The sequence below is a fragment of the Halomonas sp. KAO genome (assembly GCF_015595025.1).
In the GTDB taxonomy this organism is placed as follows: Bacteria; Pseudomonadota; Gammaproteobacteria; order Pseudomonadales; family Halomonadaceae; genus Halomonas.
In genome coordinates, this window is sequence record NZ_JADNRL010000025.1 from 114244 (window position 1) to 169824 (window position 55581).

At 65.8% G+C, this 55581-nt stretch carries 53 protein-coding genes and 2 tRNA genes (2 of these 55 cut by a window edge); 34 read left to right on the top strand and 21 right to left on the bottom strand.

Features of this window, described 5'->3' with window-relative positions; translation table 11 throughout:
* From IOC61_RS13240 to speB, 4 genes are all read right to left on the bottom strand, one after another.
* Positions 1-344, bottom strand: partial view of an aldehyde dehydrogenase family protein gene (locus tag IOC61_RS13240; RefSeq protein ID WP_195689232.1) — the start only. Its footprint begins 1105 nt before the window's first position; 344 of the gene's 1449 nt are visible here — the first part of the coding sequence; the start codon lies at positions 342-344; the stop codon falls past the left edge of the window.
* Positions 345-390: 46 nt separating this feature from the next.
* Complete coding sequence (locus tag IOC61_RS13245) at positions 391-2031, bottom strand: 5-guanidino-2-oxopentanoate decarboxylase (RefSeq protein ID WP_195689233.1); 1641 nt, start codon at positions 2029-2031, stop codon at positions 391-393.
* A gap of 49 nt (positions 2032-2080) precedes the next feature.
* Positions 2081-3466 carry a YjiH family protein gene (locus tag IOC61_RS13250; protein WP_195689234.1) on the bottom strand — a complete coding sequence of 462 codons (1386 nt, stop codon included), beginning with the start codon at positions 3464-3466 and terminating at the stop codon, positions 2081-2083.
* A gap of 92 nt (positions 3467-3558) precedes the next feature.
* Complete coding sequence (gene speB / locus IOC61_RS13255) at positions 3559-4509, bottom strand: agmatinase (RefSeq protein ID WP_161424035.1); 951 nt, start codon at positions 4507-4509, stop codon at positions 3559-3561.
* A gap of 230 nt (positions 4510-4739) precedes the next feature.
* Between speB and IOC61_RS13260 the strand changes: the two genes are divergently transcribed.
* Entirely contained in the window at positions 4740-6227 is a 1488-nt protein-coding gene (locus IOC61_RS13260) for a sigma-54 interaction domain-containing protein (protein ID WP_195689235.1), read from the top strand.
* Between the two features lie 71 nt (positions 6228-6298).
* Here IOC61_RS13260 and IOC61_RS13265 read toward each other — a convergent pair whose 3' ends face one another.
* The 3 genes from IOC61_RS13265 to IOC61_RS13275 form a co-directional block, all read right to left on the bottom strand.
* Positions 6299-7609 carry a serine hydrolase domain-containing protein gene (locus tag IOC61_RS13265; RefSeq protein WP_195689236.1) on the bottom strand — a complete coding sequence of 437 codons (1311 nt, stop codon included), beginning with the start codon at positions 7607-7609 and terminating at the stop codon, positions 6299-6301.
* Positions 7610-7724: 115 nt separating this feature from the next.
* Positions 7725-8492, bottom strand: coding sequence for a 7-alpha-hydroxysteroid dehydrogenase (gene hdhA / locus IOC61_RS13270; protein ID WP_195689237.1), 768 nt, complete (start codon positions 8490-8492; stop codon positions 7725-7727).
* 112 nt (positions 8493-8604) lie between these two features.
* Entirely contained in the window at positions 8605-9408 is an 804-nt protein-coding gene (locus tag IOC61_RS13275; RefSeq protein ID WP_195689238.1) for a TlpA family protein disulfide reductase, read from the bottom strand.
* A gap of 174 nt (positions 9409-9582) precedes the next feature.
* On the opposite strand from IOC61_RS13275, the gene IOC61_RS13280 reads away from it, so the two are divergent.
* Both IOC61_RS13280 and IOC61_RS13285 read left to right on the top strand, forming a co-directional pair.
* The gene (locus IOC61_RS13280; RefSeq protein ID WP_195689239.1) at positions 9583-9819 is read left to right on the top strand and encodes a hypothetical protein; all 237 of its coding nucleotides are present in this window, start codon (positions 9583-9585) and stop codon (positions 9817-9819) included.
* A gap of 133 nt (positions 9820-9952) precedes the next feature.
* Positions 9953-10405 (top strand): universal stress protein, encoded by a 453-nt coding sequence (locus IOC61_RS13285; protein WP_195689240.1) that lies wholly within the window; start codon positions 9953-9955, stop codon positions 10403-10405.
* 130 nt (positions 10406-10535) lie between these two features.
* Here the strand turns inward: IOC61_RS13285 and IOC61_RS13290 are convergent.
* Both IOC61_RS13290 and ispB read right to left on the bottom strand, forming a co-directional pair.
* Positions 10536-10612: transfer RNA gene (locus IOC61_RS13290), tRNA-Pro, on the bottom strand.
* Between the two features lie 96 nt (positions 10613-10708).
* A complete protein-coding gene (gene ispB, locus IOC61_RS13295) occupies positions 10709-11704 on the bottom strand; it encodes an octaprenyl diphosphate synthase (RefSeq protein ID WP_195689241.1) in 996 nt (331 codons plus the stop codon).
* Between the two features lie 258 nt (positions 11705-11962).
* On the opposite strand from ispB, the gene rplU reads away from it, so the two are divergent.
* The 16 genes from rplU to IOC61_RS13375 all read left to right on the top strand — a co-directional run bounded on the left by rplU (position 11963) and on the right by IOC61_RS13375 (position 27058).
* Complete coding sequence (gene rplU / locus IOC61_RS13300; RefSeq protein WP_132044179.1) at positions 11963-12274, top strand: 50S ribosomal protein L21; 312 nt, start codon at positions 11963-11965, stop codon at positions 12272-12274.
* A 32-nt stretch (positions 12275-12306) separates the two neighbouring features.
* Positions 12307-12564, top strand: coding sequence for a 50S ribosomal protein L27 (gene rpmA, locus IOC61_RS13305; RefSeq protein WP_132044181.1), 258 nt, complete (start codon positions 12307-12309; stop codon positions 12562-12564).
* Positions 12565-12649: 85 nt separating this feature from the next.
* Complete coding sequence (gene cgtA, locus IOC61_RS13310; RefSeq protein ID WP_195689242.1) at positions 12650-13837, top strand: Obg family GTPase CgtA; 1188 nt, start codon at positions 12650-12652, stop codon at positions 13835-13837.
* 21 nt (positions 13838-13858) lie between these two features.
* Positions 13859-14998 carry a glutamate 5-kinase gene (gene proB, locus IOC61_RS13315; protein WP_195689243.1) on the top strand — a complete coding sequence of 380 codons (1140 nt, stop codon included), beginning with the start codon at positions 13859-13861 and terminating at the stop codon, positions 14996-14998.
* Between the two features lie 372 nt (positions 14999-15370).
* Positions 15371-15637, top strand: a complete 267-nt coding sequence (gene rpsT / locus IOC61_RS13320; protein ID WP_132044187.1) for a 30S ribosomal protein S20 — start codon at positions 15371-15373, stop codon at positions 15635-15637.
* 183 nt (positions 15638-15820) lie between these two features.
* Positions 15821-17344 carry a murein biosynthesis integral membrane protein MurJ gene (gene murJ, locus IOC61_RS13325; RefSeq protein WP_195689322.1) on the top strand — a complete coding sequence of 508 codons (1524 nt, stop codon included), beginning with the start codon at positions 15821-15823 and terminating at the stop codon, positions 17342-17344.
* 98 nt (positions 17345-17442) lie between these two features.
* Positions 17443-18543: a bifunctional riboflavin kinase/FAD synthetase gene (gene ribF, locus IOC61_RS13330; protein ID WP_195689244.1), complete on the top strand. Its 1101-nt coding sequence runs from the start codon at positions 17443-17445 to the stop codon at positions 18541-18543.
* A 10-nt stretch (positions 18544-18553) separates the two neighbouring features.
* A complete protein-coding gene (ileS, locus tag IOC61_RS13335) occupies positions 18554-21397 on the top strand; it encodes an isoleucine--tRNA ligase (protein WP_195689245.1) in 2844 nt (947 codons plus the stop codon).
* 8 nt (positions 21398-21405) lie between these two features.
* Positions 21406-21960 carry a signal peptidase II gene (gene lspA, locus IOC61_RS13340; RefSeq protein ID WP_420706350.1) on the top strand — a complete coding sequence of 185 codons (555 nt, stop codon included), beginning with the start codon at positions 21406-21408 and terminating at the stop codon, positions 21958-21960.
* Positions 21961-22024: 64 nt separating this feature from the next.
* A complete protein-coding gene (fkpB, locus tag IOC61_RS13345) occupies positions 22025-22486 on the top strand; it encodes an FKBP-type peptidyl-prolyl cis-trans isomerase (RefSeq protein ID WP_195689246.1) in 462 nt (153 codons plus the stop codon).
* Between the two features lie 191 nt (positions 22487-22677).
* Positions 22678-23631 carry a 4-hydroxy-3-methylbut-2-enyl diphosphate reductase gene (gene ispH, locus IOC61_RS13350; protein ID WP_195689247.1) on the top strand — a complete coding sequence of 318 codons (954 nt, stop codon included), beginning with the start codon at positions 22678-22680 and terminating at the stop codon, positions 23629-23631.
* A 288-nt stretch (positions 23632-23919) separates the two neighbouring features.
* Positions 23920-24330 carry a type IV pilin protein gene (locus tag IOC61_RS13355; protein ID WP_324254720.1) on the top strand — a complete coding sequence of 137 codons (411 nt, stop codon included), beginning with the start codon at positions 23920-23922 and terminating at the stop codon, positions 24328-24330.
* A gap of 4 nt (positions 24331-24334) precedes the next feature.
* Positions 24335-24772 (top strand): GspH/FimT family pseudopilin, encoded by a 438-nt coding sequence (locus IOC61_RS13360; protein WP_195689248.1) that lies wholly within the window; start codon positions 24335-24337, stop codon positions 24770-24772.
* Positions 24769-25224: a type IV pilus modification protein PilV gene (gene pilV, locus IOC61_RS13365; RefSeq protein ID WP_229333132.1), complete on the top strand. Its 456-nt coding sequence runs from the start codon at positions 24769-24771 to the stop codon at positions 25222-25224. The genes IOC61_RS13360 and pilV overlap by 4 nt, the downstream gene beginning before the upstream one ends.
* The gene (locus IOC61_RS17685) at positions 25221-25943 is read left to right on the top strand and encodes a prepilin-type N-terminal cleavage/methylation domain-containing protein (protein WP_229333133.1); all 723 of its coding nucleotides are present in this window, start codon (positions 25221-25223) and stop codon (positions 25941-25943) included. The genes pilV and IOC61_RS17685 overlap by 4 nt, the downstream gene beginning before the upstream one ends.
* Positions 25940-27058 carry a pilus assembly PilX family protein gene (locus IOC61_RS13375; RefSeq protein WP_195689249.1) on the top strand — a complete coding sequence of 373 codons (1119 nt, stop codon included), beginning with the start codon at positions 25940-25942 and terminating at the stop codon, positions 27056-27058. The genes IOC61_RS17685 and IOC61_RS13375 overlap by 4 nt, the downstream gene beginning before the upstream one ends.
* A 115-nt stretch (positions 27059-27173) precedes the next feature.
* Here IOC61_RS13375 and IOC61_RS13380 read toward each other — a convergent pair whose 3' ends face one another.
* A complete protein-coding gene (locus tag IOC61_RS13380) occupies positions 27174-27710 on the bottom strand; it encodes a GspH/FimT family pseudopilin (RefSeq protein WP_195689326.1) in 537 nt (178 codons plus the stop codon).
* A 238-nt stretch (positions 27711-27948) separates the two neighbouring features.
* Here IOC61_RS13380 and yghU point away from each other — a divergent pair, with 238 nt between their 5' ends.
* Together yghU and IOC61_RS13390 are read left to right on the top strand one after the other, a co-directional pair.
* Positions 27949-28830 carry a glutathione-dependent disulfide-bond oxidoreductase gene (gene yghU / locus IOC61_RS13385; RefSeq protein WP_195689250.1) on the top strand — a complete coding sequence of 294 codons (882 nt, stop codon included), beginning with the start codon at positions 27949-27951 and terminating at the stop codon, positions 28828-28830.
* Positions 28823-29194, top strand: a complete 372-nt coding sequence (locus IOC61_RS13390) for a thioredoxin family protein (RefSeq protein WP_195689251.1) — start codon at positions 28823-28825, stop codon at positions 29192-29194. Before yghU ends, IOC61_RS13390 begins: the two co-directional genes overlap by 8 nt.
* A 183-nt stretch (positions 29195-29377) precedes the next feature.
* On the opposite strand, the gene IOC61_RS13395 is transcribed toward IOC61_RS13390, so the two are convergent.
* Positions 29378-30247: a LysR family transcriptional regulator ArgP gene (locus IOC61_RS13395; protein ID WP_195689252.1), complete on the bottom strand. Its 870-nt coding sequence runs from the start codon at positions 30245-30247 to the stop codon at positions 29378-29380.
* Positions 30248-30372: 125 nt separating this feature from the next.
* Here IOC61_RS13395 and IOC61_RS13400 point away from each other — a divergent pair, with 125 nt between their 5' ends.
* Complete coding sequence (locus tag IOC61_RS13400) at positions 30373-31005, top strand: LysE/ArgO family amino acid transporter (protein ID WP_195689253.1); 633 nt, start codon at positions 30373-30375, stop codon at positions 31003-31005.
* Here IOC61_RS13400 and IOC61_RS13405 read toward each other — a convergent pair.
* The 3 genes from IOC61_RS13405 to IOC61_RS13415 form a co-directional block, all read right to left on the bottom strand.
* A complete protein-coding gene (locus IOC61_RS13405) occupies positions 30998-31384 on the bottom strand; it encodes a septal ring lytic transglycosylase RlpA family protein (RefSeq protein WP_195689254.1) in 387 nt (128 codons plus the stop codon). The two genes, IOC61_RS13400 and IOC61_RS13405, sit on opposite strands and share 8 nt — an antisense overlap.
* A 234-nt stretch (positions 31385-31618) precedes the next feature.
* Positions 31619-32572, bottom strand: a complete 954-nt coding sequence (locus tag IOC61_RS13410; protein ID WP_195689255.1) for a S66 peptidase family protein — start codon at positions 32570-32572, stop codon at positions 31619-31621.
* A gap of 311 nt (positions 32573-32883) precedes the next feature.
* Positions 32884-33201 carry a hypothetical protein gene (locus IOC61_RS13415; RefSeq protein ID WP_132045174.1) on the bottom strand — a complete coding sequence of 106 codons (318 nt, stop codon included), beginning with the start codon at positions 33199-33201 and terminating at the stop codon, positions 32884-32886.
* Positions 33202-33396: 195 nt separating this feature from the next.
* Between IOC61_RS13415 and IOC61_RS13420 the strand changes: the two genes are divergently transcribed.
* The gene (locus IOC61_RS13420; protein ID WP_195689256.1) at positions 33397-33789 is read left to right on the top strand and encodes an HIT family protein; all 393 of its coding nucleotides are present in this window, start codon (positions 33397-33399) and stop codon (positions 33787-33789) included.
* 149 nt (positions 33790-33938) lie between these two features.
* Here IOC61_RS13420 and IOC61_RS13425 read toward each other — a convergent pair whose 3' ends face one another.
* Complete coding sequence (locus IOC61_RS13425) at positions 33939-35405, bottom strand: dihydrolipoyl dehydrogenase (protein WP_195689257.1); 1467 nt, start codon at positions 35403-35405, stop codon at positions 33939-33941.
* Positions 35406-35851: 446 nt separating this feature from the next.
* Here IOC61_RS13425 and dbpA point away from each other — a divergent pair, with 446 nt between their 5' ends.
* Both dbpA and IOC61_RS13435 read left to right on the top strand, forming a co-directional pair.
* Positions 35852-37285 (top strand): ATP-dependent RNA helicase DbpA, encoded by a 1434-nt coding sequence (gene dbpA, locus IOC61_RS13430; RefSeq protein WP_195689258.1) that lies wholly within the window; start codon positions 35852-35854, stop codon positions 37283-37285.
* 81 nt (positions 37286-37366) lie between these two features.
* The gene (locus IOC61_RS13435; protein WP_195689259.1) at positions 37367-38269 is read left to right on the top strand and encodes a PA4780 family RIO1-like protein kinase; all 903 of its coding nucleotides are present in this window, start codon (positions 37367-37369) and stop codon (positions 38267-38269) included.
* 74 nt (positions 38270-38343) lie between these two features.
* Here the strand turns inward: IOC61_RS13435 and IOC61_RS13440 are convergent, their stop codons facing one another.
* Complete coding sequence (locus IOC61_RS13440; RefSeq protein WP_132045182.1) at positions 38344-39069, bottom strand: YebC/PmpR family DNA-binding transcriptional regulator; 726 nt, start codon at positions 39067-39069, stop codon at positions 38344-38346.
* Between the two features lie 135 nt (positions 39070-39204).
* On the opposite strand from IOC61_RS13440, the gene IOC61_RS13445 reads away from it, so the two are divergent.
* From IOC61_RS13445 to IOC61_RS13455, 3 genes are all read left to right on the top strand, one after another.
* Positions 39205-40395 carry a M24 family metallopeptidase gene (locus IOC61_RS13445; RefSeq protein WP_195689260.1) on the top strand — a complete coding sequence of 397 codons (1191 nt, stop codon included), beginning with the start codon at positions 39205-39207 and terminating at the stop codon, positions 40393-40395.
* Between the two features lie 129 nt (positions 40396-40524).
* Entirely contained in the window at positions 40525-41109 is a 585-nt protein-coding gene (aroQ, locus tag IOC61_RS13450) for a gamma subclass chorismate mutase AroQ (RefSeq protein ID WP_229333134.1), read from the top strand.
* Between the two features lie 78 nt (positions 41110-41187).
* Complete coding sequence (locus tag IOC61_RS13455; protein WP_229333135.1) at positions 41188-41637, top strand: META domain-containing protein; 450 nt, start codon at positions 41188-41190, stop codon at positions 41635-41637.
* Positions 41638-41722: 85 nt separating this feature from the next.
* Here the strand turns inward: IOC61_RS13455 and IOC61_RS13460 are convergent, their stop codons facing one another.
* On the bottom strand, positions 41723-41872 hold the full coding sequence (locus IOC61_RS13460) for a hypothetical protein (RefSeq protein ID WP_195689262.1): 150 nt from the start codon (positions 41870-41872) through the stop codon (positions 41723-41725).
* A gap of 137 nt (positions 41873-42009) precedes the next feature.
* On the opposite strand from IOC61_RS13460, the gene IOC61_RS13465 reads away from it, so the two are divergent.
* A complete protein-coding gene (locus tag IOC61_RS13465; protein WP_229333136.1) occupies positions 42010-44682 on the top strand; it encodes an EAL domain-containing protein in 2673 nt (890 codons plus the stop codon).
* Between the two features lie 114 nt (positions 44683-44796).
* On the opposite strand, the gene IOC61_RS13470 is transcribed toward IOC61_RS13465, so the two are convergent.
* Together IOC61_RS13470 and IOC61_RS13475 are read right to left on the bottom strand one after the other, a co-directional pair.
* A tRNA-Thr gene (locus tag IOC61_RS13470) sits at positions 44797-44872 on the bottom strand.
* Between the two features lie 35 nt (positions 44873-44907).
* Complete coding sequence (locus IOC61_RS13475; protein ID WP_195689263.1) at positions 44908-45735, bottom strand: acyl-CoA thioesterase; 828 nt, start codon at positions 45733-45735, stop codon at positions 44908-44910.
* An 87-nt stretch (positions 45736-45822) separates the two neighbouring features.
* Between IOC61_RS13475 and tadA the strand changes: the two genes are divergently transcribed.
* Positions 45823-46281 (top strand): tRNA adenosine(34) deaminase TadA, encoded by a 459-nt coding sequence (gene tadA / locus IOC61_RS13480; RefSeq protein ID WP_195689264.1) that lies wholly within the window; start codon positions 45823-45825, stop codon positions 46279-46281.
* 3 nt (positions 46282-46284) lie between these two features.
* On the opposite strand, the gene mltF is transcribed toward tadA, so the two are convergent.
* Complete coding sequence (mltF, locus tag IOC61_RS13485; protein ID WP_195689329.1) at positions 46285-47712, bottom strand: membrane-bound lytic murein transglycosylase MltF; 1428 nt, start codon at positions 47710-47712, stop codon at positions 46285-46287.
* Positions 47713-47889: 177 nt separating this feature from the next.
* On the opposite strand from mltF, the gene purL reads away from it, so the two are divergent.
* Positions 47890-51849 carry a phosphoribosylformylglycinamidine synthase gene (purL, locus tag IOC61_RS13490; RefSeq protein ID WP_195689265.1) on the top strand — a complete coding sequence of 1320 codons (3960 nt, stop codon included), beginning with the start codon at positions 47890-47892 and terminating at the stop codon, positions 51847-51849.
* 197 nt (positions 51850-52046) lie between these two features.
* Here the strand turns inward: purL and IOC61_RS13495 are convergent, their stop codons facing one another.
* Positions 52047-53195, bottom strand: a complete 1149-nt coding sequence (locus IOC61_RS13495; protein WP_229333138.1) for a PQQ-dependent sugar dehydrogenase — start codon at positions 53193-53195, stop codon at positions 52047-52049.
* Between the two features lie 288 nt (positions 53196-53483).
* Here IOC61_RS13495 and IOC61_RS13500 point away from each other — a divergent pair, with 288 nt between their 5' ends.
* The 3 genes in view from IOC61_RS13500 to IOC61_RS13510 are tightly spaced (at most 38 nt apart) and all read left to right on the top strand, a layout consistent with a single transcriptional unit that may run on beyond the window.
* Positions 53484-53786 carry an urease subunit gamma gene (locus tag IOC61_RS13500; RefSeq protein WP_132045202.1) on the top strand — a complete coding sequence of 101 codons (303 nt, stop codon included), beginning with the start codon at positions 53484-53486 and terminating at the stop codon, positions 53784-53786.
* Between the two features lie 38 nt (positions 53787-53824).
* Positions 53825-54310, top strand: a complete 486-nt coding sequence (locus IOC61_RS17905; protein ID WP_311430628.1) for an urease subunit beta — start codon at positions 53825-53827, stop codon at positions 54308-54310.
* On the top strand, positions 54303-55581 hold the 5' portion of the coding sequence (locus IOC61_RS13510; RefSeq protein WP_195689266.1) for an urease subunit alpha. 431 nt of this gene lie beyond the right edge of the window; 1279 of the gene's 1710 nt are visible here — the first part of the coding sequence; its start codon is at positions 54303-54305; its stop codon lies beyond the right edge, outside the window. The genes IOC61_RS17905 and IOC61_RS13510 overlap by 8 nt, the downstream gene beginning before the upstream one ends.

Below are 55581 nucleotides of genomic sequence, written 5' to 3' on the forward strand. Positions count from 1 at the left end.
CCGGCGTAGTAGCGGTAGCAGGCGATGGCATCGTCCAGATCGATGGCGGCCTCGGCCAGCGCCTTGCCGTTGTTGGTCGACGAGCACCGCACAAGGCGTTCCCGGCGGGCCTCCAGGGCGTCGGCGAAGGCCGCGAGGTAGGCCCCGCGGCGGACGCCACCCAGCGCCTGCCAGCCGGGCAGGGCCGCACGTGCTGCCTGCACGGCGGCGTCCACATCGGCACTGTCGCCGGCGGTGAGCTCGGCGATCCGGGTCTGGCGATAGGGGTCCATCACCGACAGGCGACGCTGGCCCCGGCTCTCGACCCATTGGTTGTCGATGAACTGCTGAATCAGTTGTTGCATGCAAAGGCTCCCGGTTGACTCGGCACCATGCTGGAGGGTGAGGCGGTCAGGCAACGGCCTCGGACCAGGCCGCGGCGTCGATCTCGATCAGCATCGGGCCATCCTGGGGGCGGTGCGCGATGGCGCGTGCCAGGCCCGCGGGATTGCCGACCCGGCTCGCCGCGCAGCCGAAGCCGGCGGCCAGGGTCTGGAAGTCCGGCGCCTGAATATCGACCCCGAGGCGCGTGACCCCGGCATTGTCCATGAAGCGGCGGATCTCCTCATAGCCCTGGTTGTGCCACAGCAGCACGATGATCGGCAGGCCCTCCTCCACCGCACAGGCCAGCTCGGTGAGGGTGAACATCACGCCGCCGTCGCCGACCAGGGCGACCACCGGTAGTTCGGGCTGGCCGAGGCTCGCCCCCATGGCGGCGGGCAGGCCGTAGCCCAGCGTGCCGTAGCCGGTGGAGGCGTTGAAGAAACGCCGCGGGGCGTCCTGGCTCACCAGATGGTTGGCCGCGTAGGTGGTGGCGCAGGAATCACCCACCAGGATCGCTTCAGGTAGACACTCGCGCAGCGTGTCGAACAACGGAACATAAGCGCGGAAGGCCGGGTCCTCGGCCAGTGCCAGGGACTCGAGGGCGGCGCGGGTACGATTCCTCCCATCCCGTGCCAGGGGGCGGCCGGCCAGCGCCCGCTCGCAGCTCGTCGCCAGCGCCTCGATGCTCGAGGCGGCGTCGGCCACCAGCGCCAGATCGGCGTGCTGGTTGCGCGCCAGCTGCTCGGGGTCCAGGTCGATGCGGATCAGCCGGCCGCCGAGCTCGAAGCCATCGTCGAACACCACATCGTAGTCGGTCTCGCCAATCTCGGTGCCGATGGCCAGCACCACATCGGCCTCACGCGCCAGCTGGCGCACCGCCGGCAGCGAGGCGTTGGCGCCCAGATCCAGCGGATGGTCGCGGCCGAGCAGCCCCTTGGCGTTGATGGTGGTGACGGTGGGGGCATCGAGCAGCTCGACCAGACGGCGGGCCGCCTGGGGGGCGCCGACGCAGCCACCCCCCAGCAGCACCAGGGGGCGCTCGGCCTCACCGAGCCAGCTCCGGGCCTGCTCGAGGGCGTGCGGGTCCGGGGCGGCCTTGCTCAGCACGCTGCGGCGAAGGTGGCGTGGGGCGCTGACCGGGGCATCGAACAGATCGATGGGGATCTCGATATGCACGGGCCCCGGGCGGGCCCCGTCGAACACCGCGAAGGCACGGGCCAGGGCTTCTCCGAGACCCTCCGGGTCGAGCAGGGTGTGGCTGAAGCGAGAGACCCCGGCCATCAGCTCGCGCTGCCCCGGCAGCTCGTGTAGGCGCCCCTGGCCACGACCCAGGGTGTCACGGCGATTGACGCTGGAGATCACCAGCATCGGTATCGAGTCCGCCAGGGCCTGGCCCATGGCGGTGGCGATATTCGTCATCCCGGGGCCGGTGATGATGAAGCAGACACCGGGCTTGCCCGTGGCGCGAGCGTAGCCGTCCGCCATGAAGCCGGCGCCCTGCTCATGGCGTGGGGTCACGTGGCGAATGCCGCTGCCCTGGTGTTCATGCTCGCCGCCGCCCTCTAGGCCGCGGTAGAGCTCGATGGTATGGACGCCCGGAATCCCGAACACGGTGTCCACGTCGTAGGCGTCGCGCAGCAGGCGGATCAGCAGTTCGGCGCAGGTCATGGATATCTCTCTCCTCAGGGGCATGGTGGGCTCGGGGGCAGGGGTCCCTTTACCCCACCAGCCAGTGGGCCATGATCACGATGATGGGCAGCGTGATGGCGGTACGCAGCAGGAAGATCACCACCAGTTCCCACAGCTTGAGGGGAATGCGGGACTTCAGTAGCAGGGCGCCGATCTCGGACATGTAGATCAGCTGGGTCAGCGACAGGCAGGCGATAACGAAGCGGGTGAGCTCGCTCTCGATGTCGCTGGCCAGCACCGCCGGCAGGAACATGTCGGCGAAGCCCACCAGGGTGGCCGGTGCGGCGGCCTCGGCTTCGGGCAGGCCCATCCACTCTAGTACCGGCACCATCGGCATGGAGAGCCAGGTAAACAGCGGCGTGAACTCGGCCAGCACCAGCGCCACGGTACCGATGGCGATGACCAGCGGCAACAGGCCGAAGAAGATGTCGGCGACGTTGAACAGGGCCAGGCGGACCAGCTTCAGCGGACCCGGAGCCTTCTCGGCGCGAGCCACGGCGATGCCCAGGCTGTAGCGCAGCAGGCTCTGGTCGCCGGTGTTCTCCTCCTGGATCTGGCAGCCGACCGGCTCATAGTAGTCGTTGGACTTGCGTGACAGGGGTGGCAGGCGAGGCACGATCACGGCAGCCACCAGGCCGGCCACCACCACGGTCAGGTAGAAGGGGATGAACAGGTGGTTGATGCCGATGAAGCTGGTCACCAGCAGGGCGAAGGCGATGGAGACGATGGAGAAGTTGGTGGCAACGGCCGAGGCCTCGCGGGCGTTATAGAAGCCCTGCTCGTACTGCTGGGTGGTGATCAGCACGCCCACGGTACCCGAACCCATCCAGGAGGCGGTCGCGTCGATGGCGCTACGCCCGGGCAGGCCGAAGATCCTGCGGAAGGGGGTACGCACCATGGAGCCGATAAACTCCATGAAGCCGAAATCGACCAGGAAGGGCAGCAGGATGGCGGCGAAGAAGAAGAAGGTCAGCAGGACCGGCGCCAGATCGTTGAGCATCACCCCACCGGTGAAGGAGGCGGTGATCATCTGGGGGCCGACCTGGAAGTAGGTCATCAGCGCGAACGCAGCGCCGAGGGCGCGCATCACCACCCATAGCGGCGAGATGTCGAAGAGCTCCTTCATCGCGCCCTGGCGGGCCCAGCCGGGCCGTGTCAGCTTGACCACCAGGGTCAGCAGGATGGAGAGGCAGAGCACCACGGTAGCGATGGCGGGCAGGGCGTCGCCGAGAGTGGCCTTGAGCCAGTCGGCGGCCAGGCCCATGCCGATGTTGATGGTGTCACCCACCGAGAAGGGCACCAGGAACAGCAGGATGCCGATCAACGAGGGGACGAGGAACTTGATCAGACCGTGGGTGCTCAGCTTGCCCCCTTCGGTCGTGATCTTGTCGGCGGAATGCAGATGGGAGGACATGGGACGATTACTCATTGATGTTGTAATGGTGGGCGCCCGCTGCGGGGCGCCATCAGGCGGTTGTCGGGGCCGCGCCCTGGCTCCGGGGTGAATCAGTCGCGACGTTTGACGCCGGGCAGGACACACAGCATCTCGTAAAGCAGCGTGGCGCCCATCAGGGCGGTATTGCCGCTCGGGTCGTAAGGCGGCGCCACCTCGACCAGGTCGCCGCCGACGATGTTGAGTCCCTGGGCGCCACGCACGATCTCCAGGCCCTGGGCGGAGGTCAGGCCGCCCATCTCCACGGTGCCGGTACCGGGTGCCACGGAAGGGTCGAGACCATCGATGTCGAAGGAGATATACACCGGGCCGTCGCCCATCTGCTCGCGCACCTCGGCCATCAGCGGCTCCAGCGACTTGTGCCAGCACTGTTCGGCCTGGACGACGCGGAAGCCCTGCTGACGACACCAGTCGAAGTCCTCGGCGGCATAGCCGGTGCCGCGCAGACCGATCTGCACCACGCGGTTGGCATCCAGCAGGCCCTCTTCCTGGGCGCGACGGAAGGGGCAGCCGTGGGCGACCTCCTCACCGAACATGTGCTCGTTGACGTCGGCGTGGGCATCGATATGGATCAGGCCGACCGGGCCATGCTTCCTGGCGATGGCGCGCAGGATCGGCCAGGTCAGGGTGTGGTCGCCGCCCAGGGTCAGCGGAACACAGTCATGAGCCAGGACGTCGTCGTAGAACCGGCTGATGATGTCCAGGTTCTTCGGCAGATTGAAGGTGTTGATCGGCACGTCGCCGATATCCGCCACCTGCAGGCTGTCGAAGGGGGCCGCACGAGTGGCCATGTTGTAGGGCCGCAGCATGCGAGACTCATCGCGAATCTGTCGCGGCCCCAGGCGGGTTCCGGGCCGGTTGGAGGTGCCGATATCCATCGGGATGCCGATAAAGGCGGCATCGAGGCCGGCAGCACTCTCCTGGGTGGGCAGGCGCATCATGGTGGCGGGGCCGCCGAAACGCGGCATGTCGTTGCCGCCGAGGGGCTGATTGAAGTCGCTCATGCAGGGCTCCTGTGAAGCTGATTGATATGCCTGGCCGAGGTAAGGCCGGTGCGATACCCCTGAAGGAGCAGGATGTGTGCCAATGTCGATTTCGTTAGACCAAAGATTAAAAAATGAGGCGGGATGATATGGCCCGAGTACGTGAGGGAGGTGAGGGTGATTCAACTCTGGATCGGTGGGTCGGAGTGGCGTGATACAATAATGAATCGCGATCCAGGAATGAATCACCGATGTCCGAACTTGACGCCCTGATCCTCAAGACCATCATCGACACCGCCCACGATCACTTCTTTATCGTCGCGCCCGATGGCCGTATCCGGGATGTCAGTCCCGGGGCGGCGGCGGTCTATGGCATGTCCCGTGAGGCCCTCTGTGCCACCAGCGTCCAGCGACTGGAGGCCGACGGCGTGCTGACGCCCTCGGTGAGCCTGGAGGTTATCCGAACGGGCAGGCCGGTGCAGCTGGAGCAGCGTACCGGCACCGGGCGGCGGGTCATTGCCCAGGCGCACCCCGTGTTCCAGGACGAGCGTCTGGTGGCGGTGGTGAGCCGCTCAATGGACATGACCGATCTGCAGCTGCTGCAACAGGAGTATGCGCTGCTGCAGCGCCGCTTCAGTGAGCACCTTCGGCGGGGGCATGCGCTGGAGACCGACGCCGAGGCGCTGGAGGCGGAACTGGATGAGCTCGAGGTGAAAAGCCAGCTGATGCGTGAGGTGGCCCTGCTGCTGCGCCGGGTCGCCCCTACCGATGCCACCGTGCTGATGCTGGGGGAGTCCGGGGTGGGCAAGACCGCCTTCGCCCGCCAGCTCCACCGCTGGAGCTCGCGCTGCGACGGACCCTTCATCGACGTCAACTGTGCCGCCATTCCCGAGAGCCTGTTCGAGTCCGAGATGTTCGGCTATCGCCCCGGCGCCTTCTCCGGCGCCGCCCCCGGTGGGCGGGTGGGGCTGATCGAGCAGGCCGAGGGCGGCACCCTGTTCCTCGATGAGATCGGCGAGCTGCCCCTGTCGGTGCAGACCAAGCTGCTCAAGACCATCCAGGATGGCACCGTCACACGCCTCGGCGACAGCGCGCCGCGGCGCGTGGATTATCGCCTGGTGGTGGCCACCAATCAGGATCTCTCGGCGCGGGTGGAGGAGGGGCTGTTTCGGCTCGATCTCTACTATCGACTGAACGTGATCCCGGTCACCCTGCCGCCCCTGCGCGAGCGTCGTGAGGATATTCCGGGGCTTGTCGAGCGTCAGCTCGAGCGCCTCAATCGCCGCTACGGGCGCGACAAGATGCTGGCGCACAGCGTGTGGCAGTCGCTGATGGGCTGGGAGTGGCCCGGCAATGTGCGCGAGCTGGAGAATGTCCTGGAACGCGCCTGGCTATCGGCGGAGGGCGATGTCATTCGCCATCAGGAGCTGGGTGAGCTCCCGCGCGCGATGGCGGAACCGAGCGATGCGGAACTGGCCGAATCGAGCCCCCGGCCGGTGGCGGCCGAGCCTGCCCCGGCGTTGGGGGAAAACGAGTCGCTGGCGTCGGCCCTGGCGCGCACCGAGCGCGACATCCTGGCGGGGCTGTGCGGCGAGCTGGACTCGACCTATGCCATCGCCAGACGCCTGGGTATCAGTCAGCCGAGCGTGGTGCGCAAGCTCCAGAAGCATGGCCTGAGGATCGGCCGGGTCGAGGAGCGGTCGGCGATCGACAAGGCCGGTGTCGTTTCCCCGCGGTAAGGCGTCCCAGGTGGTGCTAGGTCAAGAGCGCTCGTCGCGGCTCAGGGCCGATACGAGCGCCCGGCGCTCGATCAGCGGGCCGGGACCTGTGCCATCAGGTAGTCGGCCAGCGCCCGGTAGGCCGGCAGCGAGGTCGGATCGTTGGCGGCGTTGGCCGCCACCGGGTGGGAGGCCAGGCGCACGATGACCATATCGGCAGCGGGGTCGATCCAGAGCGTCTGGCCATGCACGCCGCGGGCGGCGAAGGCGCCGTGGTCGTCGTGGCTGATCCACCACATCCCGCGATAGCTCCAGCCATCGAGGCCCGCGTAGCCGGCCTTGGCGAAGGCCGCTTTGTCGCCGCCCTCGCGCAGGCGTGCGATGGCCGCGGCGGGCAGCAGCTGCTCGCCGGCGAGGCGGCCCTCGTCGAGGATCAGCTGGCCCAGGCGACCCAGGTCGCGCAGGGTGGCGTTGAAACCGCCGCCGGCGAAGGGCGTGCCGATGGAGTCCACCGTGAAGAAGGCTTCCCGCTCGACGCCCAGTCGCGACCAGACACGCTCGGCCAGCCAGTCGGCGACGCTCTGGCCGGTGGCGCGGGCGATGATCCAGCCCAGCGCATCGGAGTTGATGGTGCGATAGCCGAAGGCCTCGCCGTGCTCGCCGGCCTTGTCCACCGTCTCGAGGAAGGCGAAGTAGCTGCGCGGGCCCTTGTAGCCCGGGGGCGGCGGCAGCGGGCTGCCGGCCCTGGCGTAGGCCCAGACGTCGGCCTCGGGATCGGCGTAGTCCTCTGAGTAGTCCAGCGCGGTGGTCATCTCCAGCACCTGGCGCAGGGTGGCGTCGCCGAAGGCGCTATCGGCGAGTTCCGGCACCAGCTCGCCGATGAGGGCCTCCTCGTCCAGGGTGCCCTCGGCCACCAGCGTCTCGCCGATCAGCCCGGTGAGCGACTTGGTCACCGACATCACGCCGTGCAGGGTGGTCTCGTCCAGGCAGCCGGCGTAGCGCTCGTAGACCACCCGGCCGCGGTGCAACACCAGCAGGCCGTCGGTGTGGTTGACCGTGAAGACCTCGTCCCAGGTCATCGGCGCGCCGCCGTCGGTGGGCTGGAAGCTCACCTCGTCGATGTCCGGATCGAGGGCGTAGGGCAGGGGGCGGGCGGCGTCGCGCCCCTTGCCCACACCGGCGGTGGGCATCAGCTCGCGGAAATGGCAGACCGTCCACTTGAGCTTGTCGCCGGCGAAGTAGTCGTCGTCGGTGAAGCGGATGGTGCGCTCCTCCGGTGGCGGGAAACCCTGCATCCAGTCGGTGCCTTCGTCGGCCGTCGATGACTGCGCGGTCGCCGAGCCGGCCAGCAGCAGGGTGGCGGCAATGGTGGTGGACAGAGTGGCGGTCAGTATCCGTTTCATGGGGTACCTCGTATGGCCTTGCCGCCTGTGCGGTTCCGAGCGGTCTCCTGGTCATCAGCCGCTGGCCATGGAAGTCGACCCGCCGATGATGTCATGCCTCTGTGGCGGCCTGAGCTTAGTCCAGCTCCTGCACGCCACCGCCGGAGACGGTAAGGATCTGGCCGCTGATCCAGCTCGAGGCCGGTGCACAGAGAAACAGCGCCGCGTTGGCCATGTCCTCTGGCTCGCCGAGTCTCTTGAGCGGGGTGTGGGCGAGCATCCTCTGCTCGATCTCGTCGTTGAGCACCGATTTCAGCGCGTCGGTGCGGGTGGCTCCCGGGGCGATGCCATTGACCCGGATGTTTTTCGGCCCGAGATCGAAGGCGATGTTGCGCACCAGGTGGCTGGTGGCCGCCTTGGAGGAGCCGTAGGCGGCCATGCGCTTGTTCTTGTTCTCGGCCGACATCGAGGTGATGGCCAGTATCGCGCCACCGCCGACCTTCTCCATTTCAGGCGCGGCCAGCTGGGCCAGGCGGAACAGTGAGAAGACGTTCAGGTCGAAGGCGCGGCGGAACTCCTCCATGGGCATGTCGAAGGGCTTGGGGCCGCCGCCCCCGGCGTTGCTGACCAGCAGCGTCAGCTTGCCGAAGGCGTCCACCGCCTTGGCGACCACCGCGGCGAGATCCTCCTCTCGGGTGACATCGCAGGCAACGCTGGTGGCTCGGCCGCCGTCGTCCTCGATGCCTTTGGCCACTGCGGCGGCCGAGTCGCTACTCAGGTCGCTGACCACCACCGCGGCGCCGGCTCGAGCGAAGGTTTCGGCGATGGCGCGGCCGATGCCGGCACCGGCGCCGGTGACGAGGGCGACCTGATCGGTCAGCGTAAACTGTTGGGGGGCGTACATGGAGAAGCTCCCTGAAGGGGCGAGTGTGGAAAGGCTACGACGCCTGGCCGCTTTGGCTCAGCGTAGCAGCTTTACGGTGGCCGCCCCGGTGGAGGCTGGCTGTAGTGAAGGGCTAGGGCGACGGTGCCAGCCAGGCGTCCAGCTGGGCACGGGTCAGCTCGCCGACATGCTGCTCCACGGCGTGGCCCTGGGCGTCGAACAGCAGGGTGGTGGGCAGTCCGGGGGATTCGCTGAGCACCATCAGCTCCTGATGCGGGTCGAGCAGCGGGTAGCGAAACTCGAGCGCCTGATCGTCGAGATAGCGCACCACCTGCAGCAGCGACTCGCCCTGGTTGGCCACCACCACGGTAACGTCGTCCCGGGCGCTGGCCTCGGCCAGCAGCGGCATCTCGCGCAGGCAGGGCGGGCACCAGGTGGCCCATAGATTGAGCACGACGCGCTCGCCCTCGAGCTCACGCAGATTGACGGTTTCGCCTTCGAGGTTTTCCAGAGCGAGGTCGGGCAGTCGTTGCAGCGCCATGCCGCCACCGAAGGGCGCCAGGGTGACGGTGGCCAGCCAGAGTGCCGAGACCACGACCAGCAGCGCCATGGCGCCAACCAGGCGTCCCAGGTGATCGCGCAGCGTCCAGCCGGTCCAGATCAGGCCGGCCATCAGACCCCAGAGCCCGTGGTAGCCGGGCTGCCACAGCTTGAGGGCATCCAGCGGGGCGGCGGTATAGGCGTCAAGGTGGAGCGCCACATGCCCGATCCGCGCGCCGATCAGCCAGGCCAGCAGCAGGCCATTGAACCAGCGTGAGTGAGTTCGCCGGGGTAGGCCCAGCAGCCAGGCGCTGGCGCCCAGCAGCAGCAGGGCAGCCACGAAGGCGTAGAGGCGCGGCAGCGAGAGCAGGACGGGACCCAGGGCGATGGCATCCATGGGGTGGCGACTCCTTAGGGGCGTGGCTCCTCGAGGGCAGGGTCGGCGAACGAAAAGCCAGAGGTTACAATGTGGTGCAGCCGATCCCGGATCCTGCCAAGCCTACTGCCGGTTGGCTGGGCTGTCATCCGCGGGGTCCGATCCTATCCGGAGCATCCGCCACTGGGAGCCATCATGGCCAAGCCTGCCTTCGATACCTTGCGTGCCCTGGCCATCGCCAGCCAGGCGCTGGGTTTTATCCTGATTATCACCCTGGAGACCGTGATGGGCGACGCCGCCCGCCCCTGGCAGGGCTGGACCCTGGCGGCGATGGTGGTGGTGGCGCTGGGGATTGCCCTGGTGCGACTCTATCGGCGCAACCGGGCCCGCAAGGCGCACTCCCGGCGACAGGCGGCCGGGGACGACGACTGACGCGGCCGGTATACCGCCGGCATAGGCCCGGGGAGGGCGGATATGGAGCGGCGAAGCCCTGCCGAAGGGCTATGCTGTAACGGAGTGGGCCGTACCGCGCCCCTTCCCTCTCGGCCGCTGCAGGAGTGATGCCATGTACGCCAAGATTCTGGTTCCCCTCGACGGTTCCGAACACGCCATCAGGGCGCTGAGGGTTGCCGCCGCCCTGGCGCGCGACGGCAAGGCGACGCTGCATCTGATGACCGTTGCGGGGTCTCCACCGGACAGCGTCGGGCTGTTTGTCGGCGGCTCCGCCGACCCCTTCTCCGAAGAGGAGCGTGAGCAGATGGCGCAGGCGATGAGGGACAAGGCTCGCAAGGTGATCGATCAGGCGCGCTCCCTGATCGATCTCGACGGTCTGGACGTGAAGGAGAGCGTGAGCCAGGGGCATCCCGCCGAGCAGATCAAGAAGCAGGCGGCGACGATCGACGCCGACGTCATCGTGATGGGCAGCCGAGGGCTCGGCAATGTGCGCGGCATGATGTTTGGCAGCGTCTCCCACAAGGTCAGCCATATCGCCGGCTGCGGGGTGATCACCGTGACGTGAGGAGTCGAGACCTCTGCCTTCGGGAGGCAGGGGTAACGGCCGGTGACAACGTCTGGCAGCATCGTAAACGGCAACAACGAAAAACGGCCACCGCTCTGTTGAGCTAAGTGGCCGTTTTTACTTATGTTCTTGGTCGGAGTAGCAGGATTCGAACCTACGACCTCTGCCTCCCGAAGGCAGCGCTCTACCAAGCTGAGCTATACTCCGATGTCGTTCTCGAGGGGTGTCCCTGATCGACGCAGCGTAGTTTACGCAGGTGGCGGGAAAATGCAACCCCGCCAGGCTTTTTCATGCCTGGCGATTTTAAGCCTGGCGATCCACCGCGAGGTGGGCCAGCTCGGCCATGCTGTCGCGGTAGGGGCTTTCGGGCAGCGCCTCGAGCTGAGCCAGGGCCAGGTCGGCCATTTCCACGGCGCGCTGGCGGGTGTACTCCAGGGCGCCGGTGGCGTTGACGATCTCCAGGACCTCCTGCAGGTGATCCAGGCCCCCCTGGCGAATCGCCTTGCGGATCACCTTGGTCTGCTCCGGGGTGCCCTTGGCCATGGCCTGAATCAGCGGCAGGGTGGGCTTGCCCTCGGCCAGGTCGTCGCCGACGTTCTTGCCCATCGCCTCGGCGTCGCCCTGGTAGTCGAGCAGATCGTCGATCAGCTGGAAGGCCAGGCCCAGGTAGCGGCCATAGAGTTGCAGCGCGGTCTCCTGTTCGGGAGTGGCCTCGGCGAGGATGGCGCCGCTATGGCTGGCCGCCTCGAACAGCATGGCGGTCTTGCCCTGGATGGTCTCGAAGTAGGCCGCCTCGTCGATATCCGGGTTGCCCACGTTGGTGAGCTGCTGCACCTCGCCCTCGGCGATCACGCAGGTGGCGGAGGAGAGCACATCCATGATGCGCATGGAGCCCACCTCGACCATCATCTGGAAGGAGCGCGAGTAGAGGAAGTCGCCGACCAGCACCGAGGGGGCGTTGCCCCAGGCATCGTTGGCGGTGGCCTTGCCGCGGCGCAGATGCGACTCGTCCACCACGTCGTCATGCAGCAGGGTGGAGGTGTGCATGAACTCGATCAGGGTGGCCAGGGTGATATGCCGCTCGTCCCGGTAGCCCAGTGCGCGGGCCGCCAGCAGCACCAGCAGCGGGCGCAGGCGCTTGCCGCCGCTGACGATGATGTGCTGGCCGATGGTCTCGACCAGCGGGATGCGTGAGCCGAGCTTGGCCATGATGGTGCGGTTGACGGCGGCGAAGTCCTCGGCCACGACGGCGTGGATCGGGGAGGGGGCGGTGTCGGAAGCGGAAGCGTGGATGGGCATGTAGGCGGTATCAACAGTCGGTTGGGCCGGGGCGAGGCGGCCCCCTGCTGGCCTTGGATTGCCGGCCATGCTATGGGGCGACCTCGGGGGCGTCAAGGCGGCGGCAGAAACGCCCATCTCGCGGGTTGTCTGTCGGGTCGCCTGTCGTTATAATTCGCGACCCACTCATCTCGCTCCCTGTCAGATGGTTGCCGAAAGGGGCGCCACTCGAAGCAGGCCGACGAAGAGCCCAACCCGATGAGTCCTGGAGAGAAAAGCATGTACGCAGTTATCAAGAGCGGTGGCAAGCAGTACCGAGTTCAGGAAGGCCAGACCCTGAAGCTCGAGAAGATCGAAGTCCCGACCGGCGAGTCCATCGACTTCGACGAAGTGCTGCTGGTCGGCAGCGACGACGAGGTCAAGGTCGGCGCGCCCCTGGTTGACGGTGCCAAGGTCTCTGCCGAGGTCGTTTCCCACGGCCGTGGCGACAAGGTCACCATCATCAAGTTCCGTCGCCGCAAGCACAGCATGAAGCGTCAGGGCCACCGCCAGTGGTTCACTGAAGTCAAGATCACCGGGATCTCCGCCTAAGCGGTCCATCCCCCTGAACGGAGGTTTATACCATGGCACATAAGAAGGCAGCGGGTTCTACCCGTAACGGTCGCGATTCCGAATCCAAGCGCCTTGGCGTCAAGCTCTTCGGTGGCCAGGCCGTGACCGCCGGCAACATCATCGTTCGCCAGCGCGGCACCAAGTTCCACGCCGGCACCGGCGTCGGTATCGGCAAGGACCACACCCTGTTCGCTCTGGACGAAGGCGTGGTCAAGTTCGAGACCAAGGGTCCGAAGAACCGCAAGTTTGTCAGCGTCGTCTCTGCCTGAGACACCTGATTCTTGCCGCGAGAAGGCCCCGCCATGGCGGGGCCTTCTTGTATCATGGCGGCATATGCCGCCTGGAGAGTGACAGATGCAGTTCGTCGACGAATCCTCGATCATTGTGGAAGCCGGCAAGGGGGGCAACGGCTGCCTCAGCTTCCGGCGCGAGAAATACGTGCCCAAGGGCGGCCCCGACGGCGGCGACGGCGGCCATGGCGGCAGCGTCTACCTGATCGGTGACGACGCCCTCAACACCCTCATCGACTTCAAGTACCAGCGCTTCTACAAGGCCCAGAACGGCCAGCCCGGCATGGGTCGGCAGATGAGCGGCAAGGCCGGCGAGGACCTGCACATCAAGGTGCCGGTGGGCACCACAGTGATCGACGAGGACACCCTCGAGGTGATCGCCGACGTCACCGAGATCGGCCAGGTGGTGCTGGTGGCCCAGGGTGGCCGCCGCGGGCTCGGCAATATCCACTTCAAGTCCTCCACCAACCGGGCGCCGCGTCGCACCACGCCGGGTACCGATGGCGAGCGCCGCAACCTGCGTTTGGAGATGAAGGTGATGGCCGACGTGGGGCTGTTGGGCATGCCCAACGCGGGCAAGTCGACGCTGATTCGCGCCGTCTCCGCGGCCAAGCCGAAGGTGGCCAACTACCCCTTTACCACCCTGGTGCCCAACCTGGGGGTGGTGAAGCTCGGCATGCACGAGCACTTCGTGATGGCCGATGTGCCGGGGCTGATCGAGGGTGCCTCGGATGGCGCCGGCCTGGGGCTGCGCTTCCTCAAGCACCTGACCCGCACCCGGCTGCTGTTCCATGTGGTGGATGTGGCGCCCTTCGACGAGTCCGACCCGGTGGAGGCCGCCGAGGCGATCATCCACGAGCTGGGCGAGTTCTCGCCGGCTCTGGCCGAGCTGCCGCGCTGGCTGGTGCTCAACAAGCTCGACCTGCTCCCGCCGGAGGAGCGCGAGGCCGCGGTCGACGAGATCGTGCGTCGCCTGGGCTGGGAGGGCCCGGTGTTTCGTGTCTCGGCGATCGGCAGCGATGGCACCGATGCGCTGGTGCAGGCGGCCTACCGCTGGCTCACCGAGCAGCGCCGCCTGGAGAACGAGGACGAGGAGGCCGCCGAGCGCGCCCGCGAGATGCGCGAGCGCATGGAGGAAGAGGCGGTGGCCCGTACCGAGGCGCGGCTGGGGCGCAGGCGCAAGCCCTCCGCCGAGGATGATGATGACTTCGATGACGACGACTACGATGTCGAAGTCGAATATGCGCCCTAAGGGACGAGGCGGATGGGTCGAATGGACAGTGACGAGCAGGTGATGGGGCGCGAGGCGCTGACGGGTGCCCGCCGGGTGGTGGTAAAGATCGGCAGCGCCCTGCTGACCAACGACGGTCGTGATCTCGACGAGGCGGCGATCGGCGGCTGGGTCGATCAGATCGCCACGCTGCATCGGCGTGGCATCGAGGTGGTGCTGGTCTCCTCCGGCGCCGTGGCCGCGGGCATGGTGCGACTCGGCTGGCAGGCGCGCCCCTCGGCGGTGCATGAGCTGCAGGCCGCGGCGGCGGTGGGCCAGAACGGCCTCACCGAGTGCTACGAGGGCCACTTCGCACGCCATGATCTGCTCACCGCCCAGGTGCTGCTGACCCACGATGACCTCTCCAACCGCAAGCGCTATCTCAATGCGCGCTCGGCGCTGCGCACCCTGGTCGACCTGCGGGTGGTGCCGGTTATCAACGAGAACGACACCGTGGTCACCGACGAGATCCGCTTCGGCGACAACGACACCCTGGGGGCCCTGGTGGCCAACCTGCTGCAGGCCGATGCCCTGGTCATCCTCACCGATCAGGAGGGGCTGTTCGACGCCGACCCGCGCTCGAATCCCGATGCCCGGTTGATCGCCGAGGGGCGTGCCGACGATCCGGTCCTGGCGGCCGTGGCCGGCGGTGGCGGGGCCCTGGGGCGTGGCGGCATGACCACCAAGATTCGTGCCGCCAGCCTGGCGGCGCGCTCCGGTGCCGTCACCGCCATCGCCAGCGGCCGCCAGTCCGATGTGCTGGTTCGGCTGGTCGATGGCGAGCGCCTGGGCACCCTGCTGCGGCCCGACCAGGCTCCCATGGCGGCGCGCAAGCGCTGGCTGGCCGGACAGCTCCAGGTGCGGGGCACCTTGACCCTGGACGCCGGCGCGGTGAAGGTGCTGCGCGAAAGCGGCTCCAGCCTGCTGCCGGTCGGGGTGAGGGCGGCCGCCGGGCAGTTTCGGCGCGGCGATATGGTGCTGTGTGTCGACGAGCAGGGGGAGCGGGTGGCCAAGGGGCTGGTCAACTATGGGGTCGACGATGCGCAGCGCATCATCGGGCAGCCAAGCCACCAGATCGAAGCGATCCTCGGCTTTATGGAAGCGCCGGAACTGATCAACCGCGACAACCTGGTGGTGCTGTAGGCCAGGGCTATCGTTAACGATTTAACAGCCTGATGGCTCGGGGCTGATCTGGCGACAAGCCTGCGAGAAGGCGCTGTGAACCCCTCCCTGGGCGCTACCGACGCCTTCCCTGGCGTAGGACCTTCTCTTCGGCTTGTCCCCAGTGCCCCTTGGATTCGCAGCAGCGATGGCCGTGTAGACATGCTAGCAAGCCCCGCCCGGGCTATGGTAGGATGCGCCATCCTCTCAGACACGGCCCGTGAACGATCGCCGCACCAGCAGCGGTCGGCCAGATGGCCAAACCGGCGGTAAAGATGACTCTTTGCTGCCGGATCAATACGTTATCGCAGCCGTCATTACACGGGCGGCGAAGAATCTCCAAGGAGACAGCAAGTGGCAAACAGCAAGCAAGCTCGCAAGCGCGCCCGTCAGGCCGAAGGTCGTCGTGTCCTGAAGGCCAGTCAGCGCAGCATGGTCCGCACCTACATCAAGCGCGTTATCACCGCCATCAACGGTGGTGACCACGCCGAGGCGATGACCGCCTTCCAGAAGGCGCAGCCGGTCATCGACCGCATCGCCGACAAGGACGTGCTCTCCAAGAAGAAGGCCGCGCGCCTGAAGAGCCGCCTGAACAAGCGCATCAAGGCCCTGGCTGCCTAAGCCGGCCCGATGCCATCGAGAGCCGGCCACTGGCCGGCATCTCGTGAAAAAACCGGCTGCGGCCGGTTTTTTTGTGGCTGCAAGTTATCAAGCCGAGGAACAGACGTGGCGGATCGCGAACAGGCGCCACCGGCAGCGGTGGACGAGAACGACAGGGTAGTGGCCCCCAAGGGCGGCGGGCTGATGCGCTCGGGCCTGGTGGTCAGCGTGATGACCATGCTCTCGCGGGTGATGGGCCTGGCGCGTGACGTGGTGATCGCCGCGCTGTTCGGCGCGGGGCAGGGGGCCGACGCCTTCTTCGTCGCCTTCAAGATCCCCAACTTCATGCGCCGGCTGTTCGCCGAGGGCGCCTTCAACCAGGCCTTCGTGCCGGTGCTCTCGGAGTACGCCACCCGGGGCAGCCGAAGCGAGGTTCGCGAACTGCTCGATGCCGTCTCCGGTAGCCTGGCCGCGGTGCTGTTCCTGCTGACCGCGCTGGCCATGTTCGCCGCCCCCTGGCTGGTATGGGTGTTCGCCCCCGGCTTCGGGCGTGACCCGGCCAAGCTGGCGCTCACGGCCGACATGCTGCGCCTCACCTTCCCCTATCTGCTGCTGATCTCGCTTACGGCCTTTGCAGGCAGTGTGCTCAACACCTGGAATCGCTTCGCGGTGCCGGCCTTCACCCCGGTACTGCTCAATCTCTCGCTGATCGGGGCGGCGCTGCTGCTGACCCCGCTGATGAGCGAGCCGGCCATGGCGCTTGCCTGGGGGGTATTGATCGCCGGTGTGGCCCAGCTCGCCTTCCAGGTGCCCTTCCTGGTGCGGCTGGGGCTGGCGCCGCGGCCCTGGCCCAGCTTCGCCCATGCCGGCGTCAAACGGATCATGAAGCTGATGGTGCCGGCGCTGTTCGGCGTCTCGGTATCGCAGATCAATCTGCTGCTGGATACCGTGCTCGCCTCGTTGCTGGCGGCGGGCAGCGTCTCCTGGCTCTACTACTCCGACCGTCTGGTGGAGCTGCCGCTGGGGGTGTTCGGCATCGCCATCGGCACCGTGATCCTGCCGGCCCTGTCGCGGCGCCATGCCGAGCAGTCCGGCGAGCACTTCAGCGCCATGCTCGACTGGGCGATTCGTGCCGTGCTGCTGCTGGGGCTGCCGGCGGCCCTGGCCCTGGCCCTGCTCGCCGAGCCACTGCTGATCTCGTTGTTCCACTATGGGGCCATGACCGAGCGCGATATCGCCATGGCGGCGATGAGCCTGCGGGCCTACTCCCTGGGGCTGGTGGCCTTCATGCTGATCAAGGTGCTGGCGCCGGGCTTCTTCGCCCGCCAGGACACCAAGACCCCGGTGAAGGTCGGCATCATCGCCATGGTCGCCAACATGGTCTTCAACCTGATCCTGATCTGGCCCCTGGCCCACGCCGGCCTGGCGCTGGCCACCGCGCTCTCGGCATTCATGAACGCCGGCCTGCTGGGCTGGCTGCTCAGGAAGCAGGGCGTGCTGGTGTTCCAGCCCGGCTGGGGCCGCTATGCGGTACAGCTGCTGGGTGGCTGCGCGGTGATGGGGCTCGGCCTCTGGTGGTTCTCTCCCGACTGGCAGGCGTGGCTCGGCTGGGGTGTCTGGCAGCGTGTCGCCTGGCTGGCGGCGCTGGTGATCGGCGGTGCGGGCCTCTACTTCGCCTGGCTGGCCGCCACCGGGGTGCGGATCAGGCACTTCAGAATGAAGGGCTGACGCTGGTGACTAGCCCGCCCCGGCTGTCAAGGGGCCGTCTGTCCGGTATAATCGACGATTTAACCACCATTCGACGCCGAGCGGGGCTCCAGCACGCCATGCAAGTGATTCGAGGACTGCACAACCTGCGCGACGAGCATCGTGGCTGCGTGGCCACCATCGGCAACTTCGATGGCGTCCATCGCGGGCATCAGGCGATTCTCGAGCAGTGTCGCGAACAGGCCCGGCGTCTCGGTCTGCCGGTGACGGTGGTGGTGTTCGAGCCACAGCCCCGCGAGTTCTTCGCCGAAGACCAGGCGCCACCGCGGCTTACCCGACTGCGGGACAAGGTGCGGCTGCTCGGCGAGGCGGGGGTGGAACGTGTGCTCTGCCTGCCGTTCAACGATGCCCTGCGCAGCCTGACCGCCGAGGCCTTTATCCAGCGGGTGCTGATCCAGGGGCTGGGCGTGCGCCACCTGGTGGTGGGCGATGACTTCCGCTTCGGCTGCGACCGCCGTGGCGACTTCCATCTGCTGACCGCGGTGGGCGAGGCCGAAGGCTTCGGCGTGGAGCATACCCGCACCTTCACCACCGACGATGAGCGGGTCTCCAGCAGCCGTATCCGCACCCTGCTGGCCAGCGGCAACTTCGAGGCCGCGGCACGCCTGCTGGGGCGGCCCTATCGTCTGGGTGGCCGCGTGGTGGCCGACCAGAAGCTCGGCCGCACCATCGGTGTGCCCACCGCCAATCTGCCCCAGCCGATGCGCTCCCTGGCGCTGCATGGGGTCTATGCGGTATTGACCGAGCTGCCCGATGGTCGCCGCCTGCCGGGGGTGGCCAATATCGGCTGGCGGCCCACGGTGGGCAGCGTGCGGCCGGTGCTCGAGGTGCATCTGTTCGACTTCGACGGCGACCTCTACGGCGCGCGGCTGGTGGTGATGCCCTGTGCCAAGCTGCGCGGCGAGGTGAAGTTCGAGGACTTCGCGGCGCTCAAGCATCAGATTGGCCTCGACCAGCAGCGTGCTCGCGATTACTTCTTTCGGCACCTCCAAGCCGGTGCGGACGGTTCTCAGCACCCCGAAGCCGGTGCGAGCGGTTCTCGGCACCCCGAGACCTTCGGTAACGACGATTCTCTTCCTCTGGCATCGGCGCCGCTGGCGCGCGAGGCTGTGACACTCGATTCCTCGGCGGGTATCTCCGCCGACCATGACGACGGCTGATCCCCAGAATATGAGCGACTACAAGCCCACTCTGAACCTGCCAGAAACCGACTTCCCCATGCGCGGCATGCTGCCCAAGCGCGAGCCCGAGCGGCTGGCCCGGTGGCAGCAGCAGGATATCTACCACCGCCTGCGCGAGGCGCGCCAGGGTCGTGAGCTGTTCGTGCTGCACGATGGCCCTCCCTACGCCAATGGCAGCATTCATATCGGTCACGCCGTCAACAAGATCCTCAAGGACATCATCGTCAAGTCGAAGAACCTGGCCGGCTTCGATGCCCCTTACGTGCCCGGCTGGGACTGCCACGGCCTGCCCATCGAGCACAAGGTGGAGACCACCCACGGCAAGCAGCTGGAGCCCGAGCGTGCCCGCGAGCTGTGCCGCGAGTATGCCGCCGAGCAGATCCAGGAGCAGCTAAAGGACTTCGTGCGCCTGGGAGTGATCGGCGACTGGGACAACCCCTACCGCTCCATGGACTACGCCAACGAGGCGGGCGAGATCCGCGCCCTGGCCGACATGGTCGAGGCCGGCTATGTGTTCAAGGGGCTGAAGCCGGTCAACTGGTGCTTCGACTGTGGCTCGGCGCTGGCCGAGGCCGAGGTGGAGTACCAGGACAAGCAGTCCGACGCCATCGATGTGGCCTTCCCGATCGAGGACGCGGACCGCCTGGCGGCCGTCTTCGGCCTGGAGGCGCTGCCCAAGGCGGCCGCGGTGGTCATCTGGACCACCACGCCCTGGACCGTTCCCGCCAACCAGGCGCTCAATATGCACCCGGAGTTCACCTACGCCCTGGTGGACACCGGCGAGCGACTGCTGGTGCTGGCCGAGGAGCTGGTGGAGTCGTGCCTGGAGCGCTTCGGCCTGAGCGGCGAGGTGATCGCCACCGCCCGTGGCGAGGCCTTCGACGGCATCCGCTTCCGCCATCCGCTCTATGAGCGCCTGTCGCCGGTCTATCTGGCCGACTACGTGGAGTCCGAGGTGGGCAGCACCGGCATCGTCCACTCGGCGCCGGCCTACGGCGTGGATGACTTCGTGACCTGTCGCGCCCACGGCATGACCTTCGACGAGATCGAGAGCCCGGTGCAGGGCAATGGCGTCTACGTCGACAGCCTGCCGTTCTTCGGTGGCCAGATGATCTGGAAGGCCAACCTCCAGATCGTCGCCAAGCTCGAGGAGGTCGGCGCGCTGATGGCCCACAAGCCGATCACCCACAGCTACATGCACTGCTGGCGGCACAAGACGCCGGTGATCTACCGCGCCACCGCCCAGTGGTTCGTGGGCATGGACGTGGCCGGCAAGGATGGCCGCACCCTGCGCGAGCGTGCGCTCGAGGGCATCGAGGCCACCCGCTTCACCCCGGCCTGGGGCAAGGCGCGCCTGCACAGCATGATCGCCAACCGCCCCGACTGGTGTATCTCCCGTCAGCGCAACTGGGGCGTGCCGATTCCGTTCTTCCTGCACAAGGCCAGCGGCGAGCTGCATCCGCGCACCGTCGAGCTGATGGAGGAGGCCGCCAAGCGTGTCGAGGCCGAGGGCATCGATGCCTGGTTCCGCCTCGATCCTGCCGAGCTGCTGGACGAGGAGGCCGCCGACTACGACAAGGTCATCGATACCCTGGACGTGTGGTTCGACTCCGGCACCACCCATCGCCATGTGCTGCGTGGCTCGCACCCCCACGGCCATGAGAGCGGCCCGCGCGCCGACCTCTACCTGGAGGGCTCCGACCAGCACCGCGGCTGGTTCCACTCCTCGCTGCTGACCGGCTGTGCCATCGACGGCCACCCGCCGTACCGCGGCCTGCTCACCCACGGCTTCACCGTGGATGCCCAGGGCCGCAAGATGTCCAAGTCGGTGGGCAACGTGGTCGCCCCCCAGCAGGTGATGGACAAGCTCGGCGCCGATATCCTGCGCCTGTGGGCCGCCTCCACCGACTACTCCGGCGAGATGGCGGTCTCCGACGAGATCCTCAAGCGCACCGCCGATGTCTATCGCCGCATCCGCAACACCTCGCGCTTCCTGCTCGCCAACCTCAACGGCTTCGAGCCGCAGCGTGACGCGCTGCCGTTCGATGAGATGCTGGCCCTGGATCAGTGGGTGGTGGACCGCGCCGCCCAGCTGCAGGCGCGCATCGAGACCGCCTATGAGGAGTACCGCTTCCTGGATGTCTACCAGCAGGTACACGGCTTCTGTGCCCGTGAGCTGGGCGGCTTCTACCTGGACGTGATCAAGGACCGCCAGTACACCACCCAGGCCGACTCGGTGGCCCGCCGCAGCGCCCAGACCGCGCTCTACCACGTGGTCGAGGCGCTCTCGCGCTGGGTGGCGCCGATCCTCAGCTTCACCGCCGAGGAGATCCATGAGCATATTCCCGGGACGCGCGGCGACAGCGTGCTGCTGGAGGAGTACTACACCGGGCTCGAGACCCTGGCCGATGACGCCGAGATGGGCCGCGACTTCTGGGAGCAGGTGCTCAACGTCAAGCAGGCGGTCAACAAGTGCCTGGAAGACGCCCGTAACGCCAAGGCGATCAAGGGCAGCCTGGCCGCCGAGGTCACCCTCTACGTGGACGATGCCCTGCACGCCACGCTGGCCAAGCTGGGCGACGAGCTGCGCTTCGTGATGCTGACCAGCGAGGTGCGCCTGGCACCGCTGGCCGAGGGTGAAGCGCCCGAGGGGGCCGAGGCCACCGAGCTCGAGGGCCTCAAGGTCGCCGTCAACGAGAGCCCGAACCAGAAGTGCGAGCGCTGCTGGCACCACCGCGAGGATGTGGGCAGCCACGCCGCGCATATCGACCTCTGCGGCCGTTGCATCAGCAATCTGCCGGATGGCCCGGGCGAGACGCGTCACTATGCGTGAGGTGCACTATGCGTGAGTCAGACCCTGCCACGAACGAGGCGGGCAAGGGCGCCGAAGTGGCGGCCGTACCGCCCATGCACCAGCCCCTGCGCTGGCTATGGCTGGCGCTGGCGGTGGTCGTGCTCGACCTGGCCACCAAGTACGCCGCCTCTGCCTGGCTGCAGTTCGCCCGGCCGGTAGAGGTGCTGCCGTTCTTCAACCTGACGCTGCTGCACAACACCGGCGCGGCCTTCAGCTTCCTGGCCAGCCACCCAGGCTGGCAGCGCTGGCTGTTCGCCACCATCGCGGTGGGGGCGAGTATCGGCCTGACGCTCTGGATGCGCCGGCTCAAGCGCGACGAGACGCTGCTTGCGGCGTCGCTGGCGATGATCATCGGCGGCGCCCTGGGCAACCTCTACGATCGCCTGGTGCACGGCTATGTGGTCGACTTCCTCTCCTTCCACGCGGCGGGCTGGTACTACCCCGCCTTCAACGTGGCGGACATCGGCATCACCCTGGGCGCCATCGGGCTGATCTGGGAGTCGGTGTTCGGCGAGAAGCGCCGCGCCCGCCAGCGACGCTGACAAGGTTTTTATCGTAGGAGCCCGATTTATCGGGCGATCTTCATTTTATTCGAGTCTGATACCCATGACCGACCATAACAGCCTGCAGCACCGCATCGACGAGGGCATGGAAGTGACCCTGCACTTCACCCTCAAGCTGGAAGACGGCACCGTGGTGGACTCCACCCGCGACAAGGCCCCGGCCACCTTCCAGCTGGGCGACGGCAATCTGCCGCCCGGCTTTGAGCACCCCATGAAGGGCATGAGTGCCGGCGAGAGCGCCACCTTCGAGATCACCCCGGAGCACGCCTTCGGCCAGCACAACCCGCAGAACATCCAGCGCCTCAAGCGCGAGGACTTCGGTGAAGAGCCCCTGGAGATCGGCACCGTGATGTCCTTCGCCGACCCCGCCGGCGGCGAGCTGCCCGGCGTGATCAGCGCCATCGAGGGGGAGCAGGTGGACGTGGACTTCAACCACCCGCTGGCGGGGCGTACCCTGACCTTCGAGGTCGAGATCATCGACGTAGTGCCGGCCACTACCCACTAAGCACCCCACACCTGGCGGCGCCTCTGATGGAAAGCCTTGGAGGCGTCGGGTTTGCCTCGCTTTGTGCACAATGCCATGCTTGGCGGCTATGCTGGGGTCTGACCCCAAAAGCTCACGCCAAACGTTCTAAAGCTCGCCAGCCTTGGCTATCAGTTTGACTGATGCTGCTTCGCATCAAGGAATTTTTCACCATGCAAATCAGGCTCGCCAATCCCCGTGGCTTCTGCGCTGGCGTCGACCGCGCCATCGAGATCGTCAACAGTGCGCTGGACGTGTTCGGTCCGCCGATCTACGTGCGTCATGAGGTGGTCCATAACCGCTTCGTGGTCGACAGCCTGCGCGAGCGGGGAGCGGTATTCGTCGAGGAGCTCCATGAGGTACCCGACGACGTGATCGTGATCTTCTCCGCCCATGGCGTCTCGCGCGCCGTTCAGGAGGAGGCCGAGCAGCGTGGCCTCAAGGTGTTCGACGCCACCTGCCCGCTGGTCACCAAGGTGCACCTGGAGGTGCTGCGCTACGCCCGCCGTGGCCAGGAGTGTGTGCTGATCGGCCACGCCGGCCACCCCGAGGTGGAGGGCACCATGGGGCGCTACGACACCAGCCTCGGCGGCACCATTCATCTGGTGGAGAACGAGGAGGATGTGGCCACTCTCGAGGTGAAGGATCCGAGTCGCCTGGCCTACGTTACCCAGACCACCCTCTCCATGGATGACACCGCCAAGGTGATCGACGCCCTGCGCGCCCGCTTCCCGGACATCCAGGGGCCGCGCAAGGATGACATCTGCTACGCCACCCAGAACCGCCAGGATGCCGTGCGTGAGCTGGCCGACGGCGCGGACCTGGTGCTGGTGGTGGGAAGCCCCAACAGCTCCAACTCCAACCGCCTGCGGGAGCTTTCCGAGCGGGTCGGCACCCCCGCCTATCTGGTCGACAACGCCGACCAGGTCGACCCGGCCTGGCTCGAGGGCGTCAATGCCATCGGCGTCACCGCCGGCGCCAGCGCCCCGGAAGTGCTGGTGCAGGGCGTGATCGAGCGGCTCAAGAGCTTCGGTGCCAGCGCCCCCGAGGAGCTTGCCGGCCGCGAGGAGACCATCACCTTCTCCATGCCCCGCGAATTGCGTGAGCGGGTAATTGTCAGCGAGTAGGGCGCCTTATCAACGCCCGCGCCAAGCCAGAAGCGCCGCCGTCACCCGAAAGACGGCGGCGCTTCTGTCTCCTGGGAAGGAGTATGGGACGCATCGCTCGGGTATGCGTGTCAGGGGGTGCCGATCATGTCCGATAGCCAGCAGCGCCTCAGCGCCTAACCCATCATGGCAGATGTGCAGGGTGCCGCTCATCCCGACAGCATGACATTATTGGTCCATCACCCTACCGGGGCCTCGCCTCTTGATACATACTGAAACAAATACATCATCCGTAGGGAGACGTCACGCGTGATCATCGACACCTCTCAACGCACACCCCGGCGTCCGGCAGGCACTGTCCGGCACAGCGCCGGTTTCAGTCTTATCGAGCTGATGATTGCTGTCGCCGTTATTGGTATCTTGGCGTCGATTGCGTATCCGAGTTATACCCAGTATGTGGCCCGCGCGAATACTGCCGAGGCCGAGGCCAGGCTGATGGAGGGGGCTGCAGCAGTAGAGCGCTGTTATACCGAAAACTACAGTTACAGCAGCTGCGATCCGGATTTGAGTGCTACCGAAACGTATAGTTTCGCGTTCTCTTCCAGCAGTGCCGCCTCGTATTCACTGGCTGCAACGGCAGAATCTGGGGCGAATGTCGAGGAGCAGTGCCTGGCGATCAATGCAACTGGGGAAGTCACAACGGACTGTCCTGAGGACTGACTAGATGGCGCAGCGAGGCTTTACCCTGATCGAACTGATGATCACCATGGCAGTAGCGATTATCTTGACGACTGTGGCCGTGCCAGGGTTCCAGCGCATGATGGCAGTGAGCCATGTTGCCTCGGATTATAATGAAGTGCTCTCTGGTATTAACTACACCAGAAGCGAGGCCATAAAGAAACGCAAGAAAGTAACCTTCACGGTGTCTCAGTCGAAGCCTTGGGTGTATAAAGTGTCAGATGGTGGTGATATTCGTATTCGCTCTGGAAGAGACAAGCGTACCTGGTTGACCAAGGACTTTTCGGTTACCTTTGGCTCCCTTGGTAAGCCGACAGGCTCCTGCTCTTCGGGTTGCACTCTGACACTAAGTAATGCGTACTCGGAAGTGGATGACCGCACCATCAATATCAGCCCCATGGGTCGAGCTGGAGGTGGTTCATGATGGGCCTTTCTTCCACCAGGCAGCGCGGCTCTAAGCAGCACGGTTTTACCTTGATTGAGGCGCTGGTTGCCCTGCTGGTGCTGTCCATCGGCATGCTGGGTGTGGCGGCCATGCAGCTCAAGTCCTTGCAAGGGGCCCATGCCGCTTATCAACGTTCCATTGCTTCACTGGCGGCACAGGATGCGCAGGAGAGACTTTGGGCGGCTATGGCGAACGCGGGAGACATGAAATGTCCTAGTTGGTCTGTTGCCAAGGATTTGGGAGGAAAAAGTTGGCATGACAGCTGGAAAGGATACCTTCCAGAGCTTGTGAAAGCCGCAGTATCACCGGCAGGCACCCCTAATGCAGGCTGCGAGTTTTATATATCAGTTGAGTGGTCTGACAAAAGGTTTGGTTCAGAAGGTGATCCAATGTTTGATTACACCGTTCGACTTCCGGGAACAGCGCCATGATCCGAAGTAAGGGGTTCTCTCTTGTTGAGCTGATGGTCGCCATGGTGATTGGCCTGGTGATCATTCTTGGTGCCGGCCAGCTCTTTCTGACTGTGTTTCAGACCAATCGTCAGGTTGAGCTGCTTGGCGAAAAGCAAGCGGCCATCACCTTCCTTACCGAGGATTTGATTAGAGAGGTGAGGCGAGGAGAGTTTGAGTCTGTGGATTATAGACTGTACCGGGTTGATAAAAACAAGGAGGCTGCAGTAATTAAGAGAAATGATGGTGCCAGCTTTCAGGCGCTCGTGGGTGGGTTGGTGATGCCTAAAAGTACGAGTGAAGAATATATTTCTTTTTCAAACCCAAGTTATGGGTTGGCGACATCAAGTGGCGCTGTGACAACGTTTGATTTTGAGTTGGAGAGTGTGGATGGCAGTCGAGAGCCTATCAAGTTTATTGCTGTAGATCGTACGGCTGCGGTTGGTAGTTCAGGAGGGGAGCAGCCACAGTCGGAGCCAGAGCCAGAGCCAGAGCCAGAGCCAGAGCCAGAGCCAGAGCCAGAGCCAGAGCCAGAGCCAGAGCCAGAGCCAGAGCCAGAGCCAGAGCCAGAGCCAGAGCCAGAGCCAGAGCCAGAGCCTGGGTACGATGATGATGGTGAAAAAATTTACCCCGATTCCTGCTACAAAAAAGGGGTTTATCAACCGCATAGTAATCCGAAAAAAGGATGCCCAATGCTATGAGTAGACAAAAAGGCGCAGCGCTAATAGTCGTTCTATCGTTGCTGGCCGTATCGCTGATGGTCGGCCTGTCCAGTATGCAATCATCGCAACTCGATGAGCGGCTGGCAGGGAATTACAAGGCGCAATCTCAGGTGCAAATGGCAGCTGAAGAGGCCGCATCGAAGGGGGTTCATAATATTGAGTCAGCAGATTGGGATAAGGCTCCTGAAGTTTCTGACTTGGGGGGCTTGACTTGGTCTGACTTGAGTGACGGAGAGGACGGTGAATGTCAGCTTCCTGTGACGTGTTATTATAAATATGTAAAAGAAGGGGGGGAAGAATATATTGTTGCTGCTGGGGAGATTGTGAGCTCTGGTGCTGCTAGCAATGTTTTGGTTGTAAAGCTTATTCCTCCTAGTGTCGGCATGGGGAATTTTGCAACTACTAGTCTTGTTGGTGATGTTAAAGACGGTGCGCTTCAACTGCCTAGTTCTTCGGCTAGCGAGGTTTCAGGGGGCGAGTATGTTAATAGTGATGGTGAAACAGTGTCTGTGGCTTCTTTCATGATAGAGTTCGGGCTGTCAAGCTATACTAAAGAAAGTGTTATTAATATTGGGTCGAAAGCAGCTTTGACAGAAAGTAATACCGGCTATTTTTCAAGCTCTGTTCAAGAGAGGTTGGATCTTCTTAAAAAAATGTATGATAATAACCCAGTAACTGGCAAGAAGGATGCAAAGAAAAACCCATGTTCAGGGCTGTGTTTTTATGATAAAGGACTAAAGTATACAGGTAACGGAACGCTTGAAGGTGTTCATATTGTTCTTGATGGTGATGTACAGGTTGGTGGTAATGCAGATATTCAGGGTGTTTTGATTGTTTTGAATTTGGGGGGTAATAAGATAGGTGATGCAAGCTGGGATGCAGATAAGTTAGGTGAAGTTGAAAAGGCTAAGCTTAATGGTGGGGGCAATAAGGGTACTGTATGGTTTGATAGTGATGTGGTAAAGGCTGCACTTTCGTCTGGAGGGGTTACTTTAGATGAGTTTTTTGGTGGTGCCAGTGGTGGTGCCAGTGGTGGTGCCAGTGGTGAGGGCAGTGGTGGTGAAAGTGGTTGGGGTATAGAAAGCTGGAAGTAGTGTTGTGTTTAAAGTGGGGAGGTTATTGTTAGGTTCCCTCTAAGCTGTAACTTATGCCTGTCTGTTAGGGTGAGGCTATTTCTCAAGGTAACATTGGGAGTAGCTTCATAATGGATCAACACTCGGGCCGTTTCGAATCCACGCGCACGCGCCCCATGATATTGACGATGACCTTGGCACCCTCGTCCCGGCGGCCACAGAGCCGAAACGACCCAAAGTAGCCGCCGGCCCTGCCCAGGGCGCTGTAGCGCACCGGACGATTATCATTGCGATAGGTGAGGGCGGGTAGCCGGCTCTCGCCAAGCGTGCGCAGCAGGGAGTCGCCGGGATCGCCGCGGCCTTCGAAAATGGCCAGGGTGGCCAGCCACGCTTTGCCGTCGGCGTTGTTGCTGATCGCACACTGGCTCAAATCCACACTCGGGCACAGCGTAACGGTGCCGCGGCGGGTAATGGCCGCGCTGCGAGTCATGACCAGCGCACTCTTGAGGCGCATCACCTCGGCGGCAACCTCGTTGCGGGCGGTAAACTGCTGGAAGCTCGGCACAGCCCAGGTGACCATGATGGCGAGCACGGCGATGGCCACGAGCAGCTCGATCAGGGTAAAGCCGCGGTGCGAGGGCAGGCCGGCCGATGATGACGCTATGAGGCGCATAGGGCCCTCCCGAGAGTGCTTACCTGACCCGTTGATACCTTCACCTTAGCCAAGCGCCCCATGCACGTTGTCGGTCTTTTCCTATCACGGTTGTAGGCGTTTGCCACCACGCTTATGCGTGATTCATGGTGGCTGGCCAGCCCGGCGGCTCGAATCCGAAACCTTAACCCGCTATCGTTTGTCGGAGCCTCACACGCCGTCGCCGATGATCGGAGCGGCTTCGCAACCAGGAGTCAGCATGAGCGAACAGAATCAGTACGTGCCGCCCAATGTGTGGAAGTGGGAACGATCCAGCGGAGGCGCCTTCGCCAGCACCAACCGCCCGGTCGCCGGGGCAACTCATGAGAAGCCGCTGCCGGTAGGCGAGCACCCCTTCCAGCTCTACTCTCTGGCCACCCCCAATGGGGTCAAGGTCACGGTGATGTTCGAGGAGCTGCTGGCGCTGGGGCATCAAGACGCCGAGTACGACGCCTGGCTGATCCGCATCGGCGATGGCGACCAGTTCGGCAGTGGCTTCGTCGAGGCGAACCCCAACTCCAAGATCCCGGCGCTGATGGATCACTCCACCACGCCGCCCACCCGGGTGTTCGAGTCCGGCTCCATCCTGCTCTACCTGGCGGAGAAGTTCGGTGAGTTTCTGCCGAGCGATCACGTCGCGCGTACCGAGACCCTGAATTGGCTGTTCTGGCAGATGGGCAGCGCGCCCTTCCTGGGTGGCGGCTTCGGTCACTTCTACGCCTATGCGCCGGAGATGCTCGAGTACCCCATCGACCGCTACGCCATGGAGACCAAGCGCCAGCTCGATGTGCTGGATCGCCACCTGGCCGAGAACCGTTACCTGGCCGGCGACACCTACACCATCGCCGATATGGCCACCTGGCCCTGGTATGGCCAGCTGGTGCTGGGGCGGCTCTATGATGCCGGCGAGTTCCTGCAGGTACAGGAGTACACCCACGTGGTGCGCTGGGCCCGGGAGATCGACGAGCGCCCGGCGGTGCAGCGCGGGCGCATGGTCAACTGCACCTTCGGCGAGCCGGAGATGCAGCTCCATGAGCGTCACTCGGCCGAGGACTTCGCCACCCGCACCCAGGACAAGCTCGCCGACGGTGATGATGAGTAAGCCGAGTGAGAGGGGCGAGGCGAGTGCGCTGCGCCCTGTCTCTTCCCTTGAGGAGCTGGCGGCGCTGGAGGCGGAGTCCCCGGCGCTGCTGGTGCTTTATGGCGGCCCAGCTTGTGGGGTGTGTCAGGCGATCAAGCCGCGCATCGAGGCGATGCTGGCCGAGTCGTTTCCCGCCATGCGGGGCGTCTATGTAGATTGCCAGGGTGAGGGGCAGTCGGTGTGTGCCCAGCGCCAGGTGTTCAGCCTGCCGGTGATACGGCTGTGGTTCGATGGTCGCCCCTTCGACGAGTTCGTGCGCGCCTTTTCGCTGGCGGCGTTGCATCGCTCGATCGAGCGCCCCTACCACAAGGGAAATCAGGCCTGAGAGAATCAGGCCAGGAAAACCCCGCCCCAGGCGTATTTAGGCTTTGTCTGAAAAGTCGGCGAGCGAAGGTTAGACAAGGCAAAAATCGGCGAAAAGACGGAGTTTACGGAGTGTAAATGAGTACTTTGAGTCGATTTTTAACGCCGTATAGCCGAGCGCAGGCAGTTTTCGGACAGAGCCTAGTCACACCAGAGTGACCGCGCCCAACGCCTCGCTCAGCCGCTCGATCAGCTGGCCGCTATGGCGCCAGCTGTGCCAGTAGAGCGACACCTCCAGCGCCTGCCCCGGGGCGATGCTGACCAGCTCGCCGGCCGCCAGCCGGCTCTCCACCTGCATGCGCGGGATCATGCCGTAGCCCATGCCGGCCAGGGCCAGCCTGACGAAACCCTCGGAGGCGGGGCAGAGGTGGTAGGGAAAGGGACCGTGGTAGCCGCACTGGGCCAGGAAGCGGTGCTGCAGCTGGTCGTTGGGGCCGAAGACGATGGCCGGCGCCTGGCGAAAGGCCTCGGGGGTAGGGCCCGCCGGGAAGTGGCGCTCGCGATAGGCGGGCGTGGCCAGCGGCAGATAGCTCATCCGGCCCAGGGGCAGGGCGCGTGCCCCGGCGATGGGCTGCGGGCTGGCACACAGGCAGGCGGCCACATCGCCGTCGCGCAGGCGGCGCAGGCCGACCTCCTGATCCTCCACCACCAGGTCGAGGACTACCCCCTCCTCCCGACACAGCGCCCCAACGGCCTCGGCCCACCAGGTGGCCAGGCTGTCGGCGTTTACCGCGATGCGCAGGCGTGGTGCCTCGCTCTCCAGGGTCGGCAGCGCCCGGCTCAGGTCGCGCTCGAGCAGCTGCACGCGCCGAGCATGGTTGAGCAGCTGGCGGCCTACCGGCGTGGGGGCCAGCGCCGGGGTGCGAACCAGTGCGGGCTGCCCCAGGCGTATCTCCAGGGTGCGGATACGCTGGGAGATCGCCGATTGCGAGAGCCCCAGCGCCTCGCCGGCGCGCTCGAACCCGCCGCACTCCACCACGGCCGCCAGGGCCTCCAGCAGCTTGTAATCCAGCATCTTATGTCCCGGCCTATATTTGGGTTCATCATAAGCAGAACTGATGTGGCATTAACAGGATGATTTTTGCGTATGACCGGCGTCGGCTAGGCTGGACGCCACCGATAACGAGAGGGAGCAGCAAAGTGCTGGAAAGCTATCTGACCGGGCTGGTGGTTAGCGGCGGGATCATCATGGCGATTGGCGCCCAGAACGCCTATGTGCTGGGGCTGGCGGTGCGTCGTCAGCACCACTGGTGGTCGGCCGGGCTGTGCATGACCAGCGACCTGCTGCTGCTCAGTGCCGGCATGCTCGGCATCAGTGCGCTGCTGCTGGCGATGCCCCAGGCGATGGAGCTGATGCGCTGGGCCGGGGTGCTGTTTCTTGGCTGGCTGGCCGCCCAGGCCCTGTGGCGTGCGGCCAGCGGGCGTCAGGGACTGGATGGCGAGGCCCAGGCACCACCGGGGCGTCGCAGGGTGATCCTGGCCACCCTGGCGGTGACCCTGCTCAACCCCCAAGTCTATCTGGATACCCTGCTGCTGATTCCGGCGGTAGGGGCACAGCAGAGCAGCACCGCCGGCTTCCTGGCCGGGGCGGGGTCGGCGTCGATCCTGTGGTTCAGCCTGCTGGCCTGGGGTGGGGCGGCGCTGGCGCCCTGGCTGAAGCGGCCGGTGGCGTGGCGAGTCATCGACGGGGCCATCGGCGTGATGATGGCCGCCATCGCGGTTCAGCTGGCGAGCGGGACGGGCATGCCGGCCGCCATGGCGGGAGTCAGTTGATCTGGGTAACGACCACCGGGGCCACGCCGCGATCGAGCAACCCCAGCTTCCTGGCGGCGCGCTTGGAGAGATCGATGATGCGGCCCCTCACGAAGGGGCCGCGATCGTTGATCACGACCGTGACCTTCTGGCCGGTGTCCGGGCGCTCTACTTCCACCTCGGTGCCGAAGGGCAGGTGACGATGGGCGGCGGTGAGCCGGTTCTGGTCGAACGGCACCCCGCTGGCCGTGGTGCGGCCCTGGAACTTGTCGGCATAGAAGGAGGCGTATCCCTGCTGAGTCTCGGCGCTGGCGTCATGAGCATGAACGCTGGCAGCAGTGCCGAGGGCCAGCAGGCCTGCCAGGCAGCAGGTCAGCATCAGGCGCGTTCGGGTTCCCATCGGTGTTTCCTCACGATTCTCGCTGGGCACGTGTGCTTTTTCACGATACCACGTGAGTCAGCACGCTGCGGTGCAGCGCGAGGGGAGCTCCTCGCTGCGGTGCAAAAATAATACCCGCCAGCGATGGGTGAGGCAAGGAATCCCGACGATGGGCGCCAATGCCCGCATGAACGCGACAATCTTATATAGAAGCCCTGTTGTAGAGAGAAAGCGCTGGTGCAGGCCGCCTGCGCGTCAGCTCGCGACGCTGAGACGCCCCAGGCGGATCTGCCCGCTGGCGCCGTAGCGCCAGGGCCGGTTGTGCAGTCCATGGCCCACCGGCAGGCCGTGATAGAGCGGGATGCCCAGCGGCGCCAGGGTCGCGGCGAGGATCGCCTCGAGGCATTCGTCGCCCCAGGGCGGGCAGCCCTCGAAGGTACCCAGGCAGACGGCGGCGGCCCGGTCCAGGGCGCCGCCATGCACCAGCTGCCACAGGGCCCGCTCCAGGCGATACCAGGGCTCCCCCACATCCTCGATGATCACCAGCGCCCCGGGCGGTGCCTGGAAGGCGGCCGGGGTGCCCGCGAGGCTTGCCAGGGTGGTGAGGTTGCCGCCGACGAGAGGACCGGAGAGTGTGGCGGGGGCCTCGCCCCAGGCGGCAATGGGCCAATCGGTAGTAGGCCAGCCGAGCGTTGCCGTCCCCTGAATCAGCGCCAGGGTCTCGGTGAACTGCTGATGCACTACCCGGTGCTCCTCGTGGTTGTTCTCGCTAGCGGCCTCGCTTTCGGTCTCCTTGTCGTCGGCCGCGTGTTCGGCCTCGAGCAGGCCGCCCGCGGCCTTGACCACCGGGCCGTGGATCGCCGGCAGGCCGTGGCGGTGCCAGTGGTCGAGCAGCACGGTGACATCGGAGTAGCCCACCAGGGGCTTGGGGTTGGCGGCCAGCCGAGCCCAGTCGATGCCGTCGAGGAGCTGGGCGGCGCCGTAGCCGCCGCGGATCGCCCACACGGCCTGGGTCTCGGGGTCGTCATGGGCGGCATGCAGCTGGGCCAGGCGCCACTCGCGTGAACCGGCCAGGTAGCGACAGGGCCGCTGCAGCGGTTCGGGGCAGCGCACCCTGACACCCAGCGACTCCAGCCCACGAATGCCGCGCGCGATGGCGTCGTCGTCGGTGACCGAGGAGGGGGCAATCAGGCTGATGGCAAGCGACATGGGAAGGATCCGGCGGCTGGAAAAGCCCCTAGGATGGCATGGGGGGCGCGTCGACGCATCTCGTCACCCCGGCTGGAAAGGGCTATCGCACTGGGCGGTACCGCTCAAGGCTGTTCCGGCGACAAGCCGTCGAGGGGGCGCTACGAGTACTTCCTTGTAGGCTACCTCGGCCATCCCTGGTCCTCGGACCCCCTCTCCGGCCTGCCCCCGGCGCCTTTCACTATTACGCTATCGGTAACTGCGATAACTCTGTCCACCTGAAACGAAAACACCCCGAGCGGTGCCCGGGGTGTGAAGGAGTTGCGCAGGCCTCAGTGTCGCGAGGCGTTCTCCTCTTCGAACAGTTCTGCCTTGGCATCACGCATTACGTCCTCGCAGGCCGCCTGGTGGGCGAGCTGGGTGAGTAGGCCCTGGGTCACGGCGAAGCCCTTGCCCAGGCAGGTATCCACTTCCTCCCGGCTCACCGCCGGGACCACATCGCAGTCGACCTTCAACGTTCTACCGCCACCTTCGAGCCGGTCGGCGACATCGCGCAGGCGCCAGGCGATGCGTGCCTTCCAGCCGGCTGCTTCATCCACGCCTTCGTTTACGCTAAACGTGCACCGCCACTCAGGTTTATAGACCTTCATGTGAACCTCCGTGCTGGCTTGGATTGCGGGATCGATCGTGTATTCTGCTCCTTGGTCGTGCGGTACTGCCTCGTCCAGCATACTGGATCGCCGGTGTCGCGGTAAGCGACGTTAGTCGTGACTCGCCCCGTGGGTTGTCTGCCGCACCGCTACTGAATCACAAGCATCGTTTATCGTCATCGTCAGGAGAGCAGCATGGCCAGCATCTTTACCCGCATCATGCAGGGCGAGATCCCGGGACACTTCGTTCACGAGGATGACCAGTGTGTGGTCATCATGACCATCCAGCCGATGAAGCCCGGCCATGTGCTGGTGATTCCCCGGGAGGAGGTCGACCACTGGGATGACCTGCCCGAGCCGCTCTACCAGCACCTGATGACGGTCTCGCGGCACCTGGCCAAGGCGATCAAGAAGGCCTTCCCCTGCGAGCGGGTGGGCATGCTGATCGTCGGCCTGGAGGTGCCCCATGTGCATATCCATCTGACGCCGCTGGATGAGATGAGCGACATCCAGGTGGAGAACCTGCCCATGGCCGACTCGGCCGATCTGGCGGCGGCCGCCGAGAAGCTGCGCGCCGCGCTGGGCTGAGCCCGGGTCAAGCCGGCCAGGCCGGGGCGAACGGCAATGCAAGGCCCGGGTCGATACCCGGGCCTTCCTGCTCTGCGGCGTGTTGCCTGCGACCTGCTACTTGTGAATGGCCGTCCATGGCTCGTGCCCTGTGCAGGGGAGTGAGGAGGTCAGTCGCCCGGTCCACACTCCATGCAGCGGTCGGTGATCGCCGGGCCGAGTCTCAGGTTGGCGTTGAGGTCGCGCAGGGCGCTGCGCAGTCCCTCCTCAAGCACCGGGTGGTACCAGGGCATGGCGATCATCTCGGCGACGCCAAGCTTCTGCTCCAGCGCCCAGGCCAGCAGGTGCGCGATATGCTCCATCTGGGGGCCGAACAGCTCGGCGCCGAGAAACTGGCCGGAGCCGTGCTCGGCATAGAGCCGCATCAGGCCGCGGTTGCGTCGAAGCACCACGGCGCGCCCCTGATTGTCGAAGGAGGCTTCGCCCACCGCCACCTGGTCACGGCCACCCAGGCGTTTCTCGAGTTCCGCGTACCCCTCGCCCACGGTGGCCATCTGCGGGTCGGTGAACACGATGGCCAGTGGCACGTTGCGCCGCCCGGCGCGCAGCTCGGGGAAGCGCCCGGCATTGTCACCGGCGATGCGTCCCTCGCCGTTGGCCTCGTGGAGCAGCGGCAGCTCCTGGTTGGCGTCGCCGGCGATAAATATATGGCCAAAGCTGGCGTCGGTGTTCTGGCATTGCAGGGTGAAGCGGTTGAAGTGCGGCACGCCCTTGTCGTCGAGGGCGAGGCCCGCGTTCTCCAGATCGAGGCGGTCGACGTTGGGGCGCCGACCGGTGGCGGCCAGCAGATAGTCGAAGCGCTCGGTGAGGGTCTCGCCGCTCTCGCGCTCGACAAAGGTGATCACCACGGCGTCGCCGTCGCGTTCGATCTTCTCCACCCTGGCGCCGGGGTCGACGTAGAACTCCTCGTTGAAGGTGGCATCGGCGGTGTCGCGGACCTTGTCATCCTGGAAGGGGCCCAGGGAGCCGCTCACGCCGAACATGCGCAGGCGCACGCCAAGGCGATGGAGCGCCTGGCCCAGCTCCAGGCCGATCACGCCGGGGCCGAATACCGCAACCGACTCCGGCAGCCCACTCCATTCGAAGATATCCACGTTGGTGACCAGCCGGTCGCCGGCGGCGTCGAACATCGACGGCCAGGTCGCGCGCGAGCCGGTGGCGATGATGATGGTTCGGGCCTGGACTCGGGTGTGGTCGCCCACGAGCAGGGTGTGCGGGTCCTCGAAGCGGGCGTGGCCCTGCAGGCGGTTGGCCTCCGGGATGCGCTGCAGCGAGTCGAGCACACCCCCGACGAAGCGGTCACGTTGCTGCTTGACCCGGGCCATTACCGCCTGGCCGTCCACCTCGACATCGCCCACCCTGATGCCGAAGCCCGCGGCGGTGCGGGCCTGGTGGGCGGCTTCGGCGGCGGCGATCAGCAGCTTGGAGGGCATGCAGCCCACCCGGGCGCAGGTGGTGCCATGCTCGCCTCCTTCGATCAGCACCACGCTCTCGCTGTGCTTGCTGGCGGTATGCCAGGCGCTCAGGCCGGCGGTGCCGGCACCGATGATGGCGATATCGACGTCGCGTTGCTCCATCGTGGGCTCCTTCTGTTGTCTGTGGCTTCACGATCTCGCGTATCGGTAGGTGCCATTCACTATGGCATATGGCGGGAGACGTTTGACTGAATAGTAATGGCGTGTCTTGTCGCAGTCTGATGGCGTCGATCAAATAAGGCTTTCCCAGACAAGCCTGGCGACTTGGTAGCCCGGGGCTGATCTGGCGACAAGCCTTACGAGGAGGCGCTGTAAATACCTCCCTGTACGCTACCTCGGCCGTCCCTGGTCCTCGGACCTCCTCATCGGCTTGCCCCCAGCGCCCCTTGATGCCTAAAACTGCGATAGCGATGCGTCGATCAAGAGCTCAAGCGGTGTCGAGTCGGTCTTTCTGTTATCCTGCTGTCATTCAACTCCTCTCTATCTGGCAAATGGCGCCTGCCGCCGGCCTTGCCATTGCTCGTTTACGACCCGGCTTATCGTCCGTTATGGGTCGCTTCTTTCTGCAGGATACTCCCTTGTCTGATACCTCTTCCGACGCCTCCTTCGCCGCGCTGCCGCTGGCGCCGGAGCTGCTCGACAATCTCGCCTCGCTGGGCTTTACCGCCATGACGCCGATTCAGGCCGAGAGCCTGCCGCCGATCCTGGCCGGTCGTGACGTGATCGCCCAGGCGAAGACCGGTTCCGGCAAGACCGCCGCCTTCGGCCTGGGGCTGCTCTCGCGGCTGACGCTGACCAGCTTCCGAGTGCAGGGGCTGGTGCTGTGCCCGACCCGTGAGCTGGCCGATCAGGTAGCCGTCGAGCTGCGCCGGCTGGCGCGCAGCCTGCCCAACGTCAAGATATTGACCCTGTGTGGCGGTGCGCCCTTCGGCCCGCAGCTCGCCTCCCTGGAGCATGGTGCCCATATCGTGGTGGGCACCCCGGGCCGGGTGGAAGAGCATCTGCGCAAGGGCTCGCTCAGGCTGGAAGGGCTCGAGGCCCTGGTGCTGGATGAGGCCGATCGCATGCTCGATATGGGCTTCCAGGCGAGCCTGGAGGCGATCGTCGCCGAGACGCCGGCCAGCCGCCAGACGCTGCTGTTCAGCGCCACCTTCTCCGCTGCGGTGCGTCCCGTGGCCGAGGCGATGCTGCGCCAGCCGCTGAGGGTCGAGGTCGCCGAGACCCACGACGCCAGCAGCATCCACGAGCGGGTCTATCGGGTCGCCGATGGCGACGAGGCACGCCTTGAGGGGCTGTGTCGGCTGCTGCTGCATTTTCGCCCCGCCTCAAGCGTGGTGTTCTGCAATACCAAGCGCGAGACCGATGAGGTGGCCCAGGCGCTCAACGCGGCGGGCTTCGGCGCGCTGGCGCTGCATGGTGACCTGGAGCAGCCCGACCGCGACCGACTGCTGGTGCTGTTCGCCAATCGCAGCGCCTCGATCCTGGTGGCCACCGATGTGGCGGCCCGCGGGCTCGATATCGCCGAGCTGGATGCGGTGTTCAACTACCATATCGCCCGGGACCTGGAGGTGCATGTGCACCGCGTGGGTCGCACCGGCCGGGCCGGCAGCGCGGGGATCGCCTGCACCCTGGTCGGCCAGGGCGAGGGCTACCGCTTGGAACGCCTCACCGACTTTCTCGGCGAGCCCCTCGAGGAGGCCAGCCTGCCGCCGCGCTCGGTGCTCTCCCGCGAGCCGCTGGTGCCGCCCATGACGACCCTGCAGATCGGCGGCGGCAAGAAGCAGAAGGTGCGTCCGGGGGATATCCTCGGCGCCCTGACCGGCGAGGCGGGGCTGGCCGGTGACCAGGTGGGCAAGATCAAGGTGCTGGCCAACAGTGCCTATGTGGCGGTGCGCCGCGAGGTGGCCGACCAGGCTCTCGAGCGGCTGGCCAACGGCAGGATCAAGGGGCGCAGCTTTCGCGCCCGGCGCATCAGCCGTTGATGGCGGCTCGGCCGCTCGCTTCGACAAGCCGGTTCAGCTAGCCGGTTCGGTGATTCGTTTCAGCACTACCAGGAACAACAGATGAAGATACCCAAGCGCCTGCAGCCGCTGGTGGATGACGGCCTGATCGATGCGGTCGAGAGTCAGCTGATGAGCGGCAAGGAGGCCCAGGTCTATGTGGTGCGCTCCCACGGGGAGCGGCGCTGCGCCAAGGTCTTCAAGGAGGCGAAGCAGCGCAGCTTCAAGCAGGCCGTGCAGTACCAGGAGGGGCGCCGCGGGCGCAACAGTCGCCGCTCGCGGGCGATGGCCAAGAAGACCCGTTACGGCCAGAAGGAGCAGGAGCAGGCCTGGCTCAATGCCGAGGTCGACGCCCTCTACCGGCTGGCCGCGGCGGACGTGCGGGTGCCCAGGCCCTACGGCTTTATCGATGGGGTGCTGCTGATGGAGATGATCAGCGATGCCGAGGGCTTCACCGCACCGCGCCTGGACGATGTGACCCTGAGCGCCGAGCAGGCCCGCGAGTCCTACGCCAAGATCATCCGGGACGTGGTGAAGATGCTGTGTGCCGGGCTGGTGCACGGCGACCTGTCCGAGTTCAATGTGCTGCTGGCCAGCGACGGGCCGGTGATCATCGACCTGCCCCAGGCGGTGGATGCCGCCGGCAACAACAGCGCCGAGTGGATGTTCGAGCGTGACGTGGACAATATGCGCCGCTACTTCGGCCGCTTCGCGCCGGAGCTGCTGGCCACGGACTACGGCAAGGAGATCTGGGCGCTATTCGAGGCGGGGGAGCTCCACCCGGAGAGCCAGCTGACCGGCCGCTTCGTGCATGACACCGCTCCCGTCGATGTCGACGAGCTGATGACGGTGATCGATGATGTGCGCGAGGAGGAGGCCAGCCGCCAGGCGGCGCTCAACCGCGGCGACGAGCCCGGCGTGGAGGAAGCCGCCGCGGAGTGGCAGGAGTCCCAGCGCAAGCGCTGAGAGACGCCGGCTTGCTCCCGGGCTGACGTACTCTTCGCCCGGTTACTCTTCACCCGGGTTAGCCTTCGCCCGACTTACTCCTGGGGCAGTTCGGCGCTGTGGAAGACGTTCTGCACGTCGTCGCAGTCATTCAGGGCGTCGAGCAGCTTCTCGAACGTGGCCACGTCGTCCCCCTCCAGCGGCGTGGTGGTCTGGGGCACGAACTGGATCTCGTCGACCTCGAAGTCGATCTCGCCGAAGGCGTCTAGCAGTGCCTGCTTGGTCTTGGCGTACTCGGTATGGGGCGCGAAGACGGTGATCTGTCCCTCCTCGTTCTCGATGTCGGTGACGTCGACATCGGCCTCCATCAGCGCCTCCAGCACCGCCTCCTCGTCGCTGCCCTGGAAGGCCAGGATGGCGCAGTGGTCGAACATGTGGCTGACGCTGCCCGGCGTGCCCAGCTTGCACTTGGTCTTGTTGAAGCAGGTGCGCACCTCGCCGAAGGTGCGGTTGGGGTTGTCGGTCAGGCAGTCGACGATGACCATGCAGTTGCCCGGCCCGAAGCCCTCGTAGCGCGCCGGGGAGAAGTCCTCGCCGCCCACGCCGTTGGCCTTGTCCAGCGCCTTGTCGATGACGTGGGAGGGGACCTGGTCCTTCTTGGCGCGCTCGATCAGGCCGCGCAGGCTGAGGTTGCCGGCCGGGTCGGTGCCGCCCTGCTTGGCACACACGTAGATCTCGCGGCCGTACTTGCTGTAGACCTTGGTCTTGGCGGCGGCCGTCTTGGCCATGGATTCCTTGCGGTTCTGGAAGGCCCTGCCCATATCACTGTCCTGTCGAGTTCAACATGGGGGAGGATTCTACGAGACCGGACGGGACGCGAACAGGGCTATTTTTCCGTCCTGAAGGCCGCCCGTCACACTACACTCCGGGAATCATCATCCGGTTCCGGAGGCTGCATGGACCATCACGCCTATCGTCACGCCCTGGCCGGCGCCCTGGGCGGCAGCGAGCTGCCGTTTGCCCCTGCCGAGTTCACTGCCCGCCTGGCCCGGGTGCGCGACGCGATGTCGTCGGCCGGCCTCGACGCCCTGCTGCTGACCGACCCGGCGGATATCTTCTACCTCACCGGCTATCACACCTTCGAGGTCTCGGTGCACACCGCCCTGGTGGTCGGTGCCGAGCGGCTGGTGCTGCAGGTGCCTTCCATCGAGACCGGGCCCGCGGTGGTCACCGCCGCGGTGGACGAGATCCTCGGCTACCGCTGGGAGGGCATCGATGAGGTGATCGCACCGCTGGCCGAGACACTGGCGGCGTATCGCGCCATCGGCCTGGATCTCTATGGCGCCGGCCTGCGCCTGGGGGTCATCCGTGAGCTGCAGGCGCGGCTGGGAGCCGAGCGCTTCCGCGATGACGGCGGCGCGCTGCTCGATGCCATTCGCCTCGTCAAGACGCCGGCGGAGCTCGACTGCCTGCGCGAGAGCGCCAGGATCACCGCGGCGGGGCTGGCCGCCGCCGAGGCGGTGATCGCGCCGGGGGTGACCGACAGCGAGGTGGCGGCGGAGGGCAGTCGGGCGCTGCTGGCGGCCGGCAGCGAGTTCATGAGCCTGCAGCCCATCGTCACCAGTGGCCGGCGCATCAGCGTCATCCACGTCAACCACAAGCGCAACGTGATCGAGCGTGATGCCCCGGTGTTTCTGGAGTTCGGCTCGGCCTTCCAGCGCTATACCGCGCCGATGATGCGCACCGCCGTGGCCGGGCGGGCCAGCGCCGAGATGCAGGCGCTGCGTGATCTATGTCGGGCGCTCTTCGAGAGCCTGGTCGCCGAGATGCGCCCGGGGCGCACCTTCGACGATGCCGCCAGGGCCGCCGAGACGGTACTCGCCCCCCATGCCGACCGGCTCTTCTTCTCGGGGGTGTTCGGCTATGCCGTGGGCGCCCAGTTCCCGCCCAGCTGGGTAGAGGGGACCGGCTATATCGCCCGTGATCAGCGGCGCGAGTTCGCCGCCGACATGGTCTTTCATCTGCCGCTCTGCCTGCGCCGGCCGGGGGAGTGGGGCGTGGGAATCAGCGATACGGTGCGCGTCACCCCGCAGGGCGGCGTGGCCATTACCGACAACGACTGGCGGCTAAGGGAGGTTGGAGATTGATATCGCCCTGAGCGGTGTGCGATTGGCGGCCCTCAAGCGGGTAAATGATCATGCGTCGGCAGGAGGCGTGACGAAGTCCTCGGGACATGCTTTGCTATGCCCCATCTACAAACGAAAGGAGTCGTTGGCATGCAGTATTCGATGAGACATCTTCCGGTCCGCTGGTTGGTCGCTACTGCGCTCTTGTTGGGGCTGCTGGCAGGTTGCCAGTCGACGCCACCTTCCCCATCGAAGGAGAATCAGGCGGCCATCGACCGGATGCTTGTGCTAGTCGACGAGCGGCTCGAGGTCGCTCCCCAGGTAGCACGTTCCAAGTGGAACAGTGGCGCCGACATCGAGGCACCTGAGCGCGAAGCTGCGATCCTCGATCGAGTCACCGGCCGCTCGGCTGAGGCCGGGGTCGATGAGAGCTTCGCAAGAGACTTTTTTCAGGCACAGTTCGAGGCCAGCAAGGAGGTGCAACGTCGGTTGCATCAGCGCTGGTTGAAGGAGGGACGGGGGCCCTTCGATAATCCACCGGACCTTGCCGAGGAGGTGCGGCCGGTGCTCGATCGCCTGACCCCCGCGCTCATCGTGTCTCTGGGCGAGTTGCAGTCTCTCGTCAAGGTCCCGGGTGTCGGCAGCTATCTCGAGGCTCGTGCGACCGAGCTGGTGACTGGCGACTTCGATGGCGATCCTCGCCGTATTGCGCTGGAGCCGTTGAAGGACCGATAAGCCATATGCCGCGGGATGGAACTTTATGGTTCAGAGGTGTCTGATATGGTCACCGATAATGGCAATGGAGTGACCACGATGACCCGCAGACTCTCTCTTCCGGCCCTGCTGTTGGGTACCGTGACGCTGGCCGGCTGTGCCGGCTTCGGTGCCACCTCCGATGGTCCCGGCGATGAGTCCCTGGAGAACACCTACTGGAAGCTGGAAACGGTGGGTGATCGTGAAGCGATTGCCATCGATGAGGCGCGGGAGGCGCACCTGGTGCTGCATGCCGAGGATAACCGCCTGGCCGGCTCCACCGGGTGCAACCGCATGATGGGACAGTACGAGCTCGAAGGGGATCGGCTGAGTTTCGCGCAGGTGGCCACCACCATGATGGCCTGCCCCGGTGAGGTGATGGCGCTCGAGCGTGCCTTCCTCGATGCCCTGGGCAGCGTCGATACCTGGCAGGTGGAGGGGGAGATGCTGACCCTCGCCGATGCCGAGGGCGAGGCGCTGGCCCGCTTCGAGGCGGTGCACCTCTACTGAGTGTCGTACGCGACTGAGCCCTGCACTCGCCAGGTACCGTTCGACCCGACCGACGCCCGTCACTGCCGTGACGGGCGTCGCCTTTTTACGCTACCGGCCACAGCAGCCAAGCCTTGACCAGATTGCTGGTGGCTGCGGCCAGGATGATGCCGATCAGCGCGCTCAGCAGCAGGACCACGGCCAGACGGAGCAGAAGTCGGTTGGCGTCGAGAAAATGGCGGGTGGCCTCTTCCATGGGGACTCCTACTGGCGATGGCAGCGGGGCGAGAGGTGCGGGTGATAGGGTGGTGCGGAAACTGCCCGAATACATCTGGATAGCTGCTAACCTACGGCCAGAATTCAACTGATGACTCAGCTAAGACTGCCACCAGCATGCCCCACTCCCCAGGCCTTGCGCCATTCGATAGCGAACTTCACATCCAGCGCGACAGGCGCCGTGCCATCATCGTCTATGTGGGAGGCATGCTGCTGCTGTTGGCGGTGATCGGTGCCTTTGCCCTCGAGCAGTATCGGCGCGATACCCAGGCCGCCGAGGAGCGCAACTCCGCCAGGGCCGATCTGGTGGCGGAGTGGGTGTCCAGTATCTTCTCCGCCAGCGAGGTGGTGCTGGCCAGCGTATCGGCGCATCTGGAGGGTGAGGCGGGCGCCGAGTGCGATACCCCTGAGCCGCTGGCACATTGGCTTGGTGTCCTGGATGCCGACTTGGGGCTCCTTGACAGGATCAGCGTGCTGGGTGCCCAGGGGCGAGTCCTGGCCTCCTCCCGCGGCGACTACCCGCCGGGCCGCCCCCTGGGGGGGCTTCCCTATTACCATCGGCTGCTAGCGCTAGCGCCCGGCGAGCAGGCCGTTACCCCGCTTTTCTGGTCACCCGCGGATCTTGGGTACCGAGTGGTGCATGCTCGAGGCCTGGCCGATGGTGGAGTCGTCAGCGTCGAGCTGAAGCCCGATGTCTTCTACCACGGCCTGGCATCGATGAGCATGGCAGCGGGGCAGAGCACTGCCATCGTCGATACCGAGCAGCAGCTGGTCGCCCGGTTTCCCGCCTTCGAGGAGGGCGGTTCCCAGGGCATGCTCGGCAAGACGGTGCATGGGGCGTTGATCGAGACCTTTCTCGAGAGCGGAACCCAGCGGGGCAGCTATCGCCTCCGCTCGGCCCTGGATGACGAGGAGCGCTTCTTCGATGCGAGGCGGATCGGTAATCTGCCCTTCGTGACGGTGGTTGGCGAGGAGGTGTCGGTGGCGCTGGCGGGCTGGGCTCAGCGACTATGGCTCTACCTTTCGATCGTTGCGATGGCGGCCGGGCTGGGCGGGCTGCTGCTGCGCCACTATCTCAATCGGCTGCGGCTGGAAGGGGGATTACGTCAGCATGAGGCACAGCTGAGAATCGCCGCCGCTGCCTTCGAGACACACCTGGGCATGCTGATCACCGATGCCGAGGGCGTCATCCTGCGCGCCAACGATACCTTCACCCGCATTACCGGTTACTCGGAAGAGGAGGTGTTGGGCCGGACCCCGAGCCTGCTCAGCTCCGGGCTGCATGATGAGGCCTTCTATGCGCAGATGTGGGACAGCATTACGCGCCGTGACAGCTGGCAGGGTGAGATCTGGAATCGCCGACGCGATGGCGAGGTCTTCCCCGAGTGGCTGACCATCGGCGCGGTGCGCAATGCCCAGAATGAGTTGACCCACTATGTGGCGACCCTGAGTGACCTCACTGAGCGCAAGGCCGCCGAGAGAGAAATCCACCAGCTGGCGTTCTTCGACCCGCTGACGGGGCTGCCCAATCGACGCCTGCTGATGGACCGCCTGCAGGGCCTGCTGCGTGACAGCAAGCGTGGTGATCGCTTTGGGGCGCTGATCTATCTGGATCTCGATAACTTCAAGCGGGTGAATGATACCGAGGGCCACCGAAGAGGGGATCAGAGGCTGCGCCAGGTTGCCGAGCGCTTGAGTTCGGTGACTCGTGAAACCGATACCCTGGCCCGGTTGGGTGGCGATGAGTTCGCGCTGCTGCTGCATGACCTCGGCGAATGCCCCGAGGAGGCCGCGAAGAGCGCCGAAGAGGTCGCGCTAAAGCTGCTGTCCGCCCTGCAGGCGCCACAGATGCTCGATGGTGAGCCGCTGGTGGTTACCGGTAGCCTGGGGGTCACACTGTTCCATGAGCATGCGGTCAACCTCGATGGGATCCTCCAGCAGGCCGATACGGCGCTGTTCCAGGCCAAGGCAGCGGGTCGGGATACCCTGAGCTTCTTCGATCCGGATATTCAGGAGCGCCTGCAGGTGCGGGCTCGACTCGAGTCCGATCTGCGTCAGGCGCTGCCACGAGGGGAGCTTCAGCTCTATTATCAGCCCCAGGTGACGGCTGCCGGCGAGATGTGTGGTGTGGAAGCCCTGTTGCGCTGGCAGCACCCCGGGCGGGGTGTCGTTTCTCCGGGTGAGTTCATTCCCCTGGCCGAAGAGAGCCGCATGATCCTGGCGATCGGCGGCTGGGCACTGGAGAGCGCCTGCCGTCAGCTGGCCGTGTGGGCCGCCGATGCTGAGCGGCAGCATCTGGTCATGGCGGTGAACGTGAGCCCCGTACAGTTTCGCGAGGGCGACTTCGTCGAGCAGGTACTGGCGATTCTCGATGACACCCGGGCGCCGGCCAAACGTCTCAAGCTTGAGGTCACCGAGAGCCTGTTCATGGAGGAGCGTGATGATGCCCGGGCCAAGATGCTGCGCCTGAGCGAGCGTGGCGTGACCTTCTCGCTGGATGACTTCGGCACCGGCTACTCCTCGCTCTCCTATCTCAAGCGCCTGCCGCTGGCACAGCTCAAGATCGATCAGAGCTTCGTGCGTGACCTGCTGGAGGACCAGGCCTCGGCGGCCATCGTGACCAGCGTCATCTCCCTGGCACGCAGCCTGGAGCTGGATGTGATCGCCGAGGGTGTCGAAACCGAGGCGCAGCGTGACTGGTTAATCAACCATGGGTGCACACGCTTCCAAGGCTATCTGTTCAGCCGCCCACAGCCGATCGAGTGGTTGCCCGTGTCCGCCGCAGGTTGAAGCGTCCGCGGGTGTGGTGCCCCCTCTCCTGTTCCCAGTGTTCCATCGTTGTGCCAAACAGTACGACGCAGCTTTAGCGGTGCTGGAAAATTGCGTGCAACTTGCTGATTTGTTTGGTGCCGCAAAGAGGAGTCGAACCTCCGACCTACGCATTACGAGTGCGTTGCTCTACCAACTGAGCTATTGCGGCCTGACCGTCATGGTAGCGCCGGGAGGTTTTACCGACTAGTCCCGGGGCTTGTCGTGTAATCGGGTCAGGCCTTCCTGGGCGCTGGAGGCGACCAGCCGGCCCTCGCGGTCGTAGATGCTGCCACGGGCGAAGCCCCGTGCCTGACCGGCCCAGGGGCTGTCCATGTCGTAGAGCAGCCAGTCGTCGACCCTGACCTCCTGGTGGAACCAGAGGGCGTGGTCGAGGCTGGCGATCTGCAGCTTGGGGTCACGGAAGCCGATACCGTGGGGCACCAGGGCGGTGGTCAGCAGATTGAAGTCGGAGCTGTAGGTCAGCAGGCCACGGTGCGTTGCGGGGTCGTCGGGAAGGTCGCCCACCAGCCGGAACCAGACACGCTTGCGAGCCGGCTGGCCGGGCTGACACTCCTCGCTGTCGAGCAGGAACTCGATGGGGTGGTTGTCGAAGCGGGCCAGCTCGGCACCCTCCTCGATCAGGCGCTCCGGTGATGAGACCGTCGGCATCGCCGCCTGGTGGGTGAAACCCTGCTCTGCATCGTGGAAGGAGGCACTGCAGAAGAAGATGGGGCGCCCCTTCTGAATGGCGGTGATCCGGCGCGTCGCGAAGCTCCCGCCATCGCGCACCGCCTCGACCTGATAGATCACCGGACGGTGCGGGTCCCCGGGGCGCAGGAAGTAGCCGTGAAGGGAGTGGGGGCGGCGAGCCGCGGCGACAGTCTGCGTGGCCGCCGAGAGCGCCTGGCCGAGCACCTGGCCACCGAACAGCTGGGGCAGCCCGAGGTCCTGGCTGCGGCCGCGGAACAGGTTCTCTTCCAGGGGCTCCAGGCCAAGCAGGTCCACCAGGTCGTTCAGGGCGTCGGGCTTCATCGGTCTCCTCCGGATGATGGCGTGCAGGAAGGCCATCGGTATCATACGATCGTCTGCCAGCCATTCAGTCTACGGGAGTTCCGGGCAGTGCGCAGTGATGAATTCTATATGCACCGGGCCCTGGACCAGGCCCGGCTAGGGCTCGCCACGGGCGAGGTGCCGGTCGGGGCGGTGGTGGTGGATGCCGCCGGTGAGATCCTCGGCGTCGGCTACAACGCGCCGGTGGGCGGGCACGACCCCAGCGCCCATGCCGAGATCCGAGCGCTGCGTGAGGCCGGCGCGCGACTCGGCAATTACCGCCTCGATGGCTGTACCCTCTACGTGACCCTGGAGCCCTGCCTGATGTGCACCGGGGCGATCATCCATGCCCGCATCGCGCGCCTGGTCTATGCCGCCGCCGAGCCGCGCAGCGGCATGGTGGAGTCGAAGGCCAATCTGTTTGCCCAGCCCTGGTTCAACCACCGAGTGGCGGTGGAGGGGGGCGTGCTGGCATCGCGGGCGTCGCGCCTGCTCAAGGAGTTCTTCGCCACACGTCGCCCCTCGTAGACCTTACGGGGCAGTGGGGCTGGGGCCTGCGGTGCGGGCGTTGAGCTGCGGGAACTCGCGTCGGCTGCGCTCCACGTAGCTGAGAATCTCGTGATAGCGGCGGATGTTGCGGACATAGATCACCGGCTCGCCGCCCCGGGCATAGCCGTACTTCGTCTGGCTGTGCCACTCACGCTGCTGCAGCAGCGGCAGCGACTCGCGGACATCGGCCCAGAGGTCGGGGTCACCGCCGCGCTGCTCGGTGATTCGGCGGGCATCGTAGAGGTGCCCCAGTCCCACGTTATAAGCCGCCATGGCCATATAGAGGCGGTTGTCTCCCTGAATCGAATCGGGCAGGCGGTCATGCAGCTGGCGCAGGTAGCGGGCCCCGCCATGGATGCTCTGGGCGGGGTCGAGACGGTTGCTGACCCCCAGGTCGCCGGCGGTGGCGTTGGTCAGCATCATCAAGCCGCGCACGCCGGTGGGGGAGGTGGCCTGGGGGTCCCAGTGCGACTCCTGGTAGCCCACGGCGGCCAGCAGCTTCCAGTCGAAGTCCGAGGCTCGCGCGGCCTCGCGGAACAGCTCGGTGTACTTGGGGAGGCGCGCCTCGACATGGTTGAGGAAGGTGCGCGTGCCGACGTACTCCAGGAAGTCGTCATGGCCGAAGTAGCGGGTCACCAGGGCCTCTAGCTCGCCGCTCTCGTGCAGTCCGGAAAGGAAGCGGTTGGCGGCCTCGACCAGCGCCAGGCTGTGCTCGGTCGGGAAGGCCCAGGCCATGGAGAGCGGGTCGCCGAGCAGGAAGCCGCGCTCCACGTCGGGGAAGAAGAGCCGGTTGAGGCGAAACTGATGGTCGAAGAGCACCGCCGCGTCGAGCTCGCCATCCTCCACCTGGCCGAGCAGCTCGGCGACCTCCACCTCGGAGGAGGCCTCCCAGCTCAGGTCCGGATAGATAGTCTGCAGCTCGTTCAGTACGCGGTCGGTGCCTGCACCGCCGATGGCGCCCAGAGCCAGGCCGGGCAGGTCGTCGGGTGTCTCCAGCGGGGGAAGCCCTCGGCGATAGACGACGACCGGTTGCAGCTCGATGATCGGACGGCTGAAGACCACCCCAGGCAGGTCGGGCTCCAGGGGCAGGGCCGCCGCCGCCATATCGCCCTCCTGGCGCACCGCCTCGAGGGCGCTTTCGATATGGTGATCGGCACGAATGGTCAGGCTGACACCCAACTGCCCGGCGAAGCGGCGTGCCAGTTCGTACTCGAAGCCGGTGGGTCCCTCGCGCCCCTCGTAGTAGGTGGTGGGGGTGTTGCGGGTGTGTACGCTGAGCAGTTCCCGGGCGAGGATCGTCTCGAGCTGGTCCTGTCTGGTCGAGCGCGGCGGCTCGGGGAACAGGCTCAGGACAATCGCCAGCAGGGCGATGGCGGTGTGCCTCAGGGGGGCGCTCGGGATCAGGGGCATGCGGTGACGGGCTGGAATGAGGCCCTTCACGATACCCAGCCCCGCAACGGCTGTCATCCGCCTGTCCGCCATTTTCTCACCCGGATTTCTTCCGCCACTGGCTTTCCAGTATCATGTGCGCTCTGTGCCGCAGGCCGCGGCCCCCCCGATCGTAAAGATTCTCAGAGGCTCCTGGATATGCTCGAACTGCGCGGCGCCCCCGCCCTCTCCGCCTTCCGTCATGCCAAGCTGCTGGCCGCCCTGCGTGATGACGTGGGTGACGTTGCCTCGCTGGGTGCGGAGTATGTGCACTTCGTCGACCATGCGGGCGAGCTTTCCGGCAAGGCCCTGTCCGTGCTGGAGCAGTTGCTCGATTACGGGGCCGAGCCCCAGAGTGATGCCGGCGAGGGCCAGCTCTTCCTGGTGGTGCCGCGCATCGGCACCCAGTCGCCCTGGTCCACCAAGGCCACCGATATCGCTCATAGCTGCGGCCTGTCCCAGGTGAATCGCATCGAGCGCGGCATCGCCTACCGGGTCAAGCTCAAGGGCATGCTCTCCGAGAAGGCCTTCGAGAAGATCACCGCCATCCTGCATGACCGCATGACCGAGACGGTGCTGAGCGACCCCAGCGATGCGGCGCAGCTTTTCGCTCACCATGAGCCGGCACCCCTGGGTAGCGTCGACCTTCTCGAGGGCGGGCGCGAGGCACTGGTGACCGCCAACGCCGAGCTCGGCCTGGCCCTGGCGGATGACGAGATCGACTACCTGGTCGAGGCATTCCGCGAACTGGGGCGCAATCCCACGGATGTCGAGCTGATGATGTTCGCCCAGGCCAACTCCGAGCACTGTCGTCACAAGATATTCAATGCTGACTGGGTGATCGACGGTGAGGCGCAGACGCACTCGTTGTTCAAGATGATCAAGAACACCTATCAGGCCTCGCCGGACGACATCCTCTCCGCCTACAGCGATAACGCCGCGGTGATCCGCGGTAGCGAGGCGCCGCGCTTCTTCCCGGCCCCGCTGACCGGTCGTGAAGGGGAGCGTGCCACCTACGCCGGCCATAAAGAGCCGATCCAGATCCTGATGAAGGTGGAGACCCACAACCACCCGACGGCCATCGCCCCGCACCCCGGAGCGGCCACCGGCGCCGGTGGCGAGATCCGTGACGAGGGGGCCACCGGTATCGGCGGCAAGCCCAAGGCGGGTCTCAGCGGCTTCACCGTCTCCAACCTGCGCATCCCCGAGTTCGTGCAGCCCTGGGAGGCGTTCGACTATGGCAAGCCCGAGCGTATCGTCTCGGCGCTCGAGATCATGCTCGAGGGCCCCATCGGCGGTGCGGCCTTCAACAACGAGTTCGGTCGACCGAACCTCACCGGCTACTTCCGTACCTACGAGCAGGAGGCGATGGGGGCCAATGGCATCGAGCGCCGCGGCTTCCACAAGCCGATCATGATCGCCGGCGGCTACGGCAATGTCCGCGATGGCCACGTGCAGAAGGGCGAGATCCCGGTAGGCGGCAAGCTGATCGTGATGGGCGGCCCGGCGATGCTGATCGGCCTGGGCGGCGGGGCTGCCTCCTCCATGGCGTCCGGTGCCTCCAGCGCCGACCTGGACTTCGCCTCCGTGCAGCGCGGCAATCCCGAGATGGAGCGCCGGGCCCAGGAGGTGATCGACCGCTGCTGGGCGCTGGGCGAGAACAACCCGATGTGCTTTATCCATGACGTGGGCGCCGGCGGTCTCTCCAATGCGCTGCCGGAGCTGGTCAAGGATGGCGAGCGCGGCGGGCTGTTCGACCTGCGCGCGGTACCCAACGCCGAGCCGGGCATGAGCCCGCTGGAGATCTGGTGCAACGAGGCCCAGGAGCGTTATGTGCTGGCCGTGGCGCCGGAGGATCTCGCGACCTTCGAGGCCCTGTGTGCCCGTGAGCGTTGTCCCTACGCCGTGGTCGGCGAGGCCACCGAGGCCCATCACCTGACGGTGCGGGACGGCCACTTCGAGACCCGCCCCGTCGATCTGCCGATGAGCGTGCTGTTCGGCAAGCCGCCGAAGATGACCCGTGACTTCCAGCGCCAGAGCCACGAGCTGTCGGGCGTGATGCTCGACAACCTCGATCTGCGCGAGGCCATGGATCGTGTCCTGCGCCTGCCCACCGTGGCCTCCAAGAGCTTCCTGATCACCATCGGTGACCGCTCGATCACCGGCCAGGTGGCCCGCGACCAGATGGTCGGGCCCTGGCAGGTGCCGGTGGCCGATGTGGCGGTGACCACGGCGAGCTTCGACACCCATGCCGGCGAGGCCATGGCCATGGGCGAGCGTCCGCCGGTGGCACTGATCGACCCGGCCGCCAGTGCTCGCCTGGCGGTGGCCGAGGCGATCACCAACCTGGCCGCCGCGCCCATCGAGAAGCTCTCCGACATCAAGCTCTCCGCCAACTGGATGAGTGCCGCCGACCATCCCGGCGAGAACCAGGCGCTGTACGACGCGGTGCATGCCGTGGGGATGGAGCTCTGCCCGGCCCTGGGCATCGCCGTGCCGGTGGGCAAGGACTCCATGTCCATGCGCACCGCCTGGCAGGAGGAGGGCGGCTCTGATGAAGGCCAGGGCGAGGCCGAGGAGAAGAGTGTGACCTCGCCGCTGTCGCTGGTGATCACCGGCTTCGCTCCGGTCACGGATGCCATGCGCACCCTGACGCCCCAGATCAATCTGGAGCAGGACGAGTCCGACCTGATCCTGATCGACCTGGGCGGAGGTCGCAATCGCCTGGGCGGCTCCGCGCTGGCCCAGGTCTACGGCCAGGTGGGGGATGAGTGCCCCGATCTGGACGACCCGGAGGACCTCAAGGCGTTCTTCGCGGTGATCCAGGGGCTCAACGCCGAGGGCAAGCTGCTCGCCTACCACGACCGCAGCGACGGCGGCCTGCTGGTGACCCTGCTGGAGATGGCCTTCGCGGCCCATGCCGGCCTCGAGATCAAGCTCGACTGGCTGGTGGACGAGCCGGTGGAGGCCTTCAACGCGCTGTTCGCCGAGGAGCTGGGCGCGGTGATCCAGGTGAGCCGTGAGCACACCGAGGAGGTGCTGGCCCAGCTTGCCGCGGCGGGGCTCGAGACCTGTGGCGTCATCGCGCGGCCGCGCTACGACGACCAGGTGCGGGTGACCCTGTTCGAGGAGCCGCTGCTCGAGACCACGCGGCTGCGGACCCAGCGCACCTGGGCCGAGACCAGCTATCGCCTGCAGGCGCTGCGCGACAACCCCGAGTGTGCCAAGAGCGAGTTCGACGGCCTGCTCGACGACCGCGACCCGGGGCTCTCAGCCACCCCCACCTTCGATGTCGACGAGGATATCGCGGCTCCCTATCTCCAGGCACCCGGGCTCAACCTGGCGCGGCCGGCGATGGCGGTGCTGCGCGAACAGGGGGTCAACGGCCAGGTGGAGATGGCCTGGGCCTTCGACCGTGCCGGCTTCGAGTCGGTGGACGTGCATATGAGCGATATCCTGGCGGGAAGGGTGTCGCTGGATGAATTCAAGGGCCTGGTGGCCTGTGGTGGCTTCTCCTACGGCGACGTGCTGGGGGCCGGCGGTGGCTGGGCCAAGTCGGTGCTGTTCAACGAGCGCGCCCGCGACCAGTTCGCGGCCTTCTTCCAGCGCGAGGATAGCTTCTCGCTGGGGGTGTGCAACGGCTGTCAGATGCTTGCCCAGCTCAAGGAGCTGATTCCCGGGGCCGAGGCCTGGCCGCGGTTCGTGCGCAACGAGTCGGAGCAGTTCGAGGCCCGCGTGGCCATGGTCCAGGTGGAGCAGAGCCCCTCGATCCTGCTGGCCGGCATGGAAGGGTCGCGACTGCCCATCGCCGTGGCCCACGGTGAAGGGCGCGCCGAGTTCCGTGACAGCGCCCACCTGCGCAAGCTGCAGGGCAGCGGTGCGGTGGCCCTGCGCTACGTGGACAACTACGGCCAGGTCACCACTCGCTACCCGGCCAACCCCAACGGCTCGCCCTCCGGCGTCACCGGGCTGACCACCCCGGACGGCCGGGTCACCATCATGATGCCCCATCCGGAGCGGGTGGTGCGTGCGGTGACCAACTCCTGGCGTCCCGCCGAGTGGACCCAGGACGGTGCCTGGCTGCGGCTGTTCCGCAACGCCCGCGTCTGGCTCGGCTGATCGCCCAGCAACCCCTCCGCATCTTGCATCGCCCGGGAGCTTTCCCGGGCGATGCCCTTTGACCCTCCCCTCCATGCCAAGCCGACTCACGCCAGCCTGTAAGCTCCCCTTTTTAAAGGGGTGGGCAGTGCCTGGCGGACGTTCGTCAGGCTAACCGCTATGGCAATGTTGCCGAGTCGGGATAAGGCGGCTCGAGGCTACGGGTCGGCCGGCGTCAGCCGGTAGAGTGCGCCATTCGTGGCGTCCTCGAGCAGATAGATGGCGCCGTCGGGTCCCTGACGGACGTCGCGGATGCGTCCGATCTCGCCCTCCAGCAGGACTTCGTGCTCCACCACCTCATCCCCTTCCAGGGCCAGGCGGACCAGGCGCTCACTGGCCAGGCCGCCGGCCAGGAAGTGACCCTGCCAGGCGGAGAAGGTGTCGCCGCTGACCTCGGCCAGCCCCGAGGGGGCGAAGCGCCCATCGAAGACATGCACCGGATCACGCATGCCCGGTGCGCTGTCACGACCGATGGGCTGATTGGTGCTGTAGTCATTGCCGCGGCTGACCACCGGCCAACCATAGTTGTCGCCGCCAACCAGGCGGTTGAGCTCGTCGCCGGTACGCGGACCGTGTTCGGTGGACCAGGGGGTGCCATCCTTTGCGACGGTGAGACCCTGGGGGTTGCGGTTGCCCATCGTGAAGAGCTCGTCGAGCACCGCGGCGTCGTCGACGAAGGGGTTATCGGGCGGCACGCCGCCGGTGTCGGTCAGGCGCAGCACACTGCCGGCATGATCGCCGCCATCCTGGGCGCGGGGTGGCTCGCGTCCGCGGTCACCGATGCTCATCAGCAGCGTGTCGTCGGGCAACCAGGCGAGTCGCGAGCCATAGTGGCGCCCGGGGGCGGAGAAATGGTCCTGCTCGAAAAGCGTCTCGAGATGGCTCAGGGAGTCGTCGCCCAGCCGCGCCCGGGAGAGAGTGGTGGCGGTGCCACCGCTGCCGGGCTGGCTCCAGGTGAAGTAGAGCCAGTCGTGCTCACCATCGCCGAAGCGCGTGTGCAGGGCGAGATCGAGCAGGCCACCCTGGCCGCGAGTGCTCACCTCGGGGACACCCTCCAGGCGGGTTATCCGCCCCGCCTGGTCGATGCGTGCCAGTCGCCCCGGACGCTCACTGACCAGCAGCTCGCCGTCGGGTAGAAAGGCCAGCGACCAGGGGTGTTCGAGCCCGGTCGCGACGCGCTCCAGGCGCAGCGTGTGGTGATCGCTCTCCAGCCCTTCTATCAGGGTCTCGGCTGCCTGGGCCCAAGCGCCGAGGGTCAGGCCGCTCAGCAGCAGGGGCAGGGTCAGCCTGGGCAACATGACCGGCATAATTCGGGCCTCCTCCAGCATCGATTCGGATTCTCACCGAACATCATAGACCAGCACCCGCCTGTCGTGCGGCGGGGCGGGCACGGTTCGGCTGTACCAGCCCTTCGGCATGGCTCGTTAGCATGGCTTTGCCCCGTTCGAGAAGCGGTAATTCAACGTTGTGGCCTCTTGGGGGTGTGCTAGCTTGCTTGAGGAGTGGCTGTTTATCCGAACGGCACGCTGGAGTCAGCTAGACAGCTGGACAAGGGCGTCGTCTCGACTCTTTCCATAACGCTCAGGGGGAGTCCCATGTTTCTCAGTATGCACGAGCAAGAGCGGCTAATGATCTACACGGCCGGCAAGCTGGCGCTGGAGCGCAAGGAGCGCGGCCTCAAGCTCAACCTTCCCGAGGCCACGGCACTCATCACCTCGTATCTGCTCGAGGGGGCTCGCAATGGCGAAACGGTTGCCGACCTCATGGAGTCGGGGCGTCACGTGCTGAGCCGCGATGATGTGATGGAGGGGGTGCCGGAGATGCTCGCTCAAGTGCAGGTCGAGGCGACCTTCCCCGACGGCACCAAACTCGTGACGGTAACGGGGCCGGTACAATGACCAGAAAACCATCCAATCCGTTCGGGCCACCCGAAAAGATGGCTGCCGATTCGCCGAAGGCGGAGCATGCCTCCGATGCGCCCGGTTACAAGATCGAGAAGCGAACACGCTCCTCGGGTGCCCACTCGCCAAGCGAGCCCCGTCGGCCCGGCTCCGGGGCGCGCCAGGCGCCGCGTCGGGAGTCGATGGAGCGGCTCGAGGAGAGCGATCCTCTGGTGCCCGGAGAGGTCCTCTACGGAGAGGGCGATGTCGAGATCAATGCCGGTCAACCCATCACCACGATCAGGGTGATCAATGCCGCGGATCGCCCGGTGCAAGTCGGTTCACACTATCACTTCGCCGAGGCCAACGAGGCGCTCGAGTTCGACAGGGAGGCGGCCTGGGGCAAGCGACTCAACGTGCTTTCGGGGGGCGCCGTACGCTTCGAACCCGGGGCCGTGGAAGAGGTCGAACTGATCCCTATTCGGGGGCGACGCATCGTGCCCGGTCTGCGTGGACTCTGCCGAGGAGGTCTCGATGGGTAAGATTTCCCGTTCGGAATATGTGGCGTCGTATGGCCCGACCAGGGGCGACCGTATTCGCCTCGCCGATACCAATCTGGTCATCGAGGTCGAGGAGGATCGCTGTGGCGGCGGCGACGAGGCGGTATTCGGCGGCGGCAAGTCGGTGCGTGAGTCGATGGGGCAGTCCACGGCGACGCGTGCCGAGGGCACCCCGGATCTGGTGATCACCGGTGCGGTCATTCTCGACCACTGGGGCGTGATCAAGGCCGACATCGGCGTGCGCGACGGCCGTATTACCGCGATCGGCAAGGCCGGCAATCCCGACACCATGGATGGTGTGCACCCCGACCTGGTGATCGGTCCCTCGACGGAGATCATGGCGGGTAACGGGCTGATCGCCACGGCGGGTGCGATCGACACCCATGTGCACTTCGTCGGACCCCAGATGATGCAGATCGCCCTGGCATCGGGCACCACTACCGTGCTGGGCGGTGGCACGGGGCCCACCGAAGGGTCGAAGGCCACCCTCGCGACACCCGGTTCCTGGTGGATGGAGCGGATGCTGGAGAGCTTCGATCCCTGGCCGGTCAACGTGCTGTTTCTCGGGCGCGGCAACACCATGTCCCACGAGGCGATGTGGGAGCAGCTCCGCGGTGGCGTGGGCGGCTTCAAGGTGCATGAGGACTGGGGGGCGACGCCAGCGGTCATCGATGCCGTGCTGCAGGTGGCCGACGCCTCGGGGGTTCAGGTCGCGATCCACTCGGACACCCTCAACGAGGCCGGGTTCGTCGAAGATATGCTCAAGGCGGTAGACGGTCGCACCTTCCACTCCTTTCATACCGAAGGCGCCGGTGGCGGGCACGCGCCGGATATCATCCGCATCGCGGGCGAGGCCAATGTGCTGCCGGCGTCGACCAACCCGACACGGCCGTTCACGCGCAATACCGTGGACGAGCACCTCGATATGGTGATGGTGGCGCACCATCTCAACCCGCAGGTGCCCAACGACCTCGCCTTCGCCGAAAGCCGGGTTCGCGCGGGAACGATCGCGGCCGAGGACGTGCTGCAGGATCTCGGTGCGATCTCGATCATGTCCTCCGACGCCCAGGCGATGGGGCGGATCGGCGAGGTGGTGATCCGTACCTGGCAGACCGCGCACCAGATGAAGAAGCTGCGCGGGCCCCTGGCGGGGGACAGCAACGCGGACAATCACCGGGCGCGCCGCTATGTGGCGAAGTACACGATCTGCCCCGCGGTGGCCCATGGACTCGAGAAGCATATCGGCTCCATCG

Coding starts and splice junctions, on each gene's coding strand:
- IOC61_RS13500 (WP_132045202.1), top strand. CDS start 53,484: ATGTTTCTCAGTATGCACGAGCAAGAGCGGCTAATGATCTACACGGCC.
- IOC61_RS13375 (WP_195689249.1), top strand. CDS start 25,940: ATGAGTAGACAAAAAGGCGCAGCGCTAATAGTCGTTCTATCGTTGCTG.
- IOC61_RS13440 (WP_132045182.1), bottom strand. CDS start 39,069: ATGGGCAGGGCCTTCCAGAACCGCAAGGAATCCATGGCCAAGACGGCC.
- IOC61_RS13475 (WP_195689263.1), bottom strand. CDS start 45,735: ATGAAGCCCGACGCCCTGAACGACCTGGTGGACCTGCTTGGCCTGGAG.
- aroQ (WP_229333134.1), top strand. CDS start 40,525: ATGCAGTATTCGATGAGACATCTTCCGGTCCGCTGGTTGGTCGCTACT.
- IOC61_RS13425 (WP_195689257.1), bottom strand. CDS start 35,405: ATGGAGCAACGCGACGTCGATATCGCCATCATCGGTGCCGGCACCGCC.
- IOC61_RS13245 (WP_195689233.1), bottom strand. CDS start 2,031: ATGACCTGCGCCGAACTGCTGATCCGCCTGCTGCGCGACGCCTACGAC.
- IOC61_RS13405 (WP_195689254.1), bottom strand. CDS start 31,384: ATGGGAACCCGAACGCGCCTGATGCTGACCTGCTGCCTGGCAGGCCTG.
- mltF (WP_195689329.1), bottom strand. CDS start 47,712: ATGCCCCTGATCCCGAGCGCCCCCCTGAGGCACACCGCCATCGCCCTG.
- murJ (WP_195689322.1), top strand. CDS start 15,821: ATGCGCTCGGGCCTGGTGGTCAGCGTGATGACCATGCTCTCGCGGGTG.
- IOC61_RS13495 (WP_229333138.1), bottom strand. CDS start 53,195: ATGCCGGTCATGTTGCCCAGGCTGACCCTGCCCCTGCTGCTGAGCGGC.
- IOC61_RS13390 (WP_195689251.1), top strand. CDS start 28,823: ATGAGTAAGCCGAGTGAGAGGGGCGAGGCGAGTGCGCTGCGCCCTGTC.
- lspA (WP_420706350.1), top strand. CDS start 21,406: ATGCGTGAGTCAGACCCTGCCACGAACGAGGCGGGCAAGGGCGCCGAA.
- hdhA (WP_195689237.1), bottom strand. CDS start 8,492: ATGTACGCCCCCCAACAGTTTACGCTGACCGATCAGGTCGCCCTCGTC.
- cgtA (WP_195689242.1), top strand. CDS start 12,650: ATGCAGTTCGTCGACGAATCCTCGATCATTGTGGAAGCCGGCAAGGGG.
- pilV (WP_229333132.1), top strand. CDS start 24,769: ATGATGGGCCTTTCTTCCACCAGGCAGCGCGGCTCTAAGCAGCACGGT.
- IOC61_RS13285 (WP_195689240.1), top strand. CDS start 9,953: ATGTACGCCAAGATTCTGGTTCCCCTCGACGGTTCCGAACACGCCATC.
- IOC61_RS13465 (WP_229333136.1), top strand. CDS start 42,010: ATGCCCCACTCCCCAGGCCTTGCGCCATTCGATAGCGAACTTCACATC.
- IOC61_RS13435 (WP_195689259.1), top strand. CDS start 37,367: ATGAAGATACCCAAGCGCCTGCAGCCGCTGGTGGATGACGGCCTGATC.
- IOC61_RS13455 (WP_229333135.1), top strand. CDS start 41,188: ATGACCCGCAGACTCTCTCTTCCGGCCCTGCTGTTGGGTACCGTGACG.
- IOC61_RS13380 (WP_195689326.1), bottom strand. CDS start 27,710: ATGCGCCTCATAGCGTCATCATCGGCCGGCCTGCCCTCGCACCGCGGC.
- ribF (WP_195689244.1), top strand. CDS start 17,443: ATGCAAGTGATTCGAGGACTGCACAACCTGCGCGACGAGCATCGTGGC.
- IOC61_RS13280 (WP_195689239.1), top strand. CDS start 9,583: ATGGCCAAGCCTGCCTTCGATACCTTGCGTGCCCTGGCCATCGCCAGC.
- purL (WP_195689265.1), top strand. CDS start 47,890: ATGCTCGAACTGCGCGGCGCCCCCGCCCTCTCCGCCTTCCGTCATGCC.
- IOC61_RS13265 (WP_195689236.1), bottom strand. CDS start 7,609: ATGAAACGGATACTGACCGCCACTCTGTCCACCACCATTGCCGCCACC.
- IOC61_RS13445 (WP_195689260.1), top strand. CDS start 39,205: ATGGACCATCACGCCTATCGTCACGCCCTGGCCGGCGCCCTGGGCGGC.
- ispH (WP_195689247.1), top strand. CDS start 22,678: ATGCAAATCAGGCTCGCCAATCCCCGTGGCTTCTGCGCTGGCGTCGAC.
- rpmA (WP_132044181.1), top strand. CDS start 12,307: ATGGCACATAAGAAGGCAGCGGGTTCTACCCGTAACGGTCGCGATTCC.
- ileS (WP_195689245.1), top strand. CDS start 18,554: ATGAGCGACTACAAGCCCACTCTGAACCTGCCAGAAACCGACTTCCCC.
- IOC61_RS17905 (WP_311430628.1), top strand. CDS start 53,825: ATGGCTGCCGATTCGCCGAAGGCGGAGCATGCCTCCGATGCGCCCGGT.
- speB (WP_161424035.1), bottom strand. CDS start 4,509: ATGAGCGACTTCAATCAGCCCCTCGGCGGCAACGACATGCCGCGTTTC.
- fkpB (WP_195689246.1), top strand. CDS start 22,025: ATGACCGACCATAACAGCCTGCAGCACCGCATCGACGAGGGCATGGAA.
- IOC61_RS13275 (WP_195689238.1), bottom strand. CDS start 9,408: ATGGATGCCATCGCCCTGGGTCCCGTCCTGCTCTCGCTGCCGCGCCTC.
- ispB (WP_195689241.1), bottom strand. CDS start 11,704: ATGCCCATCCACGCTTCCGCTTCCGACACCGCCCCCTCCCCGATCCAC.
- IOC61_RS13360 (WP_195689248.1), top strand. CDS start 24,335: ATGGCGCAGCGAGGCTTTACCCTGATCGAACTGATGATCACCATGGCA.
- IOC61_RS13420 (WP_195689256.1), top strand. CDS start 33,397: ATGGCCAGCATCTTTACCCGCATCATGCAGGGCGAGATCCCGGGACAC.
- IOC61_RS13250 (WP_195689234.1), bottom strand. CDS start 3,466: ATGTCCTCCCATCTGCATTCCGCCGACAAGATCACGACCGAAGGGGGC.
- IOC61_RS13410 (WP_195689255.1), bottom strand. CDS start 32,572: ATGTCGCTTGCCATCAGCCTGATTGCCCCCTCCTCGGTCACCGACGAC.
- IOC61_RS13260 (WP_195689235.1), top strand. CDS start 4,740: ATGTCCGAACTTGACGCCCTGATCCTCAAGACCATCATCGACACCGCC.
- proB (WP_195689243.1), top strand. CDS start 13,859: ATGGACAGTGACGAGCAGGTGATGGGGCGCGAGGCGCTGACGGGTGCC.
- IOC61_RS13460 (WP_195689262.1), bottom strand. CDS start 41,872: ATGGAAGAGGCCACCCGCCATTTTCTCGACGCCAACCGACTTCTGCTC.
- IOC61_RS13415 (WP_132045174.1), bottom strand. CDS start 33,201: ATGAAGGTCTATAAACCTGAGTGGCGGTGCACGTTTAGCGTAAACGAA.
- rplU (WP_132044179.1), top strand. CDS start 11,963: ATGTACGCAGTTATCAAGAGCGGTGGCAAGCAGTACCGAGTTCAGGAA.
- dbpA (WP_195689258.1), top strand. CDS start 35,852: ATGGGTCGCTTCTTTCTGCAGGATACTCCCTTGTCTGATACCTCTTCC.
- IOC61_RS17685 (WP_229333133.1), top strand. CDS start 25,221: ATGATCCGAAGTAAGGGGTTCTCTCTTGTTGAGCTGATGGTCGCCATG.
- yghU (WP_195689250.1), top strand. CDS start 27,949: ATGAGCGAACAGAATCAGTACGTGCCGCCCAATGTGTGGAAGTGGGAA.
- IOC61_RS13395 (WP_195689252.1), bottom strand. CDS start 30,247: ATGCTGGATTACAAGCTGCTGGAGGCCCTGGCGGCCGTGGTGGAGTGC.